The following is a 42,257-nucleotide window of genomic DNA, read 5'->3' on the forward strand; positions in this document are numbered from 1 at the left end:
GCCGTAGCCCTGCTGCCCGTACTGCTGCTGGGCGCCGTAACCCTGCTGCTGGCCGTAGTCCTGCGAGGAGGCCTGCTGGCCGTAGCCCTGCTGCGGGCCCGTCTGGCCGTACTGCTGCTGGCCCTGCTGGGCGCCGTAGCCCTGCTGGCCCTGCTGAGCGCCGTAGCCCTGCTGCCCGTACTGCTGCTGGGCGCCGTAACCCTGCTGCTGGCCGTAGTCCTGCGAGGAGGCCTGCTGGCCGTAGCCCTGCTGCGGGCCCGTCTGGCCGTACTGCTGCTGGCCCTGCTGACCGTAACCTTGCTGCGGTCCCGTCTGGCCATAGCCCTGCTGGCCGTACTGCTGCTGCCCGTAGCCCTGCTGCGGGGCCTGCTGGCCGTACTGCTGCTGGCCCTGCTGAGCCCCGTAGCCCTGCTGCTGGCCGTAGCCGCCCTGGGCGGCGTCGTAGCCGGGCGGCTGCTGCGGGCCCGTGTTTTGCCCCGTGTGGCGATAGTTGACGACCGTGACGTCAGGGTCGTAGTCCTGGGCCTGTCTGTCCGTGCCGTACCCGGGGTTCGATGACGGCGGTGGCGTTCCGTCCGACTCGTCCTGTGGGTACGGCGGCTGTCCGGTGCTCACCGTGTCACCTCGTTTCGAAGACGCATGCGCCGCACGTCCGTAGCACACGCTGATATTGCCAAAAGTAGCGACAGGTGTAACAACAGTCACCTTTGCGGACACTGACAATTCACGTCAAGATCATTACCTGCCGGACCGTGAACGGCGGTCAACGGCGGTCGAGGTGCAGCAACATCCGGGTGTTCCCCAGAGTGTTCGGCTTGACGTGCTCCAAATCGAGGAACTCGGCGACACCCTCGTCGTACGACGCGAGCAGTTCCGCGTACACCTCGGGAGAGACCGGCGTGCCCTGAATGGGCCGGAAGCCGTGCCGGGCGAAGAACTCGACCGCGAACGTGAGGCAGAAGACCCTCCGCACGCCGAGGTCCCGGGCGGTCTCGATGAGCGCGGCGACGATCCGGTGGCCGATGCCCCCACCGCGCACCGTGGGGTCCACGGCGACGGTCCTGATCTCGGCGAGGTCCTCCCACAGCACGTGCAGCGCGCCGCAGCCGACGATCTGCCCGTCCACCACCGCGACCCAGAACTCCTGCACGTCCTCGTAGAGCGTCACCGTGCTCTTCTTGAGCAGTCGGGGCCCGACGCCCGAGTACGCGTCGACGAGACGCCGGATCGCCCGGACGTCCGGCGTCCTGGCCCGGCGCACCGTCACGGCCGTGGCACCCGAACCACTGGATGTCTGCGCGGCGACCTGCTCCATGAGCGGCCAGCCTAGCCGGACGGCGTCCGATCCCTCGCAGTCGGCACGAACGACCTCTGCGGATAACGGTCATTCCCAAACGCCGTACCCGACATGAGATCTGACCCTCTGTAGCCGCCAGGATACGGAAGAACGCCCGGCCGTCCGTTAGGACCACGATCCGGTTCGTCCCACTTTTTCCGGCAGCCCGCGCGGCACGTGCAACACCTCAGATCGCTCCAAACGCAGGTGAAAGCGGACGTACCACCATTGAGTCCGTGACCCAGCTGTGATCATTTGGTTGTCAAACGTAGACGGGTTTCGGAGTTCTGGTTGAGCAAGAACTCGCCGTGCACTATCGTCCAGCGACGATGCCGGTCATCGTGAGCGCTCACGGCGACCGGGCGCCGAATCTTCGAAGCACCGAGTGCGGAGGGGAGCCGGGGACCCAACTGCAGGATCAGGATCGGTTCGGTCTCAGATCGTCAAGGGGTGAATCCACCAAGGTAGGGCTACTCCGGCCCGAACCCGTCAGCTAACCCGGTAGGCGCTCAGTAGTGCCCCGCCACATGGCCGTGCTCCACCACGGCCTGCCGCGGGGCACATGTGGGAGAGGAGCTCGGTTGCGCACGCGTGGAGGACGGCCGGCGGGCAGGCACGCCCGCCGCCGACGGTCCGGATCCGGCACGGCCGGTCCGGGTGCCATCCGCCGATTGGCGTTCGTCGGCGTCGCGCTCACCGCGATCACGTTCGGCGCCCCGGTGGTCCGCGCCACCGCCGACCCCAAGCCGAGCCTCAAAGAGCTCACGGAACAGGTCGAGAGCCTCTACACCGAGATCGAGAGCCTCACCGAGCAGTACAACGGCGAGCGCGTGCGCCTGAAGGCGGCCGAGCGGTCCGCCGAGCTCGCCAAGAAGAACCTCGCCAAGAGCGAGGCCGAGCTGGAGGTCCGCCGGCAGAAGGCCAGCGCCCTCGCGCAGCACTCCTACATGACCAACGGGCTCGGCAACGCGCTCGTGCTCATCGACAGCAACGTCGACCCGCGGAAGTACCTGAGCCAGGCCTCCACGACGTACGCGCTGGAGCTGCAGGAGAGCCAGGAGGTCGCCGAGGTCACCAAGGCCATGGACGCCGCCGCGCGGGCCAGGGAGAGCGCGTCGGCCCGGCAGGCCGAGGTCAAGAAACTGCTCGCCGGCCTCGACTCCCGCCGCGACAAGATCACCAAGCTGATCAAGAAGACCGAGAGCAGCCTCTACCGGCAGGTCTCCCGCACGGTCGGCAGCGAGACGCGCAGCCGGATGTCGTTCCCCATCGTGGGCGACGGCAAGGCCGCCCAGGCGGCGCGCTGGGCCCTCAGGCAGCAGCTCAAGCCGTACGTGTGGGGCGCCGAGGGCCCGGGCTCCTTCGACTGCTCGGGCCTGGTCATGGCGGCCTACCAGTCCGTCGGCGTCAGCCTGCCCCACTACACGGGCGACCAGTGGACGGCCGGCACGCACATCTCCCGCGACCAGCTCCGCCCGGGAGACCTGGTGTTCTTCTACTCCGACCTGCACCACGTGGGCCTTTACATCGGCGGTGGCTACATGATCCACGCGCCGCGCACGGGAGACGTCATCCACATCGCCAAGATCGCCGGACGGCCGTTCGCGGGAGCGGTGCGCGTCGCCGACTGAGCCGCGACGCCGGCACCACGCGACCCGGAGCGCACCCCGGCCGAGCCGCGCCGCCGAGATCGCGCGACCCGGAGCGCATGCCGGTTGAGCCGCCCTCGCCGGCGGCGCCGCTCCTCGACATCGCCGCTTTCTCCGGCGTCTTTCCGCGACGTCGTGCGATCCGGAGCGCGGTCAGATGAGGCGGCGGCGCGCCGCCCAGGCGACGGCCTCGATCGCCGTCGCGACGCCGATGCGGTCGCAGATGCACCGCAGCCGGCGCCGCACCGTGCGCCCGCTGACGTCGAGACTGCGGCCCACACGGTCGGCGGTCACGCCCTTGGCCAGCTCCGCGAGAAGAAGCAAGTCCTCTTCGGTGAGACCGGCACGATCAAAATCCGAGGTGAGACTGTCACCTCGGTAGACGACCTCGGGAACACCCATCGTCCGCCCTCCCCCACGACGATGATTCGTCGGCCCACCCTCCAGGGACGGTAAACGCCTGCCGCGAAGGTCGTCAAGGTTGGGAGTCGACCCGCCGGTCGTACGTCTCCCGGGCCCGCCTCGGCGTCCTCCGTGTGGACCCCGGCCCACCGCCCGATCGCTTCCAGCGGCGGCATGAGGTTTTCATCCAGGCGCGTGAGCCGGCAGCCGGCCCGTACCGGCACCGAGGGGGTTCCCTCTGTCTCCCTTACACACTTCCAGGTGCCTACTTACCAAAAGAGAGCAGCTCTTCCTACGCTCACTTCCGCGTGGAAGGAGGACACATGAGAACACTGGTGGCACAGGGCGGTGCCCTACGGCTGGTCGAGACGCCCGATCCCGAGCCGGGGCCGGGACAGGTGCGGATCAGGGTGGAGGCGGCCGCCGTCAACCCGATCGATCTCTTCACCGCCTCGGGCGCACTGCCCGATTACGGGCTCGCGCCCCGGCTGGAGACGTACGCGCTGGGCTGGGACGTGGCGGGCGTGGTCGACCTGGCAGGTCCGGGAGTGGCGACCGTACGCCCCGGTGCGCGCGTCATCGGTCTGTCCGACCGGCTGACCGACCGGTTCAAGGCCCAGGGGGACCTGGTGGTGCTGGACGAGGCGGCCATCGCGCCGGCACCCGCGGGGGCGGCCGCACCCGAGGCGTCGGCACTGCCGCTGAACGCGCTCACCGCCATGCAGGCGCTCGACCTCGCCGGGCTCGCCGCGGGCGAGACCCTGCTCGTCACGGGCGCGGCCGGAGGCCTCGGCGGCTACCTCGTGGAACTGGCCGTGGCACGGGGGGTCAGGGTCGCCGCGGTCGCCGCGCCCGGCGACGAGTCGCTGGTGCGAGGCTTCGGCGCGGAGTGGTTCATCCCGAGGGGCGCCGACCTGGCCGCGACCGTCAGGGCCGTCGTTCCCGGCGGCGTGGACGGCCTGGTGGACGCGGCGGTCGCCGGCCTGCCCACGCTGGACACCGTACGCAACGGGGGCGCGTTCGTCGCCGTCGGCGCCGGGCAGGCCCCGCTCCCGTTGCGCGGCATCCGGGTCTCGACGGTGTTCGTCCGCGCCGACGCGGCCCAGCTCCGCGACGTGGCGAAGCTGGCCGAGGCCGGACGGCTGACCATGCGAGTCGCCGGCACCTATCCGCTGGAGCGGGCGGCCGAGGCACACGAACGCCTGCGCAGGGGCGGCCTGCGCGGCCGGCTGGTCCTGCTGCCCTGACATTCCGGTGGGGCATTCCGGTGCCCTGACATTCCGGTGCCCTGACGCCGCCGGACCGGCGTGCGAACGGGAGCAGCTCCGGTACGACCGCGGGCCGGACGGCGATGCCGTCCGGCCCGCGGCGCCGGCTAATCGGCGGTGCGGCCCGCCCCCGGGACATGAGACACGACGCGCTCAGGCACGACCGAGCAGCTCACGCACCCGGTCGCGGCCCACGGCCAGCAGCAGCGTGGGCAGGCGCGGGCCGGTGTCGCGGCCGACGAGCAGGCGGTAGAGCAGGGCGAAGAAGGCCCGCTGGGCCGCCTTCAGCTCGGGCGTGGCCGCCTTGGCGTCCATGTCGAGCCCCGCCTGCACCTTCGGCACGCCGTACACGAGCGTGGTCAGCCCGTCGAGCGACCAGTGCGCGTCGAGGCCCTCCGCCAGCAGGCGCAGCGACTCGCGGTCCTGCTCGCCGAGCGTGTCGAGCAGCTCCTTGTCGGGCGTCTCGCGCACCTGCGTGCGCTCCTCCGCGGCCAGGTAGGTGTTCACCCAGTGCCGGGCGCGGTCGAGCCGCGGCCGCAGCTCGTCCAGCCCGGTGATCTCCGGGTCGAACGCGCGCAGGATGCGCAGCGTCTGCTCCTCGTGCCCGGTGGCGATGTCCACGACCGAGGCGAGCGTCCGGTACGGCAGCCGCCGCGGCGTCTCCGGCAGCGTCCTGGACGCCGTGCTCGACGCGCGGCGGTAGGCCGCCTGGTCGGCCGGCAGCGCCGTGCCGTCCTGCACCTTCCTGGTCAGCGTGTCCCACTCGTCGTACATCCGCTGGATCTCCTGGTCGAAGGAGACCTTGAACGACTGGTTGGGACGGCGGCGGGCGTACAGCCAGCGCAGCAACGCGGGCTCCATGATCGACAGAGCGTCGGCCGGGGTCGGCACGCCGCCCTTGGAGCTGCTCATCTTGGCCATGCCGCTGATGCCGACGAAGGCGTACATCGGCCCGATCGGCTGCGGCGCGTCGAACACCTCGCGGACGATCTGGCCGCCGACGACGAACGACGAGCCCGGCGAGCTGTGGTCCACGCCCGACGGCTCGAAGACCACGCCCTCGTACGCCCAGCGCATCGGCCAGTCGACCTTCCACACCAGCTTGCCGCGGGTGTGCTCGGACAACAGGACGGTCTCGCCGTGGCCGCACACGCAGGTGTACGACATCGCGGTCGTCTCGTCGTCGTAGGAGGTGACCGTGGTCAGGTCGCGGTCGCAGGCCGAGCAGTAGGGCTTGTAGGGGTAGTAGCCCCCGGCGCCGGAGCCGTCGTCCTCGCTCGCGGCCCCCGAGCCCTCGATCGCGGCGGCCTCGTCGGCGTCCACGACCTCCTTGGCCTTCGCCTTCTTGGTGCGGTACTGGTCGAGGATCGCGTCGATCCGCCGCCGCTCGCGCATGGCGAGCAGCACCTGCTCCCGGTAGGCCCCGGAGGTGTACATCTGCGTCTGGCTGATGCCGTGGTACTCCACGCCGAGCTCGTCGAGCGCCGCGATCATCGGCGCCTTGAAGTGCTCGGCCCAGTTCGGGTACTCACTGCCGGGCGGGGCCGGGACGGTGGTCAGCGGCTTGCCGATGTGCTCGTTCCACGCGGGGTCGATGCCGACCGGCACCTTGCGGAAGCGGTCGAAGTCGTCCCACGAGATGATGTGCACGCACTCGTGGCCGCGCCGCCTGATCTCGTCGGCCACCAGGTGCGGGGTCATGACCTCGCGCAGGTTGCCCAGGTGGATCGGGCCCGAGGGGCTGAGGCCGGACGCGCAGACGATGGGTTTGCCCGGTGCGCGCCGTTCAGCCTCGGCGATGACCTCATCGGCGAAACGCGCCACCCAGTCGGCGTCCATCACGTCAGTCCTCTCTGAACGGGATCCTGCCTTCTATGGTCCCGTACGCGAGGGAGTCGTCAGGACGCGTTACGGGCGTAGACCAGCCGCAGGCCGATCAGCGTGAGCCAGGGCTCGTGCACGTCGATGGTACGGGCCTCGCCGATGATCAGCGGCGCACCGGTGCCCGTGGCGACCACGGTGACGTCGTCGGGGTCGGAGGCCAGCTCGGCCGTCATGCGGTCCACGATGCCGTCCACCAGGCCCGCGAAGCCGTAGATGATGCCCGACTGGAGCGCCTCCACGGTGTTCTTGGCGATCACCGACCTCGGCCGGACCAGCTCGACCTTGTGGAGCTGGGCCCCGGCGGTGGCCAGCGCGTCCACCGAGATCTCCAGGCCGGGAGCGGTCACCGCGCCGACGTACTCGCCCCGGGCCGAGACGGCGTCGAACGACGTGGCCGTGCCGAAGTCCACGATCACGCACGGCCCGCCGTACAGGGCGGTGGCGGCGAGCGCGTTCACGATGCGGTCGCTGCCGACCTCCTTGGGGTTGTCCATCCGGACCGGAACGCCGGTGCGGACGCCGGGCTCGACGACCACGGCCGTGACGTCGCCGTAGTAACGCCGGGACATCTCCCGCATCTCGTTGAGCACCGACGGGACCGTGGAACAGATCGCGATGCCGCTGATGTCGGCGTCCTTGAGCAGCGGCGACTGCCCGAGGAGGCCCTGGAGCACCACCGCGATCTCGTCCGCCGTGCGGCGCGGATCGGTGGCGATCCGCCAGTGCTCGATCACCTCTTCACCCTCGAACAGGCCCAGCACAGTGTGGGTGTTGCTGACGTCGATGGTGAGCAGCATTCCCTGATTATGCCTCACGAAGATCCAGGCCCAGGTCGAGTGCCGGGGCCGAGTGTGTGAGCGCGCCGACGGCCAGGTAGTCGACTCCCGTCTCGGCGACGGCGCGGGCCACGTCCAGGGTCAGCCCGCCGCTCGACTCCAGCCGCGCCCGCCCGGCCACCAGCCGTACGGCCTCGGCGAGCTGGTCCACGGTGAAGTTGTCGAGCAGGATCTCCTCGGCTCCCTCGGCGAGGACCGGCTCGATCTGGTCGATCCGGTCCACCTCGACCTCGATCGGCAGTCCGGGGAAGGCCTGCCGTACGGCGCGGAACGCCTCGGCGACGCCTCCGGCGGCGACGACGTGGTTGTCCTTGATCAGGGCGGCGTCGTGCAGGCCCATCCGGTGGTTGACCCCGCCGCCGGCCCGGACGGCGTACTTCTCCAGCGCGCGCAGCCCGGGGAGGGTCTTGCGGCTGTCGCGGATCCGGGCGCCGGTGCCCTCGACGGCGTCCACCCAGCGGCGGGTCTGGGTGGCGATGCCGGACAGGTGGGTGAGGAAGTTGAGCGCGGTGCGCTCCAGCGTGAGCAGGTCCCTGGTCGTGCCCCGCACGGTCATCACCACGTCGCCCGGGCGCACCCGGTCGCCGTCACCGGCGTGCCGCTCGATCTCGACCTGCCCGGCGGCCTGGCGGAAGACGGTCTCGGCCACGGCGAGGCCGGCGACCACGCCCTCCTTGCGGGCCACCACGTCGGCGACGGCCCGCTGGCCGGCCGGGATCGTGGCGACCGAGGTCACGTCCTGTCCCCCGGCCAGGTCCTCCTCCAGGGCGGCCCGGACGAGACCGAGCACGGCGTCCGGGTCGAGGCCGGCCTTGTCCAGCTCGGTCCGCGGTTCCTCGTGAGGTGTGTGCGTCAAGGTCAGTCCCTCCGCCGTCAGGGCGATGTCGATGTGCGCCCGCCAGCGGGCGTCGTCGCGGTCGGGGTGGTCCTCCCGCCAGTGCGAGCCGCGGGTCTCCTCGCGCACGGCCGCCGCGGCGACCAGCGCGGAGGCCACCGTGAGGAGGTTGGTCGCCTCCCACGACTCGGTGCAGGGCTCGACCGCGACCGGCGTCCAGCGGGCGTCCGACAGCGCGCGGGCGACCTGCGCGAGGCTCCGGTCGCTGCGCAGCACCCCGGCGCCCCGGCTCATGTGGCTCTGGACCCTCGGCCGCGTACGCGGGTCGACGAGGCCCTCGGGCCGATCGTCTCGCGCGGGCTCGCGCGGGGTGAGCTTCTTCGCGGCCAGATCGGCGGCGATCCGCTCGCCGTAGACGAGCCCTTCCAGAAGGGAGTTGGAGGCCAGCCGGTTGGCGCCGTGCACGCCCGTGCAGGCCACCTCCCCGCAGGCGTACAGACCGGGCACGCTGGTCCTGCCGTACAGGTCGGTGCCTACGCCGCCGCTCGCGTAGTGGGCGGCCGGGGCTACGGGGATGGGCTCGGTGACGGGGTCGATGCCGTGCTCGCGGCAGACGGCGAGGATCGTGGGGAACCTGGTCCGCCACTTGTCCTCTCCGAAGTGGGTGGCGTCGAGGTAGACGTGGTCGGCGCCGGTCCGCGCCATCTGGCGCATGATCGCCTTGGCGACCACGTCGCGGGGCGCGAGGTCGGCCAGCTCGTGCACGCCCCGCATGAAACGCTCGCCGTTCGAGTCGATCAGCACGGCGCCCTCGCCGCGCACGGCCTCGGAGACGAGGGGCTGCTGGCCGGTCGAGCCCTCCCCCAGCCACAGGACCGTGGGGTGGAACTGCACGAACTCGATGTCCCTGACCACCGCGCCGGCCCGCAGGGCCAGCGCCACACCGTCTCCGGTGGACACGACGGGGTTGGTGGTGGCCGCGTAGATCTGGCCCATGCCGCCGCTGGCCAGCACTACGGCCCCGGCCCGTACGGCGCCGACGCCGTCGCGGGCGCCCTCTCCCATCACGTGGAGCGTGACGCCGCAGGCGTGACCCTCGGCGTCGAGGAGGAGATCGAGGGCGAGGGCGTGCTCGATGACCTCGATGCGGGGCTCGGCCAGCACGGCCTCGACCAGAGCGCGCTGCACCTCGGCGCCGGTCGCGTCGCCGCCCGCGTGCACGATCCGGTTGCGGCGGTGGCCGCCCTCGCGGGTGAGCTGGAGCTCGCCGTCGGTGCCGCGATCGAACTCGGCGCCGTGGCTCATCAGCCGCTTCAGCGCGTCGGGGCCCTCGGTCACCAGGACGCGTACGGCCTCCTCGTCGCACAGGCCGACCCCGGCGACGAGCGTGTCCCTCAGGTGCTCGTCGGGGGTGTCCTCGGGGTCGAGGACGGCGGCGATGCCGCCCTGTGCCCAGCGGGTGGACCCGGCCGACAGCACGTCCTTGGTGACCACGAGCACCCGCGCCCGGGGGTCGAGTTCGACGTGGCGCAGCGCCACGGTGAGGCCGGCGATGCCGGACCCGATCACGACGGCGTCGGCCTCGACGGTCCAGCCGGGTGCGGGGGCGGTGAGTCTGCGTGCGAGCGCCACCATGAGGGGATCCCCTTTCGTCATAATGACGATAACGCCCCCCGTGCGATGGTGCCGCCCCGGCCCCTCCTACAGGGGACTCGCCGCGGGGCCCGTGCTTGTCGCAGGACCCGTGCAGATCTGGGCGGCCAGAGTGGCGTAGGCCCATTCCTCCCACCGGTCCGGCGACCAGCCGCGGTCCTGGACGAAGAGCAGGTACAGCTGCGGGCTCAGCAGGCAGAACAGCAGATCCGCCGCCATCGCGACGGAGACGTCGGGGCGGGCGCCGGGCTTGCCCGCCAGCGCCTGGGCCGCGGCGTGCTGCACCGTGTAGCGCGGATCGGGGCCGTCGGGCCATTGCGCGGCGATCTGCGGGTCGGCGGCCCCGGCGGACGCGATCATCGGCATGATCGGGGCGACCCGGGCGAGGATCTCACTCGTGCCGCGCACGTGGGCGCGCAACTGGCCGGCCGCGGTGGGCTCGGCGCACGCGGCGCGGAACCATTCACGGTCCATGACGGCCACCGGCTCGGCGTCACCGGCGATGGACGTGTCGACGACGTCCTTGAACAGCGTGCGCTTGTTGCCGAAGACGAAATAGACCGTCTGAACCGCCACGCCCGCCCGGTCGGCGACCTCCTGCAGGCTCGTCGCCCCGTAGCCCTGCGCGACGAACAGCTCCCGCGCCGCCTGGATGACCTTCTCCCGGGTGCGGCGTGAGCGCTCGGCTCGTTTGTCCGGCCGCTTGACGGTGTCCACGGCGCGAGTATATCTCTAGAGTCAGTCACTAGAGTTGAACTCTAAAAATCCGGAGGGGCCATGAGCAGGCCGAACGCGGGCGGGGACGTCGACCAGGAGGAGGCCGTGCGCCGAGCGCTGGAGGAGTACTACCGGGCCGGCAAGCCGCCGTGGGACACCGGTGTGACGCCGCCCGAGCTGGTCGCACTGGTAGAAGGGCGTGGGGAAGGGGAAGGGGACGGTGTGCTGCCGCCCGGCCGCGCCCTGGAGCTCGGCTGCGGCACCGGAACCAACGCCGTATATCTGGCCCGGCACGGCTGGGAGGTCGTGGCCGTCGACCTCGTCGAGCGGGCGGTCGAGCAGGCTCGGGAGAAGGCCGACGCGGCGGGAGTGGCCGTACGGCTGCTGCACGGAGACGCCACCCGGCTCGACGAGCTGGACACGCCCGGCCCCTTCGACCTGTTCTTCGACCTGAGCTGCTACTGCGGCATCCCGCCGCACCGCCGCGACGCCTACGCCGCCGGGCTCACCCGCCGCGCCGCTCCCGGCGCGCGACTGCTGATGTTCGGGTACGGCCCCGGGGCGTTCGACGACACGTTCTCCGGCGTCACCGCCGACGAGCTGCGTGCCAGGTTCGGCGGCTGGGAGCTGGTCGACATCACACCCGGGACGAACCCGGTGCCCACCTTCTGGTTCACACTGCGCGCCGGGGAGGCCTGAGCCGCCGCCCCCTACAGGGTCAGGACCATGTTGTCGATGAGACGGGTGGTGCCGACCTTGGCGGCGACGGCCAGGATGGCCTCACCCCGGTGGTCGTCGCCGACCGGCCCGAACGTCGCGGGGTCGGCCAGGATCAGGTAGTCGAGCAGCAGCGGCGGGTCGAACCGGGCGGCCTCCTCCAGCACGGCCCGCGCGGCGTCGAGGATCCCGGCCGGCCCCGCCGTTCCGGCCCGTGCCGCGCCGGCTCGCAGCGCCCGCGACAGCGCGAGCGCGGTGCGGCGGTCGGCCTCGGACAGATACCTGTTGCGGCTCGACAGCGCGAGGCCGTCGGGCTCCCGCACGGTCGGCGCGCCGACGACCGACACGGGGACGTCGAGGTCGGCCACCATCCGCCGGATCAGCGCGAGCTGCTGGGCGTCCTTCTGCCCGAAGACCGCGACGTCCGGCCGCACCAGGTTGAACAGCTTGAGCACGACGGTCAGCACGCCGTCGAAGTGGCCGGGCCGGAAGGCGCCCTCGACCACTCCGCCCATGCCGCCCGCCGAGACCTCCACCTGGCGGTCCGGCAGGTACATGTCGTCGGCCGAGGGCGCGAAGACCACGCCCACGCCCTCCTCCTCGCACGTCCGGAGGTCGGCGTCGAACGTACGGGGGTAGCGGGAGAAGTCCTCGCCGGGGCCGAACTGCAGGGGGTTGACGAACACGCTCACCACCACGTGGTCGGCGTGCTCTCGCGCCAGCCGGATGAGCGACCGATGGCCCTCGTGGAGCGCCCCCATCGTGGGGACCAGGGCGATCCTTCCGGGGCCGAGCGCGTCCCTCGCCTTGACGAGGCCGGCCCGGTCGGCGGCGACAATCAGGTCCATATGTTCCCCCCCAGGGCGTCCAGCAGGCGTTCGGCCGTCTCCGGCTTGAGCAGCCCCGCCGCGAGCGCCCGGTCGGCGGTGAGTCTGGCGAGGGCGACGTACGCGTCCGCGGCCTCGGGGGCGGCCAGGATGAGCGCGTCGACGTGCTTGCGCACGGTGCCCGCGTCGCCGCGCACCACGGGCCCGGTGAGCCCGCTGATGCCCAGGCGCAGCACGTTGTCGAGGGCGGCGCTCAGCAGCGGGGCGAGCATCCGGCCCGGATGCTCCACGCCGATCTTCGCGAGCAGTTCCTGCGACTCGGCCACGAGCGTCACCATGTGGTTCGCGGCGCCGGCCAGGGCGGCATGGTAGAGCGGCCGGTCCTGGTCGGCGATCCACACCGGCTCGCCGCCCATCTCGATCACCAGTGCCTCGGCCACCGGCCGCAGCAGGTCGGGCGAGGTGACGCCGAACGAGCAGCCGTTGAGCCGGGTCAGGTCGTCGCTCCTGCCGGTGAACGTCATCACGGGATGCAGCGCGAGGGGCAGCGCGCCCATCTCCGCCGCGGGGTCCAGCACGCCCAGGCCGTACGCGCCGCTCGCGTGCACGAGGAGCTTGCCGCGCAGGTCGGCGCCGGTGGCGGCGAGGCCGGACACGAGGCCGGGCAGCACGTCGTCCGGCACGGTGAGCAGCACGAGCTCGGATTCGGCGATCACCTCGTCCGGCCTGCTGAGCTTCAGGCCGAGGCGGTCGGCGGCCCGTCGCGCCGACGCGTCGGACACACCGCTGGCCGCCACCACCCGATGACCCGCGAGCATGAGCGCGGCTCCGAGCACGGAACCGACCCGTCCCGCGCCGAGCACTCCCACGGCGAGCCGCGCCGGGCGGTCACTTGTGTCCATGACGCCTCCCCTCGGTTCAGCGTAGCGGCGGCGCTCCCGCCGACCCGGCTCCAGGTCATGTCTGGCAGATCAGGCCCTGCTGGGCGTTGCCCAGGCGGGCAGGCACTCCTCGGTCGCCCCAACCCGACGGTCCGATTTTGTCCCATTTCTCACAGGCCTATGTTGAGCCATAAGTACGAAAGTGACTACTTTTCGTCACGGCCCCGGCGTGTCGGTACCGTGAAGCGCTGTGGAAGTCACCTGGCGGGAGGCCATGCGGCGGGCGCTCTACGGCGAGCGGGGCTTCTACCTGCGAGAGCGCCCCGACCGGCATTTCCGGACATCGGTGCACGCCTCGCCGGTCTTCGCCGAGGCCGTGCTGCGCCTGCTCCGGCAGGTCGACGCCGCCCTCGGCCGGCCCCGCCCGGTCGACCTCGTGGACATGGGCAGCGGCAACGGCCTCCTCGCCGCCCGGGTGCTCGCCGCCGCGCCGCCGGACCTCGCGGAGCGGCTGCGGGTCACCGCCGTCGACCTGTCCCCCCGGCCCGGCGATCTCGATCCCCGCGTCGCCTGGGAGCCGCAGGTCCCGTACGGCGTCAGCGGCCTGGTGGTGGCCAACGAGTGGCTGGACAACGTGCCGCTCGACATCGCCGAGATGACGCCCGGCGGCCCACGTCTGGTGCTCGTGGATCCGGCGACCGGCGAGGAGCGGCCGGGGCCCGCTCCCGGCCCCGAGGATCTGGCCTGGCTGGAGCGCTGGTGGCCGCTGCGCTCCGCCGGGGAGCGCGCCGAGATCGGCCGTCCCCGGGACGAGGCGTGGGCCTCGTTGATCGCGCGGCTGGCGCACGGCACCGCGGTCGCCGTGGACTATACCCATCTGGCCGGACGGCGGCCCCCGCTCGGCACGCTCACCGGATATCGCGACGGCTCGCTGGTGCCCGCCGTGCCGGACGGGTCGTGCGACATCACCGCCCACGTCGCGCTGGACGCCTGCGCGGCGGCGGGCGAGCGCGCGGGGGCGGAGGCGACCACGCTCACCACGCAGCGGGAGGCGCTGCGCGAGTTGGGGGTCACCGGCGCCCGGCCGCCGCTCGCGCTCGCGTCCGCCGATCCCCCGGGTTACGTACGCGCGCTCGGCCGGGCCTCCCAGGAGGCCGAGCTGATCGACCCGGCCGGCCTCGGCGGCTTCGGCTGGCTCAGTCAGTCACGACATCGAGAGGAGCGACCATGATCGCGAGAATCTGGCGCGCGAGCGCCACCCGGGAGGGCGCGGACCGCTACGAGCGGCATTTCACCGCGTCGGTCCTGCCCTCCCTGCGCGACGTGGACGGGCACCGCGGCGCGTACCTGCTGCGGCGGGACGCCGACGGCCGGGTGGACATCCAGGTCATGACGCTGTGGGAGTCGATGGACGCGATCCGCCGCTTCGCCGGCGACGATCCCGCCACCGCCGTCGTCGAGCCCGCCGCCCGGGCCGTCCTGCTCGGCTACGACACGACGGTCACCCACCACACGGTCAGCGTGTCAGACGGCGACCTTCAGTGATTCCAGGCCGCGCATGATGTAGCTGGGCTTCCAGGTCGGCTCCTCGGCGAGCTCCAGGCCGGGGGCGAGGCGCAGCAGCGCGCCGAAGGACTCCGCCATCTCGACCCGCGCGAGCGGCGCGCCGAGGCAGAAGTGGATGCCGGCACCGAACGAGATGTGCGGGTTGTCCGCCCGGCCGATGTCCAGGCGGTCCGGGTCGGCGAAGACCTCGGGGTCCCGGTTCGCCGAGCCGAACAGCAACGCGATCTCCACACCCCGGGGGATCGTCACCCCGCCGACCTCGATGTCCTCGAGCACCCACCGCTCGAACATCTGCGCCGGGGTGTCGTAGCGCAGCAGCTCCTCGACCGCCGTCGGCATCAGGCCGGGGTCGGCGCGCAGCCGCTCCAGCTCGCCGGGGTTGCGGAACAGCGCCCACCACCCGCTGCCGGTGGCGTTGACCGTGGCTTCGTGCCCGGCGTTGAGCAGCAGCACGCAGGTGCCGATCAGCTCGTCCTCGGTCAGCCGGTCGCCGTCGTCCACCACCTGCGCGAGCGCGGAGATCATGTCGTCGCCCGGCCGGTCCCTGCGCGCCCTGGCCAGCCCGCGCAGGTACTCGGCGAACTCCGTCGCGGCGCGTACGGCCGTGTGCTGGACCTCCGGGGCCGGGTTCAGCTCGTACATCCCGCAGATGTCGGCCGACCAGGGGCGCAGGAGGTGGCGGTCGGCCTCGGGCACGCCCAGCATCTCGGCGATCACGGTGACCGGCAGCGGCTCGGCGACCTCGGCCAGCAGGTCGCCGCCGCCGCGCTCGACCAGTCCCTCGGTCAGCTCGGTCGCGATCCTGCGTACGCGCGGGCGCAGCGACTCGACCATCCGGGGCGTGAAGGCCTTGGACACCAGGCGGCGCAGCCGCGTGTGCACCGGGGGCTCCACGTCGAGCATGCCGGCCCGGATCACCCGCCAGAACGGCTTCTGGAAGTCCGGCTCGGGCTCCCGGCCGAACTCCTCATGGGTGGCCACGTGCAGGTAGGACCGGCCCAGCCGGCGGTCGCGCAGCAGCGCGTTCACGTCGGCGTGCCGGGCGACCAGCCACTGCCCGGTCGGCTCGAAGAAGCTGACCGGCTCGTTGTCCCGCAGGTCGCGGTAGGCGTCGTACGGGTGAGCCACGAACTCGGGATTCCAAGGATCAAACTTCACAATGCACACCATAACGGCAAATCCGCCTCTCACCAGCGGGCTTGCCTTCGAGCCCGGATGCCGGGTTATAGTGCGCTCAGGTCATGAGTGCCAGCATCAAGCCCCGGCTTGCTGGCCGGCAACCCTCGCGCTCGCGGCGGGGTGCCCCGGGTGAGGACCGGGTCCGGCACGAGGTGTGCCGGACAAGCGCGGGCTCCGCCGTACGACGCCATGGCCGGGGTCCCAGACCCGAGGAGGCTTGGCGTTGTCCGCACTCACCTTCGTCCAGCAGGCCGTCACCCGCATCTCCGAGCCCGTACGCCTACCGGCTGTCGTGGGCGCCGGCCTGGAGGTGCCCGTCAGGGGCGGCAGGCTCGTGCCGTACGCGAACCTCGACTACGCGGCGAGCGCGCCCTGTCTCGAGCCGGTGAACGCCACCGTCGCGGCGGCGTTGCCGGCCTACTCCAGCGTCCACCGGGGCGCGGGCTACGCCTCACAGCTCACCACCGCGCGGTACGAGCAGGCCAGGCACACCGTGCGGGCCTTCGTCGGCGCCCGTCCCGGCGACGCCCTGATCTTCGTGCGCAACACGACCGACGCGATGAACCTGCTGGCCCGCAGCCTCCCCGAGGGCACCACCGTCGTCGTGTTCGACACCGAGCACCACGCCTCGCTGCTGCCCTGGCCCGACGCCGTACGGCTCGCGCCGCCCGCCTTCCCCGGCGAGGCGATCCGGGCGGCCGACGAGGCGCTGGCCGCGATCGAGGGCCCGGCCCTGCTCGTCGTGACCGCCGCCTCCAACGTCACGGGCGAGCTGTGGCCGATCGCCGGGCTGGCCCACGTCGCCCACCGGCACGGCGCGCGGATCGCCGTGGACGCCGCCCAGTTCGTCCCCCATCGCGGGCTCAACCTCGCCGCGCTCGACCTCGACTACGTGGCGTTCTCCGGGCACAAGCTCTACGCCCCCTTCGGCGCCGGGGTGCTCGTGGGCCGCCCCGACTGGCTCGCCGACGCCGATCCGTACCTGCGCGGCGGCGGAGCCGTACGGTCCGTGGGCGAGACGGTGGACTGGAGCGACGACCCCGAGAGCCGGCACGAGGCCGGCACCCCCAACGTGCTCGGCGCCATCGCGCTCGCCGCCGCCTGCGACGCGCTGACCACGACCGGCTGGATCGCGCTGGTCCACGAGGAGGAGCGGCTGCTCGCCCGCCTGCGCGCCGGGCTCGCCACGATCCCCGGCGTACGCGAGCTGTCCCTGTGGGGCCCCGACCACCCGCGCGTCGGCATCGTGTCGTTCGCCGTGGAGGGCCGCACGGCCAGAGAGGTCGCCGAGACGCTGTCGGCCGACCACGGCATCGGCGTCAGGGACGGCAAGTTCTGCGCCCACCCGTTCGTCCGCCACCTCCTCGGCGGGGACGACGCCGGCTGCGCCGACGGCACGGTGAGCGCCGTACGCGCCTCGATCGGCATCGGCACGACCGAGGAGCACGTCGACCGCCTCGTCGACGCCCTGCGTCAAATCGCCGCCGCTGAAGACGGGAAGTGAGGTCGGGGGTCTCGCCCAAGAGGCCCCCTGTCAAGCGGCATCCGTCGACCTCTCGCTGACGGGCAGGCGCAGCGTCCGATCACCGAAGTCGACGACCAGGTCCAAGCGGGCCCCGAGCGCCTCTACATAGCGAGCGATGACCTCGATGGACGTGACCTCTCCATGCTCGATCTGTGAGACCCGGGCAACGCTCAGACCCATGACAGCCGCGACGTCCCTCTGGCCGAGCCCGAGCTGCTTTCGCGCCTCGGCGAGCTGATGACCGCGTGCCTCCGCGAGGAGTTTCCTGGCACCCTGCTCGATCACGGAAGGAGAGACGCCGGCCTCGTGAAGTTCCCGTTCGAGGTCGGCCCAGTCCCCCGGCACTCTCTTCGCCATGTTCACTCCTCTTCGTCGCTGGTGTAGTCGAGGTACAGCTGGCCCCTCCTCCCGAAGTGCGGCGACGGCCTGAGCGACTTGGATCGCCGAATCGAGATCCTCCTTGAGGAGCGTCCTGAACCAAGCGGCGTACTCACCTGTGACCTTCACCGTCCACGCCAAGAGTGCCCTCCCACAATTAAGGCTAGCCTTAAGCCGAGCAGCAGGCTACTGCCGTCGGCATGCGACGGTGGTCGAGTTCGTCTGATGCCTTCGCCGTCTTCGCTCCCGCGTGATGAGCGTGAAAGCATGGACGGCATGACGACCGAGCAGGAGGGCGGGCGCACCGAACGCATCGTGGGGCTCGGCGCGGGAGCCGACGCCGTGCAGGCGAGGGAGCTGGCCACCGAGGACATGATCCTCAACATCGGCCCGCAGCACCCGTCCACCCACGGCGTGCTGCGGCTGCGGCTCGTCCTCGACGGCGAGCGCATCACGGCCGCCGAGCCGATCGTCGGCTACATGCACCGCGGCGCGGAGAAGCTGTTCGAGGTGCGCGACTACCGGCAGATCATCGTGCTGGCCAACCGGCACGACTGGCTGTCGGCGTTCGCCAACGAACTGGGCGTGGTGCTCGCGGTCGAGCGCATGCTGGGCATGCAGCCGCCGCCCAGGGCGGTGTGGGCCAGGACGCTGCTGGCCGAGCTCAACCGCGTGCTCAGCCATCTGATGTTCCTCGGCAGCTATCCCCTGGAGCTCGGCGCGATCACCCCGGTCTTCTACGCCTTCCGCGAGCGGGAGACCCTGCAGCACGTCATGGAGGAGATCTCCGGCGGCCGCATGCACTACATGTTCAACCGGGTGGGCGGCCTGAAGGAGGAGCTGCCCCTGGGCTGGCTCGACCGCGTCACCGCCGCCGTCGCGGCCGTGCGCCGGCGGCTGCCCGACATCGAGGAACTGATCGCCGGCAACGAGATCTTCCTGGCCCGCACCCGCGGCGTCGGCGTGCTCGACCGCGAGACGATCATGCAGTACGGCGTGAGCGGCCCGATCGCGCGAGCCTCGGGCGTCGACTTCGACCTGCGGCGCGACGAGCCCTACCTCGCGTACGGCGAGCTGCCCGTGAAGGTCGTGACCCGGTCGGCCGGGGACTGCCAGGCCCGGTTCCAGGTGCTGCTCGAACAGGTCAAGGTCTCTCTCGACCTGGCCGACGCCTGCGCCGAGCGCCTGCGGCACCTGCCGCCCGGGCCGATCAACCAGCGGCTGCCGAAGGTGCTGAAGGCGCCCGAAGGTCACACGTACGCCTGGACGGAGAACCCGCTCGGCCTGAACGGCTACTACCTCGTGTCACGCGGCGAGAAGACGCCGTGGCGGCTCAAGCTGCGCAGCGCCTCCTACAACAACATCCAGGTGCTGCGGGAGATCCTGCCGGGCAACCTGGTCGCCGACATGATCGCGATCCTCGGCTCGATGTTCTTCGTGGTGGGAGACATCGACAAGTAGCCGATCAGGTCTCCCCGGAGGGCTTGCCGGGCACCCGGCAGCAGTGTTCGAGGAACAGCGCCGCACAGACCAGGATCACGCAGGCCACGAACGACCCGCCTCCGACGAACGCGTCCTGCCGGGGCTTGTCCAGGTCGAGCAGGTCCAGCACACGCAGCACGAACCCGGCGAAGACGCCGCCGAACGCCGCCCCCGCGTACGCCGTGGCCTTGGCCAGCGCCGCCAGACGGGCGACGGCGAGCGGCTCGACGGGCTTGGTGCCGGGGTGGCGCAGGATCCTCGCCCGGGTCAGCCAGCCCGTGTACACCTCGCCGACGGCCAGCAGCAGCGTCGTGGGGATCGCGGTCCATGGCAGGGTCGGCAACATGGAGTAGAACTGCCGCAGCAGCCCCCAGGTGAGCAGGGCGAACACGACCACCAGACCGACGAGCACGCCGGGATTGCTGGGCTTCACGCGGGGACTCCTCGTCGATCAGACCGGGGGTTCGAGCACGAGGTCGGTGCGCAGCCGTACCCCGCTCTGGTCCGTGTCGGCCAGCAGGGCCGCGACCGAGCCGCGCCCGGGCAGCACCGCCCCCGGATCGGCCTGTGCCCACGGGACCAGGACGAACGCCCGCTCGTGCGCCCGGGGGTGCGGGAGCGTGAGCTCGGGGTCGTCGGACATCAGGTTGCCGACCGCGATGAGGTCCACGTCGAGCGTCCTCGGGCCCCACCGCTCCTTGCGCTCGCGGCCGAAGGCGGTCTCGACGCTCTGCGCGCGGTCGAGCAGCGTGCGGGGGTCGAGCATGCTCTCGGCGACCACCACCGCGTTCAGGTACGGGCCCTGCTCGGGACCGCCGACCGGATCGGTCTCGTAGACCGGCGACACCGCCACGAACGTGAGCCCAGGGGCGTCGAACAGCGAGTCGAGGGCCCCCTGGAGGTTGTCGATACGGCGGCCGAGATTGCTGCCGAGCGCGATCACGACCCTCATGCGCGCCCCCTTCTGATCGTCACCACCACGTCGTCGAACGGCAGCGGGATGGGCGCCGCCGGTTTGTGCACGCTGACCTCCACCTCCTCGACCAACTGGTGGCCCAGGCAGGCCGCCGCCAGCCGCTCGGCGAGCGTCTCGATGAGGTTGACCGGCTCGCCCTCCACGATGCGGACGAGCGCCCCCGCCAGTGCCCCGTAGTCGACCGTGAGGGTCAGGTCGTCGGCCGCCGCCGCCGGGGCGGTGTCGAAGCGCAGGGCCACGTCGACCACGAACTCCTGGCCCAGCTCTCGCTCGGCGGGCAGGCAGCCGTGCCTGCCGCGGGCCCGCAGGCCCGTCAACCGAACCGTGTCACGACTGGTCGTCGGCCGTGCCGTCAAGGCTCCTGCTCCTCCTCGTCCTCGTCGTCGCTCTGCAGGACCGGTGAGCCGTGGTAGAGCCACAGCCGCCACCCGGTCCCGGTGCGCACGTAGGTGCTGGACGCGACGACCCGGCCGGCCGCGAAGCCCGGCTCGTCGGTGTCGGCGGCCGTCAGGATGTTCTCCGCGCAGGTGACCACGGCGACGTCGCCGAGCACGGTCGTCTGCACGTCGGTCAGCACGAACTGGATGTACGGCGTGTTGGCCATGATGAGCGCCCACGAGCGGAGCACCTCCGACCGCCCGGTCAGCATCGGCCAGCCGGGATGGACGCACATGGCCGGACGTCCCGGGACGTCCTCGATCCAGATCTCCGACATCGTGTCGAGGTCGCCGCTCTCGATGGCGTTGTAGAACGCCTGGTTGAGCTCCTCGATGTCCTTCATCGGCGTCCCTGTCGGCATCTCGTCACCGGCCCTCGTCAGCGTGTCGTACGCCTGCTGCCCGCCAGACCGCGGCCACACGCACCGCATCCGCGTTCGCCCGCACCCGGTGCACCCGCACGCACCAGGCACCGGCCCGCGCCGCGAGCGCGGTGACGGCGAGCGTGGCGTCGTCGCTGCCGTCGAAGGGCCTGGGCTCGCCGTCCGGCCCCGCCAGGAGGCGGCCGAGGAAGCGTTTGCGCGACGCTCCGATCAGCAACGGACGGCCGAGGCGGTTCAGCTCGCCGATGCCGGCCAGCAGGGCCCAGTTGTGCTCGGCGTTCTTGGAGAACCCGAGGCCGGGGTCGAGCACGATCTGCTCCTCCCGCACACCCTCGGCCAGCACGGAGTCGACCCGCTTGCGCAGTTCCTCCGCCACCTCGGTCACGACGTCGCCGTAGATGGCCCGGCTCTCCATGTCACGGCTGTGCCCGCGCCAGTGCATCACGACGTACGGCACACCGGTCGCGGCCACCACCCGCGGCATGGCGGGGTCGGCCAGCCCGCCGCTCACGTCGTTGACGAGCTTCGCCCCGGCCTCGACGGCCGCCTCGGCCACCTCCGCGCGCATGGTGTCGACGCTGACGGTCACGCCTTCCTGGCTGAGCGCGCGGATCACCGGTTCGACGCGGCGGAGCTCCTCCTCCAGGGAGACGCGGGCCGCACCCGGACGGGTGGACTCGCCGCCCACGTCCACGATGTCGGCGCCCTCGGCCACCAGCTCGAGGCCGTGCCGGATCGCGATGTCGGCGTCGAACCACTGCCCGCCGTCGGAGAACGAGTCGGGGGTCACGTTGACCACGCCCATGACCAGACAGCGCCCAGACTCGGGCATACCGGGCACACTCGCTGCGGTCATGGGGTCAAGACTAGTGCCATGAGGCATGGTGCCCGTCGGGCAGGAGCGCCGTCCCAACCGGCCCTCGCCCGCGCTCAGCCGCGCAGGATCAGCGACATGGCCTCGGCCCGGGTCGCCTCACAGGTGCGGAAGTCGCCGCGGACGGCCGAGGTGAGCGTCTTGGCGCCGGGTTTGCGCACGCCGCGCATGGTCATGCACATGTGCTCGGCCTCGATCACCACGATCACTCCCCGAGGTTCGAGGACCTTCATCAGGCCGTCGGCGATCTGGGAGGTCATCCGCTCCTGGACCTGCGGCCGGCGGGCGTAGACGTCCACCAGCCTGGCCAGCTTGGACAGGCCGGTGATGCGCCCCTTCTCGTTCGGGGTGTAGCCGATGTGGGCCACGCCGTGGAACGGGAGCAGATGGTGCTCGCAGGTGGACATCACCTCGATGTCCTTGACGAGCACCATCTCGTCGTGGTCCGCGTCGAACATCGTGGTCAGCGCGTCCTCGGGGCGCTGACCGAGCCCGGCGAACTGCTCGGCGAGCGCCCTGGCCACCCGGGCGGGGGTGTCCCGGAGCCCGTCGCGATCGGGGTCCTCCCCGATCGCGAACAGGATCTCCCGGACCGCCTTCTCGATCCGGTCGTGGTCGAAGCCGGGGGGCGGCCCCACCATGGGTTCGGCCATGCTCAGGCCTCGTCCCGCTGCGCCGACTGGTCGTTGGCCCACGGCGTCGAGCCGGAGCCGCCGGCGGGCAGCGCCTGGCCGTTGCCGTTGGCGCGCTCCTTGGGGGTGATGACCGGAGGACGGTCGGACGGCAGGCGCTTGCCGTATCCGGCGTAGGAGGGCCGCTTCTCCCTCGTCACGATGGGCGAGAAGATCTCGAGGACCTGCTCCCGGGAGAGCGTCTCCTTCTCCATGAGTTCGAGCACGAGGTTGTCGAGCACGTCGCGGTACTGGACGAGGATCTCCCACGCCTGGTCGTGCGCGCTCTCGATGAGGCGGCGGACCTCCTCGTCGATCGCCGAGGCGATCTGCTCGGAGTAGTCGCGCTCGTGGCCCATCTCACGGCCGAGGAAGACCTCGCCGTTGCCGCTGCCGAACTTGCGGGCGCCGAGCCGCTCGCTCATGCCGTACTCGGTGACCATGCGGCGGGCGATCGAGGTCGCCTTCTCGATGTCGTTGGACGCGCCGGTGGTGGGCTCGTGGAAGACGAGCTCCTCCGCGGTGCGGCCGCCGAGCAGCATGGCGAGCTGGTCCATCATCTCGGACCGGGTCGCCAGGAACTTGTCCTCCATCGGCAGCGTCATCGTGTAGCCGAGGGCGCGGCCGCGGGACAGGATCGTGATCTTGTGGACCGGGTCGGAGTTGGGCAGCGCGTGGGCCACCAGGGCGTGCCCGCCCTCGTGGTAGGCGATGATCTTCTTCTCCTGGTCCGACATGACCCGGGACTTGCGCTCGGGACCGGCCATCACGCGGTCGATCGACTCCTCCAGAGTCGACATCGTGATGAGCTTCTGATCCATGCGGGCGGTCAGCAGGGCCGCCTCGTTGATCACGTTGGCGAGGTCGGCGCCGGTGAAGCCGGGGGTCCTGCGGGCGATCACGTCGAGGTCGACGTCCGAGGCGAACGGCTTGCCGCGCCCGTGGACGCGCAGGATGCCCTTGCGGCCCTCCAGGTCGGGCCGGTCGATGACGACCTGACGGTCGAAGCGGCCGGGACGCAGCAGGGCGGGGTCGAGGATGTCGGGCCGGTTGGTCGCGGCGATGAGGATAACGCCGCCCTTGACGTCGAAGCCGTCCATCTCGACGAGGAGCTGGTTCAGCGTCTGCTCACGCTCGTCGTGGCCGCCGCCGAGGCCCGCGCCGCGGTGCCGGCCGACGGCGTCGATCTCGTCGATGAAGATGATCGCCGGGGCGTTCGCCTTGGCCTGCTCGAACAGGTCGCGGACGCGGGAGGCGCCGACGCCGACGAACATCTCGACGAAGTCGGAACCGGAGATCGAGTAGAACGGCACGCCCGCCTCACCCGCGACGGCGCGCGCGAGCAGGGTCTTGCCGGTGCCGGGCGGGCCGTACAGCAGCACGCCCTTGGGGATCTTCGCACCGATGGCCTGGAACTTGGCCGGCGCCTGGAGGAACTCCTTGATCTCCTGGAGCTCCTCGATGGCCTCGTCGGCCCCCGCCACGTCGGCGAAGGTGGTCTTCGGGGTGTCCTTGGTGATCAGCTTGGCCCGCGACTTGCCGAAGTTCATGACCCGGGAGCCGCCGCCCTGCATCTGGTTCATGATGAACAGGAAGAGCAGGACGACGATGATGATCGGCAGGAAGCTGACCAGCAGGCTCACGAGGAAGTTCTGCTTCGGCACCTCGACCGTCCAGCCCTGGCTGGGCTTGGCCTGGTCGAGCGCCTGCGCGAGCTGGACGCCCTGACCCTCGACCCAGGGCGCCTGGATGCGGTCGGTCGTCTTGCCCGCGACCTCGATGGGCTTGTTCAGCGTCAGCTCGACGCGCTGGTCCTTGTCGACCACGGTCGCGCTCTTGACATTGCCCTGCTGGATCTGCTGGACGACCGTCGAGGTGTCAGCGGTGGCGTAGTTGCCGTCTCCGCCGAACATCGTGGTGACGAGCAGGAGAAGCAATACGATGCCCAGGATCCACAGCAGTGGGCCACGTGTAAATCGCTTGAGATCCATCCGTTGCGGAACCCCGGCGGGCCCGTCCCTTCCTGACCAAGGCCTGCCCCGGGAGAACCCGGGGTCGCGGCATCCCTTACCGCTCCTTCTGGCTACCGCGGGCCGGCCTCAGCGGCCTCCCACGGATATCCGAAGGTACACCCGGCAGCCGCGTCGGGTAACTGCCCGAGCGGCTCCGGCTTTGCCTTTCCAACGTACGTCAGCCAACCCCGTGTTCCCCGACCTGGCGCCCAATAACGCACGATCCGAGGGTCACTTCGCTAAGGGCTTACTCCCCTCCGTACACATGAGGCGCAAGAGTCCCGATGAACGGCAGGTTGCGATAGCGCTCCGCGTAATCGAGGCCGAACCCGATGACGAACTCGTTGGGGATGTCAAAACCTACGTAACGGACGTCCAACTCCACCTTCACCGCGTCCGGCTTGCGCAGCAGGGTGCAGATCTCCACCGACGCCGGGTTGCGCGACTTCAGGTTGTTCATGAGCCACGAGAGCGTCAGCCCGGAGTCGATGATGTCCTCGACCACGAGCACGTGCCGGCCGGCGATGTCGGTGTCGAGGTCCTTCAGCACCCGCACGACACCGGACGACTTGGTCCCGGCGCCGTACGAGGAGACGGCCATCCAGTCCATCTGCACGGGCACGTGCAGCGCGCGGGCGAGGTCGGCCATGACCATGACCGCCCCCTTGAGCACGCCGACGATCAACAGTTCCCTGCCGGCGTAGTCGGCGTCGATCTGGCCCGCCAGTTCCTTGATCTTCTCCTGCAGCTCCTGCTCGGAGATGAGGACTCTGGAGAGATCCTTGCCCATGTCGGCTGCGTCCACCTGGGGTTTTCCTTACGCGAGCGAGAGGTTGTCCACGGCGAACACAAGGGTGCCACAGCGCCTGACCACCCCTACCCCCCCGGGTAGGTCCACCCCCTTCTGCCCGTGCCAGCCGGTCACCAGCCGCTCGACCGCCTCGATGTGCACCGCCGCGAGCGCGGCGGCGTGCGCCCCGGCCTCGACGGCCGCCCGCCGGATGACCCGCCGCCGCACCGCCCCCGGCACGCCGGCCAGGACGGACACGTCCAGTTCCCCGCGGGGGCCCCGCGACTTGGCGTGGACGCTGTCCGCCCACTCGTCCAGGGCGTCGGCGTCGTCCCGGCACAGCCGCGCCGTACGCGCCAGCGCCTCGGCGATCCCCGGCCCCAGCGCTGCCTCCAGCGCCGGAAGGGCGTCGCGCCGCACCCGGACCCTTGTGTACGCCGGATCGTCGTTGTGCGGGTCGTCCCAGGGCCGCAGGCCGAGGGCGTCGCACGCCTGCCTGGTCCGCTCGCGGCCGAGCCCCAGCAGGGGGCGCCGGTAGATCCCGGTGACCTCCGCCATGCCGGACAGCGACCGCGAGCCGCTGCCCCGGGCCAGGCGCAGCAGCACGGTCTCCGCCTGGTCGTCGCGGGTGTGGCCGAGCAGGACCGCGGCGGCGCCCAGCCGGCCGGCCGCGGCGGACAGCGCGGCGTAGCGGGCCTCCCTCGCCGCGGCCTCGGGGCCCCCGGCCGTGCCGACCGTGACGGTCAGCGCCTCGGCCGGGTCGAGACCGAGCGAGTGCGCGAGCCGTACGACGTCGCGGGCCCGCCCGGCCGAGCCCTCCTGCAGGCCGTGGTCGACGGTCAGCAGCCCGGCGCGCAGGCCGAGGCGCGGGGCCGCGAAACCGGTGGCCGCCGCCAGCGCCAGCGAGTCGGCGCCGCCGCTGCAGGCCACGAGAACGAGCGGCGGCTCCACCACGTCTCGCGGGACGGCGAGGTCCGCGAGCGAGAGCCGTACGGCACGGCGGACGTCGGCGACGGCGGGATGCGGGCCCATGCGGCCATTCTGGCGGTGCCGCTCGCGGGCCGGGTAACGCCCCGGCCCGGCCGCTGCGTGATCACGAGAGACGTCCGCCCAGGTCAGCCCAGAGGTGTCCGATTTATTACATGATCACGGAGGGATGCGACGCAGGTCAGATGGGGTCTCTGCGACAAACTACAAGATCACGATGGTGGAGGTGGTCAGGTGGAGGTGAGGACGCGGGACATCCAGGCGTGTGGGTCGGCGATCTCCCGGCGGTCGGGCAGGGTCTCCGGCGAGGTCCACACCTTGTTGAACGACTCCATGCCGGCCTCGTCCACGACGGTGCGCACGAAATGAGAGCCCTCGGCGTACTGCTTCATCTTGAGCTCGATGCCGAGCAGCCGGCGGACGAGCTGGTCGAAGCGCGAGCCGCCCTCGCGGCGGCGCTGGAACTTGGCCCGGATCTCGGCCACCGACGGCACGACGGACGGGCCCACCGCGTCCATGACGTAGTCGCCGTGCCCCTCCACGAGCGTCATCACGGCCGTCACCCGGTCGAGCACGGCCTTCTGCTCGGGCGTCTGGATGGCCTCGATGAGGTTGCCCTCGCCGCCCCTGAAGGCGTCGGCCACCGCGTCTGAGGCGGCGCGCAGGCGCTCCAGCAGGGTCGCCAGGTCCATCTCGGACGCGAGGAGGAAATCGGTCATCTGGCCGCGGACGTACTCCCGCAGCCAGGGAACGCCGGTGAACTGCACCCGGTGGGTCTCCTCGTGCAGGCACACCCACAGGCGGAAGTCACGGGGATCGACCCCCAGCTCGCGCTCGGCGTGCACGATGTTGGGCGCCACCAGCGTCAACCGCCCGGTCGGGGCGTTGCCCGAGGGGTCGGGCGGGAGGAACAGTTCGTACTGCCCGAGCACCCGCGAGGCGAGGAAGGCCAGCACCGCGCCGACCTCGAGCCCGGTGATGCGCGAGCCCACCGCGCCGACGACCGCCGGCACGTTCGACATCTTCTGCGTCAGCGGCTCCAGCACCACCCGGAAGCCGTCCACGTTCGCGCGGATCCACCCGGGGCGGTCGACCACGGTCGCCGCCTCCGGCGGCGCCGAGTCGATGCGGGTGAACTCCCGCACGTGCCCCTCGGCGTCCCGCGACAGCCGCCGCAGTTCGAGGACCGCCTGCCTGGCCTCCTCGCGGCTCACCTGAGGGCCGGGGCGCACGAGGCGCACCCCGGTCGAGACGGCCAGATCCCAGTCGATCACCTGCATACCCACCACCGTACGTTCTTCGCCTTCTCGCCGCGCATGCAGCCGCGAGGGGGACGGTCAGCTTTGGGAGACGATCGTGGCCATCTTGTCGAGCGCGGCGATCGCCTCCGGCGGGTTGGCCACCTGGTCGGCCATGAACGCGAAGGTCAGCAACCGGCCGTCAGAGGTGTACGCGATGCCTGCCAGGGTGTTCACCCCGTTCAAAGTGCCCGTCTTCGCGCGCACCAATCCGGCGCCCGCCCTCGAATCGGACTTCTCATAGCGGTTGTGCAGAGTCCCGGTGAATCCCGCGACCGGCAGGCCGCTGATCAGCGAGTGCAGCTCCGGATGGGCGGAGGACGCCGCCACGGCCAGGATGCGGGCGAGGGCGGTCGGCGTGATCCGGTTCTTCGTGGAGAGCCCGCTGCCGTCGTGGACCTCCACGCCGTCGGTCACGCCGAGGCGGGTGAGCACGCGCCGGACCGCCGCGGGCACGCCCTCGAAGGTGTGCGGGAGACCTTCCTTGACGGCCGCATGGCGGGCGAGCGCCTCGGCGAGGTCGTTGTCACTGTGCGTGAGCATCCGCTCGACGAGCGCGTAGACCGGGCCGGACTCGACCCGGGCCAGTTCCTGGGCGGTGGGCGCCGCCCTGGCCGAGTCGACATTCTTGCCCACCTTGATGCCGTTCTTCCTGAGCAGCAAGGCGAACGCGTCGGCGGTGGCCCGTGCCGGGTCCGGATAGCGTGCGCCGTTGCGTGCCCGGCCCTCGTCCATCATGAGCGCGGCCACGGGGGCGACGCTGCCCTCCGGGATGTACGTCGGCTTCCAGCCCGGCGCCGTCCGCGGCCCGGCGAACAGCGAGGCGTCGTACGACAGGTCCACCGAGGCGAGTTTCGCCGCCTTGAGCGCCTTGGCCGTGGTCGATGCGAGCCGGGCGAGCGACGCGGGCCTCGGGTAGATCCTCTTCTGCTCCGCGGCGCTGGTGGCCGGGCCGGCCAGGGTCGGGTCGCCGCCGCCGACCAGGACGATCGACGTGGCGGAGGTCCCCCGCACGACCCGCGTGGCCAGGCGGGCGTCCGGCCCCACCGTGGCCAGCACCGTCAGCGCGGTGACCACCTTGGTGGTCGAGGCCGGGGTGATGGCGGTGCCCGAGCGGCCGTCGTATATAGGTTCTCCCGTGACGGCGTCGAGCACGATCCCGGCCACGCTGCCGCCCAGTGCGGGGTCACCCATCGCAGCGGCGAGCCGGGTGGTCAAAGTACCCTTGGCGGGGAGAGCCCCGTCCCCCGCCGCGGCCAGAACCGGACCCGCGGTCACCAGGGGGATCGGGGTCGGCTTCGGAGACGCGACCGGAGCCGGGGTCCTGTCGGCGTCATGGGTGACCAAATAAGTACCCGCGAGGACGACGAAGATCTGCAGCAGGGCGAGGGTGGCCACCACCATCCACCGCTCACGTCGCACCACTACGCCCTCATTTCGCGCCGACCCTGACCACGCCTACGAGACATTAACGCCCACCCGGGAGACCGGGGACTCATGCGGAGGAACGAGTGGAGTTCGACGTTGTCGTTGAGATTCCCAAGGGACAACGGAACAAGTACGAGGTTGACCACAAGACCGGCCGCATACGTCTGGATCGCCTGCTTTTCACCTCGACCCAGTACCCCGCCGACTACGGGTTCATCGAGAACACCCTCGGCGAGGACGGCGACCCGCTCGACGCGCTCGTGCTGCTCCAGGAGCCGACCTTCCCCGGCTGCCTGATCAGCTGCCGCGCTGTCGGGATGTTCCGGATGACCGACGAGAAGGGCGGCGACGACAAGGTCCTGTGCGTCCCGGCGACCGATCCGCGGATGGAGCACATCCGCGACATCCACCACGTCGCCGAGTTCGACCGGCTGGAGATCCAGCACTTCTTCGAGGTCTACAAGGACCTGGAGCCCGGCAAGTCCGTCGAGGGCGCCAACTGGGTCGGGCGCGTCGAGGCCGAGGCCGAGATCCTCGCCAGCATCGCGCGGTTCCAGGAGACCGAGCACCAGGAGCACTGATCAGCCGGGCCGGGTGGCGCCGACGAGATCGTGGCGCCAGATGGGCGAGATGCGCACCACGTCCCCCGTCTGGGGGGCGTGGACCATCATGCCGCGCCCGATGTAGATGCCCACATGATGGATGGAGCCGGGATTACGGCTCAACTGGCCGTAGAAGATGAGGTCGCCGGTGCGCAGTTCCTTGAGGGGGACGTGCCGTCCCGAGGTCCACTGCGTGCCGGTCCAGTGATCGAGTGACACCCCGGCCCGCTGCCAGGCCCGCATCGTCAGCCCCGAGCAGTCGAACCCCGACGGGCCCGCGGCGGCCCACACGTACGGCTTGCCGATCTGTTTGAGCGCCCACTGGGCGGCCTGCTCGCCGGGCCCCGACCCGAGTCGACCCGTCCACGCCGGCACCGCCAGGCTTCTGCTCGCGGGGAGGGACACCCTCCTGGCGGCCTGCCGTGCCTTGGTCCTGGCCTGTTTCAGCTCGTCCACGCGCTCACGGGCGACCTCCAGCCGTTTGGAGATCTCCGTTTTCTCCTGCTCGATGCGTTGGGTCTGTTCGAGCTGTTCCTCGACGGCCCGCTGTGCCGCGTCCTTCGCCTGCCGCACCTCGTCGGCGCTGCGCGACTGCTCGGAGTAGGCGCGGGCCGCCTGTTCTCGGAGGATCTCGAAGACCTGTTGCGCGTCTTCCAGGCGTTGCAGCGTGGCGACCTGTTCGTCGCCCAGCTGCGTCAGCACGCTGGCTCTTCGCAGGAAGCCGCGCATGTCGTTCAGACCGCCGAGCATCGCCGCGGTGGACGGCGACAGCCGCAGCCCGCCGTACGCTTCGGCCACCCTCGCCGCCACCTCGCCGCGCAGCCGGTCGACCTGGCCGGCCGCCTGGCGGACCCGCCGCGCCGACTGCTCGTACGCGGAACGCGCCTGCTCGAGCTGGACGAGCTCCCCGTTGTAGGCCTCCACGAGCCGCTCGGCCTCGGCGTTCAGCGTCTCCTTGCCGGCCTGCGCGACCGCGAGATCGGCCTCGGCCCTGCCCAGTTCCCGTACGCGCTCCTGCACCTGCTGCCGCGCCTTGGCGACGTCCTTGGCCGACGGCTTCGGATCGGCTCCGGCCGGCGCCCCCAAGGTCAGGACGAGACTTGACCCGAGCCCGGCGACCAGCCCCGATGCTCTGAGGAGTGGCATTACTTCCCCTTCCTTGCTCCACTCCCCTCACTTCCCGGCGACTACTCTCCGTACACATCTAAGTCACGCCCAGTAATCCACCTATGCGGTGGGTCGTCCCGATAAGGCAGGGAAAGATGTGGGCCGGTGTCCGGAATAAGCCTCTATGTGGTCTTCGGGTCGGCCGGGGCCGAGCCGCCGCCGGGACCGTGCCCGTCTCCGGATCCGCCGGGACGTCCGGGCCCCCCGGAGCTCCCCGCCGCGGGGCCGCCGGCCGCGCCACGACGCTCGGTGTCTTTCGGGGCGCTTTCCCGGGTCGCGCGTACGCCCGGCGGAGCGCCGTCCCGCCCGGGACCCGGGCCGTCACGGTGCGAGCCGTCCCTGCCGGACCCACCGCGGTCGGGTTCTGCGCGTCCCGGGCGCTCGTGGGCGGCGCCGCCGTACCGGGCGGGCCACGGCCCGGGGAGGGGCCGGGCGCCGCCTCCGGCGCCCCGGGCCTCGTACCTGCCGCCGTGTCCGCTGCCGTGTCCTCCGCGCACGGGCGGAACGGCCGGGGGTCCGCCATGGTCGCCGGAGGGCCCGTGGGAGGGCTCGGGAGTCGGCGGGCACTCCCGGTGGGGACGGGGGTGGTGCTGGTGGTCGCGCCAGGGCGGACGGTGTCCCGGCCAGTGCGCCGGCGGCGGCCCGCCCCTCGGCCGGCCCGAGCCGGGACCGCCGGAGCCCTGCCCATCGGAGCCCTGCCCATCGGAGCCCTGCCCATCGGAGCCTGAGCCACCGGGGCTGGGCTCCGTGCCGGGGGTGCCCGGCGTGATGGTGGGCACGGGTGTCGGGCCGGACGGCGAAGCCCCCGGACTCGGCACGGTGGCGGACGGCGCGCCAGTGGGGCGCACGGATGGTCTCACCGTCGGTCGCACTGGCGGTCGCACCGGCGGCGCGGGACGATGCGGCCGTACGGCCGAGGGCGGCGCGGGTGGGGGCAGGGGCGCCGGGCGCGGCAGGGCCACCGGCTCCACGGGCGCGACGGGTACGACGGGCTCGGCCAGATCCCGGGAGACCGGGGGCGCGGGCGAGCGCCCCGCGGCCCCTTCGGCCGCGTCGTCGGACCCCTCGCGTGACGCGGCGGGCGGGCTGACCGGGGCCTCCGCCGTGGGGAGCCGGTGCGGGGCGATCGTGTCGGCGGCCTGCTCGCGCAGGTCCCCGGCGAACTGGGCGAACACGAGCGCGATCGTCGCCGCCGCCGCCAGGGCGGCCACGGCGCCGGCCACGGCCTGTGCCAGCCTGCCCTCGCGGCGGCCGGCCCTCGGGTAGCCCGCGGCGTTCAGCTTGCCCACGCGCTTGGCGACGTACCGCCGGTAGGGAACGAGCTCGGGATCGATGAAGCTGCTGAGCACCCGCACCCGCAGCGTCTCGGGCAGGGCGACCTGGGGGAGCAGGCCGAACACCTTGGCCGCGGAGATCTGCCGGACACGCTGACGTCCGCAGATCTCGCACCGCGCGAGGTGCCGGATCAGCTGGGCCCGCGTCTGCGGGGTGAGTTCTCCCGTGAACCCCTCGAGGATGGCGGACGCCCGCTCGCAATCGTGGGTGGCGCGCCTGGCCAGGATCTCGGCGGTCACCGTCTCACGCAGGCGTTCGGTGGCCGCGTCGAGGAGCCCTTCGGCGTACCGCTCGCCCGTGCCGAGCACGGCGGCCAGGTCCTGGCCGGTCATCCCGTGCCTGGCCGCGAGTTCGAGCACCTCCCGGTCCTCGGGGGACAGCGCCCCCACGGCGCCGGCGGCGACGATGCGCAGGTCGGTCCCTTCGGCTGTGGCGCCGTCGGCCGCGATACCGGGGAAGGGCAGGGTGGCGACGGGGACCGGCCCGGTGCCGGGCCCGTCCTCCGGCCCGGGCGTGCGGCGGCGCATGCACTCGCCCCGGGCCAGGGCGTACAGCCAGGGACGGAACCTGTGCGGATCGGCCAGCGAGCCGACGAGGGCCTCCGCGGCGATCAGCGTGTCGCGCAGCGCGACCTGGGCGGCGTCGGGCCCGGCCAGCAACGTGCGGCAGTACCGGTAAAGGCTCTCCGCGTATGTGTCGTAAAGGGCGGCCAGCGCTCCCGGATCCCGGGCTCGCAACGCCTCGACCAGGACGCCATCATTCATATAACGGAGCGTAAATGCTCGGTAACTCCCCGCTCCACCCATTCAGGCGAAGTCGCGTAACTACACGGAGGACTTTTACGCTCCGCCAGCCAGACGAACTGCCGCGACTCGCCGTCTTATTGCGCAATCAATCACGATAAATCCGGTCAACCGACCGGACGCCATCACTCCCGTACGGTCATTCCCGCCTCGGCGCACCCGCGAATGAGGTTCTCCAGGCCGAAGGCGTCCACGGGCCCCAGAGCGCCGGTGCCGTGCACGCCCTCCGCGAGCGCCATCGCCGCCCCCCAGGCCAGCACCCCGGCCGTGAACTCGTACGGATCGCCGCCGGCGACGTGGACGGCGGCCAGGCGGCGGCCTTCCGCGTCGTACGCCTCGGCCACGATGCGCGACGACACACCCGTCCCGGCCGGCCCGCCGCCCCCGCCCGTACGCAGCACCCGGTCGGCGAGCGCCTCGGTCGCCCGCCGGACCCCGGGCACCGCGCCGATGACGGGGGTCGCCCTGGCCAGCACGCCCGCGACCCTGGTCAACCCGCCCAGCCAGCCGAGGTAGACGTTCACCTCACGCAGACCGGCGTGCGCGGGCGGCAATGTGAAGTGCTCGGAGGCGCCGATGGACAGGCCGTGCCGGACACGGCCGTCCACGACGAACCTGCGGGTGCGGCCGTGCTCGGGGACGATGCGGCCCTCGCGGAAGCCGTACATCGGTTCGAGGATCATTCCCAGCGCCGAGGCGCGGGTCCCCGCGCTGGCGCGACGGGCCATGCCGCCCTCCACGAAATAGCCGACGTCCACCCGGACGGCCCCCGGCCCGGCCTTGCCCAGGGCCAGGGCCGCGGCGAGGTTGCCGGGCACGTAGTCGTACCCGAAGGCAGTGATCAGGGCGGCGCCCCTGGCCGCCGCGGCGGGGCCGTACCGCTGGAAGATCCGCTTGATGAAGGTGGGCTCTCCGGTGGTGTCGAGGTAGACCGCGCCCGCCTCCGTCGCGGCGGCGACCGCGGCCTCTCCCCACCGGACGAACGGGCCGACCGTCGAGATCAGCACGTCGCCGCGCGCGACGATCCGGCGTACGGACTCGGGGCGGCCCACGTCGGCGACCGCGATGGGCAGGTCGCCGCCCAGCGAGTCGGCGAGGGCGGTCAGCCGCGTCTGGTCCCGGCCTGCGAGCAGCGGCCGGGCCCCGCGCGCGACGAGCGCCTCGGCGGTGAGCCTGCCGGTGAAACCGGTGGCTCCGAACAGCACGATCCTGGGGGTGGCCATCCCGCTACGGTAACCCTCCCCTCCCGTCAAGATCGGCAGTGGGCCGCTCACTGGCGCCGGTCGTTGGGCGGCGGATACCCGCGGTCCTTGGCGAACGGCTCCGTCGTCGGCGCGACCGTGTGCAGCGGGACGGCCCCGGCCCCGGCCAGCTCCTCGTACGTCTTGGCGGTCGAGCCCCAGGTCGTGGCCTGCACGTCGGTCGCCCCGACGGAGCCGCGCACGCCCTCGACCGTGATGACGAACCGGCGCCTGGCGCCCGGCCGCACGTCGTCCACGTACGTCGTGGCCCCGCCGACGAGGGTGCCCGCGGCGTCGCGCAGCAGGGCCGTGACGGCGAGGCCGCTGGCGGGCTTGCGGAACGGGTCCAGCACGTAGCCGGTGACGAGGTAGGACCCGTTCTTCAGCTTGTCCGTGCGGACATCCGAGATCGGGAACTTGAGGAACGCCGACGGGGTGCGCGGGATCGGCCGCCACGAGGCGGGACGGTAGTCGATCTTCACGCGGACCGGCTGGGCGGTGGCCGTGACCTGGCCGCTGAAGGCCAGCGGACGGCCGGGCGGCACCGCGTCCAGCGGCTGTTCCAGGTGCACGACCTCCTTGCCGCCGGCGTCGACCGCCGTGACCACGGCGACGGCGTTCTCCCCGAAATGCCATCGGTTGGGGTTGCTCAGCACCCCCGCCCAGCTCACCGCGTACCCGGCTCCCGAGCGCACGATCGAGGACACCTGTTCCTTCAGGGCCAGCGGTCGCGGGCCCTCCTGATTGTCATTCCTCGCGCACGACGCCATCGCCAGCGCGGCGATGACGAGTGCGGCGGTCATGTGGCAACGTCGCGTCACTTAGCCGTCATAACCCCTGAATGGGACGCCGCCTCCGGGACACGCGCGATCCCGCAGGTATCTTTACCGCCCGTCTATCGGGGGCGGACCACCCGGGTCTCGTCCCAGACGGGCTCGGGCGACTCGTAGACCCTGCCGTCCGACCCGAAGACGAGGTAGCGGTCGAAGTCGGCCGCGAACCAGCGGTCGTGGGTCACCGCCAGCACGGTGCCGTCGAAGGCGTCCAGGCCCTGCTGCAGGGCCTCGGCACTGGCCAGGTCGAGGTTGTCGGTCGGCTCGTCGAGCAGCAGCAGCGTGGCGCCGGACAGTTCGAGCAGCAGGATCTGCAGCCGGGCCTGCTGGCCGCCCGACAGCGTCTCGAACCGCTGCTCGGCCACCCGGCCCGCGAGCTCGTAGCGGGCCAGCGCCTTCATCGCCTCGTTCTTCAGCCGGGCGTGCTCGGTCATGACGATCTCGCAGGGCGTACGGCCGGCCAGTTCGGGCCGGGCGTGGGTCTGGGCGAAGTGCCCGGAAACCACCCGCGCGCCGAGCCTGACGGTCCCGGTGTGCCGCACGCCCTCCCCCGCGAGGAGCCGCAGGAAGTGCGACTTGCCGGAGCCGTTCGAGCCGAGGACGGCCACCCGCTCGCCGTACCAGACCTCAAGATCGAAGGGCTTCATGAGGCCGATCAGCTCCAGGGCCTCACACATCACCGCCCGCTTGCCCGTACGGCCGCCGCGCAGGCGCATGCTGATGACCTGGTCCTTCGGTGCGACCTCCGGCGGCCCGGCCTCCTCGAACCGGCGCAGCCGGGTCTGGGCGGCGTGGTAGGCGGGGGCCATGCCGTCGTTGTAGGTGGCCTTCTGCTTGAGCATGACCACCAGGCGCTTGAGCTTGGCATGCTCCTCGTCCCAGCGCCTGCGCAGCTCGTCGAGCCGCTCGTTGCGCTCCCGCCGCGCCTCGGCGTACGTCGTGAAGCCGCCGCCGTGGATCCAGACGTTGCCGGACTCGACCGTGACGATCCGGTCGGCGGCGTTGGCGAGCAGCTGGCGGTCGTGGGAGACCAGCAGCACGGTCTTGGGCGTCTCGCGCAGCGCCGTCTCCAGCCACACCTTGCCGGGCACGTCGAGGTAGTTGTCGGGCTCGTCGAGCAGCAGCACCTGGTCGGGGCCGCGCAGCAGCGCCTCCAGCACCAGCCGCTTCTGCTCGCCGCCGGACAGCGTGGCGACCTCGCGATACTTCACCCGGTCGTACGGCGCGCCGAGGGCGGCCATCGCGCAGGCGTCCCAGAGCACCTCGATGTCGTAGCCCCCGGCGTCGCCGTAGTCGGTGATCGCCTGGGCGTACCGCATCTGGGTCTTCTCGTCGTCGCGCTCCATCATCACGAGCTCGGCGGCGTGGAGCCGTTCCGCCGACGTTCTGACGCGCTCGGGCGCGACGCTGAGCAGCAGGTCCTGGACCGTACGGCCGTCCCGGATGTTGCCGACGAACTGCCGCATCACCCCGAGACCGCCCGAATGGGCCACGGTGCCCTCGACCGGCTGGAGATCGCCCGCGATCATCCGGAGCAGGGTCGTCTTGCCCGCGCCGTTCGGACCGACCAGGGCCGCCTTGACGCCCTCCCCCACGCGGAACGACACGTCGTTCAGCAGCATCCTGCCGTCCGGCAGCACATGCGTCAGATGGCTGACGTTTAGCATATTACCCACATAACCAATTCGACGGAGGTGGACATTTGGCCAGCGTAGGGACGGGAATGAAGGTCTGGCCACTGGATAACGATGATGTCCGGCCAGACGCGCCGCCCGTGGTCGCGGGCATCTACTTGCGTATCTCGGACGACGCCGAAGGGCTTGAGCTCGGCGTGAAGCGGCAGGAGAAGGACACTATCGCTCTTGCCGTCCGTCATGGCGCTACCGAGGTGCGCCGCTACTGCGACAACGACATAGGCGCATCGACGCGGAGCAGGAAGAAGCGGCCGGAGTTCGAGCAGCTTCTTGCCGACGCAGAGTCGGGCGCGATTCAAATGATCGTCTATTACAGCAACTCACGGTTGACCCGTAGGCCGCTGGAGTACGAAAAGATCATCAGTCTTGTGGAGCGGACGCGAGTCCGGCTTCTCTCCGTCGCGTCCGGCACCGTCGATCTGACCACCGCAGACGGCCGCATGGTGGGACGTGTCCTAGCTGCGGCAGACGCGGCCGAGGCCGAGCGGATAGCCGAGCGAGTAGCCCGCAAGAACCAGGAGCGCCGAGAGAGGAACCTTCCCCACCACGGAGGCCCCCACCTACTCGGCTACCTTCCCCCCGACCCAGACAAGGGCATCGGCGCACTCACCCACCTCGACCCGGTCGCCTGCAAGTTCATCCGTAAGGCCGCTGAGATGATCCTCGCAGGTCGCGGTCTCACGGCCGTCATGGACTACTGGAACAGGGAAGGCTTCACCCGCCCCAATGGACAGCCCTGGTTGTTCCGTGACGATGTGCGGCGCATCTTGCTACGTCCCAGGGCCGCCGGCCTCGTCGCACATCAGGGCGAGATCATAGGCCAGGGCGATTGGCCCGCAGTGCTCGACCGGGAGACCTGGGAAGCGCTGAATGTCGTGCTCGCCAGGAAGATCAAGGCCAAGCCCGAGCAGCGCGTACGCAAGTACCACTTGAGCGGCCTCATTCGGTGCGGTCTGTGCGGCGCAGCCCTTCGGATTCGCTTCCCCGGTCAGAACCGTGCGGCCCAGTATTCATGCCTGAAGGGCAGCGGAGGGTGCGGCAAGCTCAGCCGCAACAAGCAGTGGATCGAGGACATGGTGAGCGCCTACGTGCTCGACCGGATCGAGATCGAGTACGAGACCAGCACCGACGACGAGCAGGACCCCGACGAAGGGAACCAGGTAGAGGAGCAGATCAGGCAGCTTGAGGGCCGCATCAGAGAAGCGCGCCAGCAGGCAGCAGCCGGTACCCTCCCGATGGCCGACGCCGGAGCGATCATGTCGGCCATTCGCGACCAGATCGACGAACTCAAGCGCCAGAAGGCGAGGATTCTCACTACCCAGCGCCAGGCCGACACCAGCAAGGAAGACCTCATCCGGACGTGGCTGAGCGACGAGCCGAGCCTTGCCGAGGCCAGGAGGACCATCGCGGCCAAGTACGTTTCGCGGGTACTCATCCACCCGCTTCCGCACGGTGGCCGGTGGCTCCCCCACATGTACCCCGCCGATTCGATCAGCATCCTTCCTGCGTGAGCAGCCGAGGGCCCCCGGTGATCAGCCGGGGGCTACGGTGCACATCAGGCAGCGCCTACGCTTCCCGTCCAGAGCGAGCGAGCCAGCGCGAGGAGTTGTTGATTCCGGCGGCGGCGATCTTCCGGCGTCGAGGCCAGGGCATCACGGCGAGCCTGTTCCCGGACGGCCCGCAACGCCTCTGACGACAGGGACGAGAGGTGTTCCCGCCCGCGCCCCTCACGCCGCCTCAGTCGCTCCTGAACCGCCGCGTTGTCTCCCTGCCTACTTCCTGCAGTCGCCGCCTTCCCTGCCCCTCCTTGTCCGCATCCCTCCCACCCACCCCCGCGTCCGTCGTGGCTGGCGTCCCGCTGCACCGGTACTCCCCCAGTCACCTAGCCTGCCCATCGGTTGCCGAAAGGTCTTGGCCGTCTGCCTCGGCCTGGAGCCGGTCGAGGTGGTTGCGCCAGCGCTGGCGTTCGTGGACCGAGCGGAGCAGCCGTACGCCGATCGGGGCCAGGTCGGGATCACCCGGCTTGACCGGCCGCCAGACGTAGCGGTGGGGATCGACCGGCTCGTCTTCCACGCCGAGCGCTTCCAGGACCCACGTGCGGCGGTCCTGCTTGTGCTCGGTCAGGGTCTTGTTGGACCACTTCCTTGACACCAGGACACGCCGCCCCGCGTAGCCGAGGTGATCGGGCTTGTGCGCCTTGCCCTTGCACCGGCCCGGGGCCATGCCGGGCTTGGCGCCCTTGGGCTGCACGCCGTACCGCAGCCAGTTCGGGCAGGTCGGCGAGCACGGCTCAAACCGCAGCGCCTCCAGCAGCCGTTCGGCGTGCGCCTTACGGCGCGGATCGTCGGTGCCGAGCGCGTCACCGAGGGACTTGGTCAGGTACTTGGACAGGTACTGGATCAGCTGGTCGGCGTCCGGCGTTCCGGCGAGCACGCTCTGAATGTCGAGCTGGTCGCCGAAGCGGAGCACGTGCAGGGGTTCGGCCTCGTCGTCCTGGTCGAGTCGGTCGAGGGCCTGTTCCCAGGTCGGCAGGACTTCCCCCGTGGCCGGGTCGAGGTAGCCGGCCCCGTCCTCCCACACCGGCAGGTGGTCACCCTCGAACCGCACGTCATCAGTCGAGGGCCACCACACCTGGTGATACGTGGCCGCGATGATCTGCCGCAGCTCCGCACGCGGGAGGGTGCCGCGGATCGCCATATGCAGGTGCGGCGCAAGCCGCTTCTGAGGCTCGACCGTGGCGAAGTACTGCACGTCATACCCGGCGACCCGGCGGAGGTTCTGCACGAACCGATCGACGAGCTTGGAGAAGTGCAGCGCATCGCGGGCCGCGCGCGCGTAGTCATACCGGTCAGGGTCCAGCGGCGCGCCCTCCAACACCCGCCCATACGACGGCAGGGTGAGGGTGACGAACATTGAGGGCCGGTAGGTCTTGCCGTCCGAGCCGGTGAAGGTCCGCCCGAGCGTGGTCTTGGTCATCTGCCGTTTGGGCAGATCCGGGGCGTCCTGCCGCCGCTTGGTCGACCGGGCGCGCTTCCCACTGGTCCGGCCGAGGACGTTGCCGCGCATCCCGGCGGCGTTGATCTCCTCGTCCAGGTCCTCGATCGCGGCGTCCAGGTCGGTGGTGTCCCCGTCGGCCTTCTCGACCTCATCCCGCCACGCCTGAGCATCGGCCCGCAACTCCACGAGGTGACACTGATACTCATCGGCGTTATCGGGCAGGTTGACCGGCTCGTGGTCGAGGTGCCAGCCCTCCCGGCACTGCGCCCGCCGCAACTGGCGATTCCGCTTCGCGCACGGCGGGCACTTGCTCTCCAACGTCGCTCCACACGGCACATCGATGACGTCGGTTTGGCCTGTGAGGATGTCCTGCCGCCGGAGCGGAACCGGGCGGATGCACACCCCGTACTGCTTGGCGACCTCTTCGACTACGTCCCGCGCCAGCGGTTGAGCCATGCGGACGGCGCGAGGGGTTGCCCTGTCATTGGCGACTGTCATTGGTCACCGCCGGAGGGCTCGACGATCACGATTGCCTTCTCACCGCACTCGCGGCACTCGATGACGCCCCGGACCGGGTAGAGCCACAGCGCGTTGCGAGTGCCGCAGGCCGCGCAGGTGAGCTCATCGAGGAGGTGAGAGATTTCAACCACGGGCATGCGCCCCCGCCCTGCCAGCCGAGAAGCTGGCGACCATGGCGCGGATGTCCTCATCGGAGACGTAGGCCGCGCGGACGCGGACGGGATCTGGTGAGGTTTCGAGCCGCACGTAGCCGACGCCCGCGCCGAGTTCGGGGACCGGCGAGATGTGATCAGCGAGCGCGCCCCGGTCGCGCGCACCGTCACCGAGGACCATGTCCACCTGCTCGGACTCATCCAGCCGGAGCGCGATCTTGTCGGGGAACAGGTTGCGGATGTTCATGACCTCCTTGCGCGGGTCCTGGAGCGCGGCCATGACGCCGACACCGACCGCACGGCCCTGGGTGGTGAGCGTGGCGAGAGCCGCTTTGGTCCGCTCGCGGAGGCCCTTGTCGGACTGGTAGGCGGTCAGGAAGGCGACCTCGTCGACGACGACCAGGACGAAGGGGTCCGCCGTCGTGGGTGTGTGGGAGCGCTGGTTGCCGCCGAACCGGTCGGCCCGCTCCTGCATCACCGACACGGCCGCCTCAAGCAGGTCGGCGCACTCGGCGGGGGTGGCGGCGTAGCGGGTGCCGAACAGTGCCCGGCCGAAGGACAGCTCCATCCGCTTGGGATCGAGCGCCCAGACCTGCACCAGGCCCGCCCGCATCGCGGGGAGGAGACCGCGGATGGCGCTCCACAGGTAGGAGCCTTTGCCCGCGCCGGTCGCGCCCGCGATCAGCACATGCGTGCCGTGGACCTTGAGCCGGTACGGCGTGCCGTCCTCGCACCGGCCGATCTCAACCGGCCCCACCGAGGCAACTTCGGGGATGGGCACGGCCGGCAACGGCGCGGCGAGGGGGTCATGCCGGGGCAGGGTCAGCACGAGCCGACCAGCCCGCGCGATCGACACCCGGCAACTTCGAGCGCCGAAACCGTGCGCGAGGTGGTCGGCCCGGTCGGTCCAGTCCTTGACCGCCTGCCCGCCCAGCATCTTCACGGTGACCAGGTCGGCCCAGGAGGTACACCGGACCTTGACCAGGCGGGGCAGGTAGTCCCGGCCGCGCAGGTGCCGGCCGAGACCGGAGACGATCATCACGGGTTGCCAGTGCCGCCGGTACACCCAGACCAGGCGCCACCAGGCCAGCAGCGGCCAGCCGACCACGCGCAGGAACGAATCCCGCTCCAGCAGCACCCATGACAGGCCCATCGCGGGCAGGAAACCGGCCAGGACCACGGCCATACGCCAGCCGTAGGCGAGGGTGACCACGACGGGGGCCACGGCGGTGGTGCAGGCGATCGGATGCCGCCAGAGCGTCCGGACGAGCCCGCGCAGGAGGCGGGCCAGCCAGATCACGATGGTGACGATGGCGGGGGTTTGCATGACGGCCGGGCGGAAGACGACGGCCGTGTCCGGGGTGGTGGAGACGAGGTTACGTGCCTCGTCTCCGGGCAGTCTTCTCAGCATTAGGCTGGAGTCCTCTCAAGCATTGGCGTGCGTGGGAGATCCGAGGGGCCGCCGGAAGTTCCCGCTTCCAGCGGCCCCGCTTGCGTGTCAGGCCGCCGAGCCGTCGACGCCGGGAAGGGCGAGTTGGTCGGAGTCGGCCGGCTGCTGGTTGATCAGGCGCTCGCACTCGGCGAGGTAGCGCGAGGCGGCCTGGACGATCTGCCGGGCGATCTCGACATCCCTGGGGGTGACCGGCCCGGCCGCGGTGGTCGAGACCGTCACGTCCACGCTCGGGCTGGTGATGGCGAAGTAGGGCCGCCCGGAGTCCAGCACCGAGGCACCGGCCCGCAGCTCAGGCGAGTAGAACGAGATGCCGACGTTGGCCGGGTTACCGGGGCTGAGCGAGAGCGTGACGTAGGTGTAGGGGTCGCGGAGCATCAGGCCGCCACCTCCTTACCGGCCGCGCCGGTCTGCTTGGCCGAGCTGGCCCCGGTGCGGGGAGCGCGCATGCTCCTCGCACGGAGGGAGTAGGC

Annotated in this window: 40 protein-coding genes and 2 riboswitches; of the genes, 10 read left to right on the forward strand and 30 right to left on the reverse strand. The window is 71.3% G+C overall.

Going from position 1 to position 42,257, the window contains the following annotated elements; all coding sequences use genetic code 11:
- The coding region (locus HHX30_RS39055) for a hypothetical protein (RefSeq protein ID WP_211593407.1) at positions 1-558 on the forward strand (558 nt) is incomplete at its 5' end.
- Between the two features lie 205 nt (positions 559-763).
- Here the strand turns inward: HHX30_RS39055 and HHX30_RS39060 are convergent.
- Positions 764-1,315: an amino-acid N-acetyltransferase gene (locus HHX30_RS39060; RefSeq protein ID WP_169988982.1), complete on the reverse strand. Its 552-nt coding sequence runs from the start codon at positions 1,313-1,315 to the stop codon at positions 764-766.
- 390 nt (positions 1,316-1,705) lie between these two features.
- A riboswitch (cyclic di-AMP (ydaO/yuaA leader) is annotated at positions 1,706-1,859 on the forward strand.
- 148 nt (positions 1,860-2,007) lie between these two features.
- On the opposite strand from HHX30_RS39060, the gene HHX30_RS39065 reads away from it, so the two are divergent.
- Positions 2,008-2,967 (forward strand): C40 family peptidase, encoded by a 960-nt coding sequence (locus HHX30_RS39065; protein ID WP_249350968.1) that lies wholly within the window; start codon positions 2,008-2,010, stop codon positions 2,965-2,967.
- A gap of 171 nt (positions 2,968-3,138) precedes the next feature.
- Here the strand turns inward: HHX30_RS39065 and HHX30_RS39070 are convergent, their stop codons facing one another.
- Positions 3,139-3,387: a LuxR C-terminal-related transcriptional regulator gene (locus tag HHX30_RS39070; protein ID WP_249350970.1), complete on the reverse strand. Its 249-nt coding sequence runs from the start codon at positions 3,385-3,387 to the stop codon at positions 3,139-3,141.
- 323 nt (positions 3,388-3,710) lie between these two features.
- On the opposite strand from HHX30_RS39070, the gene HHX30_RS39075 reads away from it, so the two are divergent.
- Complete coding sequence (locus tag HHX30_RS39075; RefSeq protein WP_169988984.1) at positions 3,711-4,634, forward strand: zinc-binding dehydrogenase; 924 nt, start codon at positions 3,711-3,713, stop codon at positions 4,632-4,634.
- 174 nt (positions 4,635-4,808) lie between these two features.
- Here HHX30_RS39075 and lysS read toward each other — a convergent pair whose 3' ends face one another.
- The 4 genes from lysS to HHX30_RS39095 form a co-directional block, all read right to left on the reverse strand.
- The gene (gene lysS / locus HHX30_RS39080; protein ID WP_169988985.1) at positions 4,809-6,494 is read right to left on the reverse strand and encodes a lysine--tRNA ligase; all 1,686 of its coding nucleotides are present in this window, start codon (positions 6,492-6,494) and stop codon (positions 4,809-4,811) included.
- 59 nt (positions 6,495-6,553) lie between these two features.
- On the reverse strand, positions 6,554-7,336 hold the full coding sequence (locus tag HHX30_RS39085) for a type III pantothenate kinase (RefSeq protein ID WP_169988986.1): 783 nt from the start codon (positions 7,334-7,336) through the stop codon (positions 6,554-6,556).
- Positions 7,337-7,343: 7 nt separating this feature from the next.
- A complete protein-coding gene (locus tag HHX30_RS39090; protein WP_169988987.1) occupies positions 7,344-9,845 on the reverse strand; it encodes an L-aspartate oxidase in 2,502 nt (833 codons plus the stop codon).
- Positions 9,846-9,911: 66 nt separating this feature from the next.
- Positions 9,912-10,580, reverse strand: a complete 669-nt coding sequence (locus HHX30_RS39095; RefSeq protein WP_169988988.1) for a TetR/AcrR family transcriptional regulator — start codon at positions 10,578-10,580, stop codon at positions 9,912-9,914.
- A 60-nt stretch (positions 10,581-10,640) separates the two neighbouring features.
- On the opposite strand from HHX30_RS39095, the gene HHX30_RS39100 reads away from it, so the two are divergent.
- On the forward strand, positions 10,641-11,279 hold the full coding sequence (locus HHX30_RS39100; RefSeq protein ID WP_169988989.1) for a cyclopropane-fatty-acyl-phospholipid synthase family protein: 639 nt from the start codon (positions 10,641-10,643) through the stop codon (positions 11,277-11,279).
- An 11-nt stretch (positions 11,280-11,290) separates the two neighbouring features.
- On the opposite strand, the gene panC is transcribed toward HHX30_RS39100, so the two are convergent.
- Positions 11,291-12,145, reverse strand: coding sequence for a pantoate--beta-alanine ligase (gene panC / locus HHX30_RS39105; RefSeq protein ID WP_169988990.1), 855 nt, complete (start codon positions 12,143-12,145; stop codon positions 11,291-11,293).
- Positions 12,136-13,026 (reverse strand): Rossmann-like and DUF2520 domain-containing protein, encoded by an 891-nt coding sequence (locus tag HHX30_RS39110; protein WP_169988991.1) that lies wholly within the window; start codon positions 13,024-13,026, stop codon positions 12,136-12,138. Before HHX30_RS39110 ends, panC begins: the two co-directional genes overlap by 10 nt.
- A gap of 229 nt (positions 13,027-13,255) precedes the next feature.
- On the opposite strand from HHX30_RS39110, the gene HHX30_RS39115 reads away from it, so the two are divergent.
- The gene (locus tag HHX30_RS39115; protein ID WP_311923036.1) at positions 13,256-14,236 is read left to right on the forward strand and encodes an SAM-dependent methyltransferase; all 981 of its coding nucleotides are present in this window, start codon (positions 13,256-13,258) and stop codon (positions 14,234-14,236) included.
- A complete protein-coding gene (locus HHX30_RS39120) occupies positions 14,233-14,550 on the forward strand; it encodes an antibiotic biosynthesis monooxygenase (RefSeq protein ID WP_169988992.1) in 318 nt (105 codons plus the stop codon). The genes HHX30_RS39115 and HHX30_RS39120 overlap by 4 nt, the downstream gene beginning before the upstream one ends.
- On the opposite strand, the gene HHX30_RS39125 is transcribed toward HHX30_RS39120, so the two are convergent.
- The gene (locus HHX30_RS39125; RefSeq protein WP_311923037.1) at positions 14,530-15,729 is read right to left on the reverse strand and encodes a cytochrome P450; all 1,200 of its coding nucleotides are present in this window, start codon (positions 15,727-15,729) and stop codon (positions 14,530-14,532) included. The two genes, HHX30_RS39120 and HHX30_RS39125, sit on opposite strands and share 21 nt — an antisense overlap.
- A gap of 79 nt (positions 15,730-15,808) precedes the next feature.
- Positions 15,809-15,924, forward strand: a riboswitch (SAM riboswitch).
- A gap of 49 nt (positions 15,925-15,973) precedes the next feature.
- Between HHX30_RS39125 and HHX30_RS39130 the strand changes: the two genes are divergently transcribed.
- Positions 15,974-17,254: an aminotransferase class V-fold PLP-dependent enzyme gene (locus HHX30_RS39130; protein WP_211593409.1), complete on the forward strand. Its 1,281-nt coding sequence runs from the start codon at positions 15,974-15,976 to the stop codon at positions 17,252-17,254.
- 30 nt (positions 17,255-17,284) lie between these two features.
- Here HHX30_RS39130 and HHX30_RS39135 read toward each other — a convergent pair whose 3' ends face one another.
- The gene (locus HHX30_RS39135) at positions 17,285-17,794 is read right to left on the reverse strand and encodes a helix-turn-helix transcriptional regulator (protein ID WP_249350972.1); all 510 of its coding nucleotides are present in this window, start codon (positions 17,792-17,794) and stop codon (positions 17,285-17,287) included.
- A 126-nt stretch (positions 17,795-17,920) separates the two neighbouring features.
- Here HHX30_RS39135 and HHX30_RS39145 point away from each other — a divergent pair, with 126 nt between their 5' ends.
- Complete coding sequence (locus HHX30_RS39145) at positions 17,921-19,114, forward strand: NADH-quinone oxidoreductase subunit D (RefSeq protein ID WP_396706876.1); 1,194 nt, start codon at positions 17,921-17,923, stop codon at positions 19,112-19,114.
- Between the two features lie 4 nt (positions 19,115-19,118).
- Here HHX30_RS39145 and HHX30_RS39150 read toward each other — a convergent pair whose 3' ends face one another.
- The 11 genes from HHX30_RS39150 to dacB form a co-directional block, all read right to left on the reverse strand.
- Positions 19,119-19,568 (reverse strand): DUF3180 domain-containing protein, encoded by a 450-nt coding sequence (locus tag HHX30_RS39150; protein ID WP_169988995.1) that lies wholly within the window; start codon positions 19,566-19,568, stop codon positions 19,119-19,121.
- Positions 19,569-19,586: 18 nt separating this feature from the next.
- A complete protein-coding gene (gene folK / locus HHX30_RS39155; RefSeq protein ID WP_169988996.1) occupies positions 19,587-20,087 on the reverse strand; it encodes a 2-amino-4-hydroxy-6-hydroxymethyldihydropteridine diphosphokinase in 501 nt (166 codons plus the stop codon).
- Positions 20,084-20,467 carry a dihydroneopterin aldolase gene (gene folB / locus HHX30_RS39160; RefSeq protein ID WP_169988997.1) on the reverse strand — a complete coding sequence of 128 codons (384 nt, stop codon included), beginning with the start codon at positions 20,465-20,467 and terminating at the stop codon, positions 20,084-20,086. The genes folK and folB overlap by 4 nt, the downstream gene beginning before the upstream one ends.
- The gene (locus HHX30_RS39165) at positions 20,464-20,892 is read right to left on the reverse strand and encodes a nuclear transport factor 2 family protein (protein ID WP_169988998.1); all 429 of its coding nucleotides are present in this window, start codon (positions 20,890-20,892) and stop codon (positions 20,464-20,466) included. The genes folB and HHX30_RS39165 overlap by 4 nt, the downstream gene beginning before the upstream one ends.
- A 22-nt stretch (positions 20,893-20,914) precedes the next feature.
- Entirely contained in the window at positions 20,915-21,787 is an 873-nt protein-coding gene (gene folP, locus HHX30_RS39170; protein WP_249350973.1) for a dihydropteroate synthase, read from the reverse strand.
- A 74-nt stretch (positions 21,788-21,861) separates the two neighbouring features.
- Entirely contained in the window at positions 21,862-22,458 is a 597-nt protein-coding gene (gene folE, locus HHX30_RS39175) for a GTP cyclohydrolase I FolE (RefSeq protein WP_249350974.1), read from the reverse strand.
- Between the two features lie 2 nt (positions 22,459-22,460).
- The gene (gene ftsH, locus HHX30_RS39180; RefSeq protein ID WP_169988999.1) at positions 22,461-24,467 is read right to left on the reverse strand and encodes an ATP-dependent zinc metalloprotease FtsH; all 2,007 of its coding nucleotides are present in this window, start codon (positions 24,465-24,467) and stop codon (positions 22,461-22,463) included.
- A 268-nt stretch (positions 24,468-24,735) separates the two neighbouring features.
- Positions 24,736-25,293, reverse strand: a complete 558-nt coding sequence (gene hpt, locus HHX30_RS39185) for a hypoxanthine phosphoribosyltransferase (RefSeq protein WP_311923038.1) — start codon at positions 25,291-25,293, stop codon at positions 24,736-24,738.
- Between the two features lie 12 nt (positions 25,294-25,305).
- Positions 25,306-26,310, reverse strand: a complete 1,005-nt coding sequence (gene tilS, locus HHX30_RS39190) for a tRNA lysidine(34) synthetase TilS (protein ID WP_169989000.1) — start codon at positions 26,308-26,310, stop codon at positions 25,306-25,308.
- A gap of 185 nt (positions 26,311-26,495) precedes the next feature.
- Entirely contained in the window at positions 26,496-27,545 is a 1,050-nt protein-coding gene (locus HHX30_RS39195) for a zinc-dependent metalloprotease (RefSeq protein ID WP_169989001.1), read from the reverse strand.
- A 57-nt stretch (positions 27,546-27,602) separates the two neighbouring features.
- Positions 27,603-28,988, reverse strand: a complete 1,386-nt coding sequence (gene dacB / locus HHX30_RS39200; RefSeq protein WP_311923039.1) for a D-alanyl-D-alanine carboxypeptidase/D-alanyl-D-alanine-endopeptidase — start codon at positions 28,986-28,988, stop codon at positions 27,603-27,605.
- An 86-nt stretch (positions 28,989-29,074) separates the two neighbouring features.
- Here dacB and HHX30_RS39205 point away from each other — a divergent pair, with 86 nt between their 5' ends.
- A complete protein-coding gene (locus HHX30_RS39205; protein ID WP_169989002.1) occupies positions 29,075-29,572 on the forward strand; it encodes an inorganic diphosphatase in 498 nt (165 codons plus the stop codon).
- Here the strand turns inward: HHX30_RS39205 and HHX30_RS39210 are convergent, their stop codons facing one another.
- The 5 genes from HHX30_RS39210 to HHX30_RS39230 all read right to left on the reverse strand — a co-directional run bounded on the left by HHX30_RS39210 (position 29,573) and on the right by HHX30_RS39230 (position 36,639).
- On the reverse strand, positions 29,573-30,739 hold the full coding sequence (locus HHX30_RS39210) for a C40 family peptidase (protein ID WP_169989003.1): 1,167 nt from the start codon (positions 30,737-30,739) through the stop codon (positions 29,573-29,575).
- A 143-nt stretch (positions 30,740-30,882) separates the two neighbouring features.
- Positions 30,883-32,859 (reverse strand): sigma-70 family RNA polymerase sigma factor, encoded by a 1,977-nt coding sequence (locus tag HHX30_RS39215; protein WP_169989004.1) that lies wholly within the window; start codon positions 32,857-32,859, stop codon positions 30,883-30,885.
- A gap of 164 nt (positions 32,860-33,023) precedes the next feature.
- Entirely contained in the window at positions 33,024-34,121 is a 1,098-nt protein-coding gene (locus HHX30_RS39220; protein WP_169989005.1) for a saccharopine dehydrogenase NADP-binding domain-containing protein, read from the reverse strand.
- Between the two features lie 47 nt (positions 34,122-34,168).
- Positions 34,169-34,942, reverse strand: coding sequence for an FxLYD domain-containing protein (locus tag HHX30_RS39225; RefSeq protein WP_169989006.1), 774 nt, complete (start codon positions 34,940-34,942; stop codon positions 34,169-34,171).
- 92 nt (positions 34,943-35,034) lie between these two features.
- Positions 35,035-36,639 carry an ABC-F family ATP-binding cassette domain-containing protein gene (locus HHX30_RS39230; RefSeq protein WP_211593416.1) on the reverse strand — a complete coding sequence of 535 codons (1,605 nt, stop codon included), beginning with the start codon at positions 36,637-36,639 and terminating at the stop codon, positions 35,035-35,037.
- Positions 36,640-36,695: 56 nt separating this feature from the next.
- Here HHX30_RS39230 and HHX30_RS39235 point away from each other — a divergent pair, with 56 nt between their 5' ends.
- Positions 36,696-38,177 carry a recombinase family protein gene (locus HHX30_RS39235; RefSeq protein ID WP_169989008.1) on the forward strand — a complete coding sequence of 494 codons (1,482 nt, stop codon included), beginning with the start codon at positions 36,696-36,698 and terminating at the stop codon, positions 38,175-38,177.
- A gap of 367 nt (positions 38,178-38,544) precedes the next feature.
- Here HHX30_RS39235 and HHX30_RS39240 read toward each other — a convergent pair whose 3' ends face one another.
- From HHX30_RS39240 to HHX30_RS39255, 4 genes are all read right to left on the reverse strand, one after another.
- Entirely contained in the window at positions 38,545-40,161 is a 1,617-nt protein-coding gene (locus HHX30_RS39240) for a replication initiator (protein WP_169989009.1), read from the reverse strand.
- Positions 40,158-40,319, reverse strand: a complete 162-nt coding sequence (locus tag HHX30_RS39245) for a hypothetical protein (RefSeq protein WP_169987517.1) — start codon at positions 40,317-40,319, stop codon at positions 40,158-40,160. The genes HHX30_RS39240 and HHX30_RS39245 overlap by 4 nt, the downstream gene beginning before the upstream one ends.
- The gene (locus HHX30_RS39250) at positions 40,306-41,745 is read right to left on the reverse strand and encodes an FtsK/SpoIIIE domain-containing protein (RefSeq protein ID WP_169989010.1); all 1,440 of its coding nucleotides are present in this window, start codon (positions 41,743-41,745) and stop codon (positions 40,306-40,308) included. Before HHX30_RS39250 ends, HHX30_RS39245 begins: the two co-directional genes overlap by 14 nt.
- Positions 41,746-41,832: 87 nt before the next feature.
- A complete protein-coding gene (locus HHX30_RS39255; RefSeq protein WP_169989011.1) occupies positions 41,833-42,162 on the reverse strand; it encodes a hypothetical protein in 330 nt (109 codons plus the stop codon).
- Positions 42,163-42,257 lie beyond the last annotated feature (95 nt).

The sequence above is a fragment of the Microbispora sp. H10836 genome (assembly GCF_012999525.1).
Taxonomy (GTDB): domain Bacteria; phylum Actinomycetota; class Actinomycetes; order Streptosporangiales; family Streptosporangiaceae; genus Microbispora.

Bases quoted from the DNA above. Each gene is read 5' to 3' on its own strand.
- ftsH (WP_169988999.1), bottom strand. From the start codon at position 24,467: ATGGATCTCAAGCGATTTACACGTGGCCCACTGCTGTGGATCCTGGGC.
- HHX30_RS39255 (WP_169989011.1), bottom strand. From the start codon at position 42,162: ATGCTCCGCGACCCCTACACCTACGTCACGCTCTCGCTCAGCCCCGGT.
- HHX30_RS39070 (WP_249350970.1), bottom strand. From the start codon at position 3,387: ATGGGTGTTCCCGAGGTCGTCTACCGAGGTGACAGTCTCACCTCGGAT.
- HHX30_RS39235 (WP_169989008.1), top strand. From the start codon at position 36,696: ATGAAGGTCTGGCCACTGGATAACGATGATGTCCGGCCAGACGCGCCG.
- folK (WP_169988996.1), bottom strand. From the start codon at position 20,087: ATGAGGGTCGTGATCGCGCTCGGCAGCAATCTCGGCCGCCGTATCGAC.
- HHX30_RS39245 (WP_169987517.1), bottom strand. From the start codon at position 40,319: ATGCCCGTGGTTGAAATCTCTCACCTCCTCGATGAGCTCACCTGCGCG.
- tilS (WP_169989000.1), bottom strand. From the start codon at position 26,310: ATGGGCCCGCATCCCGCCGTCGCCGACGTCCGCCGTGCCGTACGGCTC.
- HHX30_RS39120 (WP_169988992.1), top strand. From the start codon at position 14,233: ATGATCGCGAGAATCTGGCGCGCGAGCGCCACCCGGGAGGGCGCGGAC.
- lysS (WP_169988985.1), bottom strand. From the start codon at position 6,494: ATGGACGCCGACTGGGTGGCGCGTTTCGCCGATGAGGTCATCGCCGAG.
- folP (WP_249350973.1), bottom strand. From the start codon at position 21,787: ATGACCGCAGCGAGTGTGCCCGGTATGCCCGAGTCTGGGCGCTGTCTG.
- HHX30_RS39230 (WP_211593416.1), bottom strand. From the start codon at position 36,639: ATGCTAAACGTCAGCCATCTGACGCATGTGCTGCCGGACGGCAGGATG.
- HHX30_RS39060 (WP_169988982.1), bottom strand. From the start codon at position 1,315: ATGGAGCAGGTCGCCGCGCAGACATCCAGTGGTTCGGGTGCCACGGCC.
- HHX30_RS39100 (WP_169988989.1), top strand. From the start codon at position 10,641: ATGAGCAGGCCGAACGCGGGCGGGGACGTCGACCAGGAGGAGGCCGTG.
- panC (WP_169988990.1), bottom strand. From the start codon at position 12,145: ATGGACCTGATTGTCGCCGCCGACCGGGCCGGCCTCGTCAAGGCGAGG.
- folE (WP_249350974.1), bottom strand. From the start codon at position 22,458: ATGGCCGAACCCATGGTGGGGCCGCCCCCCGGCTTCGACCACGACCGG.
- HHX30_RS39110 (WP_169988991.1), bottom strand. From the start codon at position 13,026: ATGGACACAAGTGACCGCCCGGCGCGGCTCGCCGTGGGAGTGCTCGGC.
- HHX30_RS39220 (WP_169989005.1), bottom strand. From the start codon at position 34,121: ATGGCCACCCCCAGGATCGTGCTGTTCGGAGCCACCGGTTTCACCGGC.
- HHX30_RS39210 (WP_169989003.1), bottom strand. From the start codon at position 30,739: ATGCCACTCCTCAGAGCATCGGGGCTGGTCGCCGGGCTCGGGTCAAGT.
- HHX30_RS39075 (WP_169988984.1), top strand. From the start codon at position 3,711: ATGAGAACACTGGTGGCACAGGGCGGTGCCCTACGGCTGGTCGAGACG.
- HHX30_RS39225 (WP_169989006.1), bottom strand. From the start codon at position 34,942: ATGACCGCCGCACTCGTCATCGCCGCGCTGGCGATGGCGTCGTGCGCG.
- HHX30_RS39165 (WP_169988998.1), bottom strand. From the start codon at position 20,892: ATGAAGGACATCGAGGAGCTCAACCAGGCGTTCTACAACGCCATCGAG.
- HHX30_RS39215 (WP_169989004.1), bottom strand. From the start codon at position 32,859: ATGAATGATGGCGTCCTGGTCGAGGCGTTGCGAGCCCGGGATCCGGGA.
- HHX30_RS39085 (WP_169988986.1), bottom strand. From the start codon at position 7,336: ATGCTGCTCACCATCGACGTCAGCAACACCCACACTGTGCTGGGCCTG.
- HHX30_RS39090 (WP_169988987.1), bottom strand. From the start codon at position 9,845: ATGGTGGCGCTCGCACGCAGACTCACCGCCCCCGCACCCGGCTGGACC.
- HHX30_RS39240 (WP_169989009.1), bottom strand. From the start codon at position 40,161: ATGACAGTCGCCAATGACAGGGCAACCCCTCGCGCCGTCCGCATGGCT.
- HHX30_RS39195 (WP_169989001.1), bottom strand. From the start codon at position 27,545: ATGCAGGTGATCGACTGGGATCTGGCCGTCTCGACCGGGGTGCGCCTC.
- HHX30_RS39250 (WP_169989010.1), bottom strand. From the start codon at position 41,745: ATGCTGAGAAGACTGCCCGGAGACGAGGCACGTAACCTCGTCTCCACC.
- HHX30_RS39145 (WP_396706876.1), top strand. From the start codon at position 17,921: ATGGACGGCATGACGACCGAGCAGGAGGGCGGGCGCACCGAACGCATC.